The following is a 56,865-nucleotide window of genomic DNA, read 5'->3' as shown; positions in this document are numbered from 1 at the left end:
GATGGGCACCTTCTCGCAGATTAAAGATGCAATGGTCTTTGCCTTTAACCTGCCGGCGATTGTCGAGCTGGGTACCGCAACCGGCTTTGACTTCCAGCTGATTGACCAGGCAAACCTTGGCCACGAGCAGCTCACTCAGGCTCGTAACCAGCTGTTCGGCATGATTGCCCAGCACCCTGACCTGCTGGTTGGCGTGCGTCCGAACGGTCTGGAAGATACACCGCAGTTCAAAATCGATATCGATCAGGAAAAAGCACAGGCGCTGGGGGTATCCATCAGCGATATCAATACCACGCTGGGCGCAGCCTGGGGCGGCAGCTACGTCAATGACTTCATCGACCGTGGCCGCGTGAAGAAAGTGTACGTCATGGCCGAAGCGCCATACCGTATGCTGCCAAGCGACATCGGTAACTGGTACGTGCGTGGCTCTTCCGGCCAGATGGTACCGTTCTCCGCGTTCTCTACCTCACGCTGGGAATACGGTTCACCGCGTCTGGAACGTTACAATGGCTTACCGTCCATGGAAATTCTTGGCCAGGCAGCACCGGGTAAAAGTACCGGTGAAGCAATGGACATGATGGAACAGCTTGCGTCGAAATTGCCAACCGGCATTGGCTTTGACTGGACGGGCATGTCCTACCAGGAACGCCTGTCCGGCAACCAGGCCCCTGCCCTGTACGCCATCTCGCTGATTGTGGTCTTCCTGTGTCTGGCGGCGCTGTATGAGAGCTGGTCAATTCCGTTCTCGGTCATGCTGGTTGTTCCGCTTGGCGTATTCGGTGCCCTGCTGGCGGCAACGATGCGTGGCCTCACCAACGACGTTTACTTCCAGGTTGGTCTGCTAACAACCATTGGTTTGTCGGCGAAGAACGCGATACTTATCGTTGAATTCGCCAAAGATCTGATGGAGAAAGAAGGCAAAGGTCTGATTGAAGCGACGCTGGAAGCCGTGCGTATGCGTCTGCGTCCGATCCTGATGACTTCTCTGGCGTTTATCCTCGGGGTAATGCCGCTGGTTATCAGTACCGGTGCGGGCAGTGGCGCGCAGAACGCCGTAGGTACCGGTGTAATGGGTGGTATGGTGACCGCGACCGTGCTGGCTATCTTCTTCGTGCCGGTGTTCTTCGTGGTGGTACGCCGCCGCTTTAGCCGCAAGAGTGAAGATATTGAACATGCACATGCGGTAGAGCATCACCAGTAAGCCGTTCAATCACATAACAAAAGGCCGCGTAATGCGGCCTTTTTTATGAATACAGAAACCGGTTTCAGTATTGTTAATTCAGATTTCTTATTTCCACATTCACTTCTCTCTTCCGCATTATCTTCAACATAAATGCCGCCTCATTTCGGAAAAAATAACGCTTAAATGCTCGTTAATCCATGATTAACGAAACAACAAAAACCGAAGTGTTACATTTATTTGGGAATATTCTTACAAATTAACGCCTGATTTTTAGCCGGATACAGAATAGTCTTATAGATGGATTAACCAGCTGAAAGTTATAAATATTACCGATTATGGGTTAATGACTGCCTGAGAATTTAAGTTAAAATTCATACTAAAGTTTTAATTCACATTTAGTAACGTATTCTCCTTTTTTAACTTAATTGTAATTTTTCGTTAGAGCCGCATGAAATCCAGGCAATATTGATTTATAGTTACAGCACATGTAATAATCGTGGCAACAGTTCTTCACCTCTTCAGGTGTGTCCACCCCAACCCGTTGTGTTTATCATTTGGTTTACCGATAAAAGGGGCAGCACTATGGACGAATACTCACCAAAGCGGCACGACATCGCGCAGCTTAAGTTCCTCTGTGAGAGTCTGTATCACGATTGTCTGACCAATCTTGGTGAGAGCAATCATGGGTGGGTTAATGATCCTACGTCGGCCATTAATCTGCAGTTGAATGAATTGATTGAGCACATTGCAGCATCGGCGCTTAATTATAAGATTAAGTATCCAGATGAGAGCAAATTGATTGAACAGATTGATGAATACCTGGACGATACTTTCATGTTATTTAGCAATTACGGCATTAACGCACAGGACTTGCAGCGGTGGCGTAAATCAGGGAATCGCTTGTTCAGATGTTTCATCAGTGAGAGTCGCGCTAACCCAGTAAGCCACTCGTTCTAAAAATATTAAAATACTTAAGGCGAATTTATGACTACCAAGCTCACTAAGACCGATTATTTGATGCGCCTGCGGCGTTGTCAGACAATTGATACGCTGGAACGCGTAATAGAAAAAAATAAATATGAATTATCAGATAATGAACTGGCGGTATTTTATTCAGCAGCCGACCACCGTCTTGCAGAACTGACGATGAATAAACTGTATGATAAAATCCCACCCTCAGTGTGGAAATTTATTCGTTAATAGCTGTCTTATTAAATAATATTTAAAATCACATTTTATCTTCTGTTATTGTCTGGTTTGTCTCAGTCGATGTTACACAGGTTTGGATTAACGCCCGTTAACCAGCCAGCGAAATACCGCCAGCACTCCTCAACGCTAACCTTCCGCGCCGCAGTCTGCGACGTGAGGTCCATCACGCTCGGGGAACGATACCCACTCTTTTCTTCCGAAATTCAGGTAGCCTTGCAGGCCACTGAAGAGGGAACCCGTGATGAGTGAAGAAAAGCGTAAAATGATTGCCGGAGAGCTATACCGGCCTGGAGACGAAACCCTGCAGCTGGAGAGCCACAAAGCACGCCAACTGCTGCATTGCTACAACCAAAGTTCGCCGGACGAACAGGCGTACCGCGATGAGATCCTCGCCGAGCTGCTTGGCCAGAGCGAAGGGGCTTACATCGAACCCACTTTCCGCTGCGACTATGGCTACAACATCTACCTGGGTAAAAACTTCTACGCCAATTTTGAATGCGTCATGCTGGACCCTTGTCCTATTCGCATTGGTGACAACTGTATGCTGGCACCTGGCGTTCATATTTATACCGCGACCCATCCCCTGGATGCAGAAACACGAAATAGCGGCGTCGAACTTGGCAAGCCGGTGACAATTGGCAATAACGTCTGGATTGGCGGACGCGCGGTTATTAATCCGGGCGTCACCATTGGTGATAATGTGGTGGTGGGTTCAGGCTCGGTAGTGACCAGAGATATTCCAGCCAACTGCGTTGTGGTGGGTAACCCGGCCCGTATCATTAAGACACTTTAAGTCGGTCAGGCTTGTTAACTGTTATGGTTATTTTTGGCTTATCTGTTACTTTTTTGCCTGGTCCCTGGTTCTTAAAATAGTCTGGCCACGCGTACAACCGAAACAGAGAACTTAGAAGGCACACCATGTCAGAAATTCAGCGCCTGCTTACCAATACCATCGAACATCTGAATGAAACTGAAAAGCGCGATAACCGCCCGCGCTTCAGTATCAGTTTTATCCGCAAGCATCCCGGATTATTTATCGGCATGTATATCGGCTGGTTTGCCACAATGTGGGTAATGCTGGAATCAGAAACCCTGGCGGGCTCAGTATGGCTGCTGGTCGTGCTGTTCGCGCTGATGAACGCGTTTTTCTTCTTTGACGTCAACCCTCGCTACCGCTACAGCGATATTGACGTTCTCGACCTGCGCGTTTGCTATAACGGCGAATGGTACAACACCCGCAACGTGCCCACGGCGCTGATCGATGAAATTCTTAACTCCCCAGGCGTGGATGAAGAGCAAAAATCTTTGTTGCACAAAATGCTCAACCGCAAAGGGGAACTGTCGTTTTATGATGTCTTCTCACTCACCCGCCAGCAACCTGCGGGTGAGCGATAACCGCTAGCGACGTTTCTTCCGTCCCTGCACCGCTTTAAAACGCGGATTAGATTTGCAAATCACATACAGCCGCCCCTTACGCTTCACAATCTGGCAATCGGGGTGGCGCTGTTTTGCACTGCGAAGTGAATTCAATACCTGCATTTCTTAAGACTCCTTCCCGCCAAAGAACTTGCCAAAACGCTGCTGGAAGCGCGCCGGGCCGCCTTCATTGACGAAGACTTTCTGTTTGCCGGTGTAATGAGGATGTGAAGCAGAAGAGACTTCGATCGTCACGTAGGGGTAAGTCACCCCGTCCAGCTCAATCTCGCGGTCGGTTTTGATCGTCGAGCCCACTTTAAAATATTCATTTACGCTGGTGTCGTGAAACACCACGGTCCGGTAAAACGGATGGATATCGCGCTGCATAAAAATTATTCCGATATGTTATAACGTAACAATAAAATAAAAGATGATTGGGCAAATTGCAAGCGGGGTTTCAACGGGAAGGTAGGCCAAAAAGAAACGGGCACCGCCTGGGTGCCCGCTGTGATTAGAGTTTAAATCCGGCGACTACACGCTCAAGCTGAGTGGATTGTTCCGCCATCGAATGCGAGGCGGAAGAGACTTCCTGGACCAGCGCGGCGTTCTGCTGCGTGGTGCTATCCAGCTGATTAATCGCCAGATTCACCTGCTCAATGCCGGTGCTCTGCTCGCGGCTGGAAGACATAATTTCGGCCATCAGCGTCGTCACGTTACGCACGCCCTGAGTCAGCTCTTCCATGGTGCTGCCAGCCTGATTAACCAGCTCAGTCCCCAGATTCACATTGCTCACCGAATTTTCGATCAGCGCTTTAATTTCCCGTGCCGATTGCGCAGAGCGCTGAGCCAGGCTGCGAACCTCAGAAGCCACAACCGCAAAACCTCTGCCCTGCTCACCGGCTCGGGCGGCCTCAACAGCGGCGTTGAGCGCCAGGATATTGGTCTGGAAAGCGATGCTGTCAATCACGCTGATAATATCCACCACTTTGCCGGAAGAAGTCTGAATAGCATTCATCGTGCTGACGACCTGCTTCACCACTTCTCCCCCTTTCACCGCCACGCTGGACGCTTCGCGCGCCAGCTCGTTGGCGTGGGCGGCGTTGTCGGCATTCTGGCGAACGGTGCTGGTCAGCTCCTCCATCGAGGCCGCCGTTTGCTCAATCGAACTGGCCTGATCTTCGGTGCGGGCGGACAGATCCTGGTTGCCCGTCGCAATCTGATGAGAGGCCGAAGAAATGGCCCTGGCGCTATCCCCAACCTGCCGCAGCATGGTTTGCAGGTAACTAATCACGCCGTTAAAACTGTCGATAATGGCGTTAAATTCCGGGCTGCTGGTGGGCTCAAGGCGCTGCGTCAGATCAGCACCACCGGCAGACAGGCGGCTGATGTTGTGGTTAAGATCGCCCAGGCGGCGCATCATGTTGCGAACAAACAGCACCAGGATCCCGAGCAAAACGATCGCCATCGGGATCTGCACCATGCCAAGGCGCAGCAGAATCGCGTCCGTTTGTTTGGTCAGCAGCGCAGTTGGCAGGTCAACCGCCAGAATCCACGGGCTGCCTTTTACCGTCTGTAAAATAACGGTGTGCGAAGTGCCGTCGTTATCGTATTCATTCTCACCGCTCTGGCTGGCATTGAAACCGGGCAACATTCCCTGAACCGCTTTCGCCATTGGCAGCGAGCCGCTCAGCTCAGAAAGATTTTTTAAGCCCGCCGTTTTGCCAATCTGATCCGCGTTGCCGACGACTTTCCCATCGGCTTCGATGATCAGCACCTGGCCTTTCACCGCCTCGCTCATCTGTTTGGCCAGTTGATTAAAGAAGCCCAGCGTCACGTCGATGGTTGCCACGCCCCACGGCTGCCCCTCTTTGGTAATCGCCATGGCGCAGTTCGTTCGCGGCTGCGGGCTGGCGTCATCCTGGTAGGCGTTTGCCCAGGCACATTGCCCTGCCGGAGAAGCCAGCCCGGCTTTGTACCACACCTGCTCGTAGTAGTTAGGCGCGGCATCCGAGTTCCAGTAGGTATTTTCTTCAAGTTTATTGCTGCCGTTGCGGGCAAAGAAAGTGCTGAACTTATTGCGCCCCGCCTCGCGTTTTTCCGGCAGAGGCCAGATGCCGCCGCCAAACACGTTCACATCCTGGTACTGATCCACCAGCGTCGGTAATAACTTATTGATATCATCGCTTTGCATTGCAGCCACGGACTGGGTAATGCTGCGCATCTGCGCCTGTACCCGGTTCATCTGCTCGGTAATATTGACCGCCACGTTATCCACTTCGAAGCGAATCAGCTGGGTTTCGTTGCGCTTCAGCTGCGGCGTCACAAAAAAGTGAATCACCAGCGAAGTGACCGCGATTAACAACATGAAAAACAAACATAAAGAGGTAATAAATCGGGATTGTGTAGTTTTTAGCATGATGAAGACACCTGGGGGTAGAAAGCGAAACGCTTAGCAACCTCTTCGGCATAAAACCCATAAACTTAACTGCCGCCATAACTTAACTGCTCGTTAACTATTTCTAAATGTAATTAAGCCTCAGTGAAATCCATAAGTTACCCCTATTCATTGAAATATTTTGCAATGATTAGACTTTTCTCGTTTCCGCAAATGCTTAGAACCCCACCGGGTCATACCTTAGAAGATAACAATATTGGGCGAGGTTTTTTGATTGCGGCAAGGTAAGCGCTAACGCTACCCGACCGTATCCAGAAGGACATTGCCATGATGCTGTGCCGCTGTTGTGCCGAACTCAACCCGACCGCCTTTTCTAAGACTTTATTGACCGGAGTAAACTATGAGCACCAATCCAGGCCTGGCACTGCCGATTCTTGACCTTTCCCAGCTGAGCGGCAGTGAAACTGACCGTTCAGCCTTCCTCAGCCAGCTGCGCTACGCCGCGCGAGAAATTGGCTTTTTCTACCTGATCAACCACGGTATCAGCCCTGACCTGCAGCAGGCGGTCCAGGACGAAGCCCGCAGCTTCTTTGCCCTCCCCGACGATGAAAAACAGCAGGTGGCGATGATCCATTCGCCGCATTTCCGTGGCTACAACCGCGCCGCCAGCGAACTTACCCGCGGCCAGCCCGACTGGCGCGAACAGTTTGACCTCGGCGCAGAACGCCAGGCATCGCCGCCGGATGAATATGCCCCGGCGTGGCGTCGCTTGCAGGGGCCAAACCTCTGGCCGACCGCCAGGCCAGAACTCAAGCCCACGCTTTTACGGTGGCAAAGCGAAATGACCGCGGTAGCGTTAAAACTGCTGCGCACCTTTGCCGAAGCCCTTAGCCTGCCGGCCGATGCCTTTGACGACCTTTACGGCAACCTGCCCAACGAACACATCAAACTGATTCGCTATCCTGGGCAGTCTGCCACGCAGAGCAGCCAGGGCGTGGGCGCTCATAAAGACTCCGGCTTCCTGAGCTTCCTGCTGCAGGACGAGAAAAAAGGCCTGCAGGTCGAAGTCTCGCCGGACAACTGGGTCGATGCCCAGCCGCTGCCGGGCAGCTTTGTGGTCAATATTGGCGAACTGCTGGAGCTGGCCACCAACGGCTACCTGCGCGCTACCGTTCACCGCGTAGTTTCTCCTCCTCAGGATGAAGAACGCCTGTCCATCGCCTTCTTCCTCGGCGCACAGCTCAACGCCGTGGTGCCGGTTTATCAGCTCCCGGAATCGCTGGCCCGCGAAGCCCTGGGGCCAGAAAGCGACCCGCAAAACCCGCTGCTGCGCGACGTGGGCTGGAACTATCTGAAAGGCCGCCTGCGCTCACACCCTGACGTGGCGGAGCGTTATTACCCGGATGTCCTTCGTAACAGCAGTGAACTGATCGCTTAATAACACATTAAAACAAAAGGAAAATAATGATGAAAAAGACCGCTTTTAAATTGGCTGGCGTTGCGCTGTCACTGTCTCTGGCTTTCGCGGCACAGGCCGCAGATGCGCTGCGCGTCGCGGCAGATCCGGTCCCGCATGCGGAAATCCTCGCCTTTGTGCAAAAACTCGACCCTAATCTCAAGCTGAAGGTCGTCGAACTGAGCAACGGCGTTAACGCCAACGAACTGCTGGCGAACGGCGACGTCGATGCCAACTACTTCCAGCATGTGCCTTATCTACGTGACCAGGAGAAAGCGCTCGGCAAGAAATTTGTCGTTGCCGCCACGGTACATATCGAACCGCTGGGCATCTACTCGCACAAATACAAAGACCTGAAATCCATCCCGGAAGGCACAACCATCGCGGTACCGAACAACGTCACCAACCTCAGTCGTGCCCTTTACCTGCTCCAGGACAAAGGCCTGATCACCCTCAAACCGGAATTTAAGGACGCCGCCACCAACCAGGCAACGCCCAAAGACATTGCCAGCAACCCGAAGAAGCTGAAAATCCTGGAAGTTGAATCCCCGCAGATTCCCCGTTCGCTGGATGACGTAGGCCTGGGCGTGATCAACGGCAACTATGCGCTGGAAGCCGGACTCAGCCCGGCCAAAGACTCCCTTGGCCTGGAAAGCGCCACCCATAACCCTTACGCCAACATTCTGGTCACCAACCCGAATCTGGAAAACGACCCACGCATCAAACAGCTGGCGAAAGATCTTGAATCCCCTCAGGTGGCCGAGTTCATTCGCAAGCAGTACAACGGCTCGGTGATCCCGGTAGAGACTAAGTCATGATCGCTCTTGAGCGGCTGAGCAAAGTGTACGCCGGAGAAGGCCGACCGGCGCTGGATGACATTAACCTTGTGGTCCCGGATGGCGCTATTTACGGCATTCTGGGCCGCAGCGGCGCCGGGAAAAGTACGCTTATTCGCTGTCTCAATCTGCTGGAGCGGCCCACCTCGGGCCGCATTATCATGAATGACCGGGACATCACCACTTTTAACCAGCGCGAGCTGCGCCAGCACCGCCAGCGCACCGGCATGGTGTTCCAGCATTTCAACCTGATTCACGCCCGCAGCGTGGAGGACAACGTTGCCGTGCCGCTGGAAATCTCCGGCACACCGCGTGAGGCTCGCCAAAAGCGCGTTGCCGAGCTGCTGAATCTTGTGGGCCTGAGCGACAAAGCCAAAGCCTTTCCGTCCCAGCTTTCCGGCGGGCAAAAACAGCGCGTTGGCATTGCCCGGGCGCTGGCCGCCCACCCGGAAATCCTGCTCTGCGATGAGGCCACCAGCGCGCTGGATCCTGACACGACCGCGTCAATTCTCGCCCTGCTGGCGGACATCAACCGCCAGCTTGGGCTGACGATCGTACTGATCACCCATCAACTGGAAGTCGTCAAAGCCATCTGCGATCACGCGGCGCTGCTGGAGCACGGCCAATTAATCGAAAGCGGCCCGCTGTCTGAACGATTAGTCGACCCGTTCTCCAGGTTACGCACCTCGCTGCTGCACGACGCAGAGGCCGAACGCGAGTTCTTACGCCGCCACGGCGTGGAAGGGAGAGTCTTATGCGAAGTAGCATGAGTTGGGAAGATCTTTGGCCGCTCCTGCTGGACGGCACCCTCGACACGCTTTACATGGTGGGCCTGGCCGGGCTGTTTACCGTACTGATTGGGCTGCCGCTCGGCGTCCTGCTGTTCCTGACTCGCCGGGATGCAGTATTGCCCGCGCCCCGCCTGAATCAGGTACTCGGCAGCATCATTAACGTGGGGCGCTCGTTGCCGTTTATTGTCCTGCTTATCGCGCTGATCCCGCTGACCCGCATTATCGTCGGCACCACGCTCGGCAGCACTGCCGCTGTGGTGCCCATCACCATCGGCGCCTTCCCCTTCTTCGCCCGCGTGGTCGAAAGCGCGCTGGATGAGGTAGACAAAGGCCGGATTGAAGCCATTCTGTCGATGGGCGGCAACGCCTGGCATGTGGTGAGTAAAGTGCTGCTGCCCGAGGCGCTCCCTGCCATTCTGGCGGGCATCACGCTGACAATAGTGATGCTGATCGGCTTCTCTTCAATGGCCGGTGTTATCGGCGGCGGCGGTCTGGGCGACCTGGCGATTCGCTACGGCTACCAGCGCTTTAACAACCAGGTCATGGTCGGAACCGTCATCATCCTGATTGTAATGGTGCATCTGGTGCAAAGCCTCGGCGATCATTTAGTTCGGCGCCTGGCCCATCGCCGCTGATCCGCCCTGATGAACGCCCGATGCTCTGCATCGGGCCTCCCTCTAATTTCCCTCTTTCGCTGATGATCCAATCTGGATCACAAAACCACATTGTTAACGTTAACTATTGCGATTAACATCACATTTATGAAGCTTACGCTCTTCTCCCAGCCAAAAGTTAACGTTAACAATACAGTCATTCAAGCATTCAGAGACTGCACACATGGCACTGACCAAACGCAATAAACACCACTATCTGATCCTGAGCGGGCTGCTGTTTACCTTTTTCTGGACCTGGTCATCGGCGTTTTCACTGATCGCCCTCTGGCTGAACCAGAAAATCGGCCTGAAAGGAGCGGAAACCGGGCTGATCTTCTCCATCATCGCCTTTACCGCCCTGTGTGCCCAGCCGCTGTACGGCTTTGTTCAGGACAAACTGGGGCTTCGTAAATCGCTGCTGTGGGTGATAGGCGTCCTGCTTCTGATAAGCGGGCCCTGGTTTATCTTCGTCTGCACGCCCTTGCTCCAGATAAATATTGTCGCAGGTGCTATCAGCGTCGGGCTTTATGTCGGGGCAACCTTCTTCGCCGGGATTGGTGCGCTGGAGTCCTATACCGAGCGCGTCAGCCGCATCGTTGGCTTTGAATACGGCAAGTCACGCATGTGGGGCTCTTTAGGCTGGGCTGGCGCTACATTTTTTGCCGGGCTGCTCTTTAATCTCGATCCGCAGCTGAATTTTTGGATGGGTAGCGCCTCTGCCTGCCTGTTTCTGCTGTTGCTGTGGCGCATGCGCGATATGCAACCTAACGCCCTCAGCGAACTGGAATACGGCAAAGCCAGCGCCCTGACGCTGACCGATGCCTTCGGGCTGCTGAAGCTCTCTCGCTTCTGGGCGCTGGTCCTTTTCGTTTGCGGCGTCAGCGTCTACAACGTATACGATCAGCAGTTCCCGGTTTATTTCGCCTCGCTGTTCAACGACGTACAGCGCGGCAACGAAATGTTTGGTTTTCTCAACTCTTTCCAGGTCTTTCTGGAAGCGGGCGGAATGTTTCTCGCCCCAATGCTGGTTAACCGCATCGGGGCCAAACGCGGGTTGCTGCTCAGCGGCCTGATCATGGCGATGCGTATTTTTGGCTCCGGGATGGCAAGCGATCCGCTGACCATCTCCTGCATGAAGCTATTGCACGCCGTTGAGCTTCCTATCCTGCTTATTTCAATGTTTAAGTACATCACCACGCAGTTCGATCAGCGACTCTCCGCCACGCTGTATCTGGTGGGCTTCCAGTTTATAACGTCAATCTGTGCCACCGTACTTTCTCCACTGGTGGGGCGCGGCTACGACCAGCTAGGCTTCGCGGACACCTACATGATTCTGGCCGGACTGGTTCTGGCACTCACGCTGATATCCGCTTTTCTGCTCAAAGACTCAACCCCCGGGAACGAACATCCTTCTTTAAATCTGACCACCAGGTAATGCTATGAATACCCCACTGAACAAGGCGCAATCCGCCTTAGAAACTCTGCAAACAGCGCGCGGCAACGCCTTTTATCCGCTCTATCATCTGGCCCCACCCGCGGGCTGGATGAACGATCCTAACGGCCTGATTTATCACAATGGGCTTTACCACGCCTTCTATCAGCACCACCCGTTCGATCAAAACTGGGGGCCAATGCATTGGGGGCATGCCACCAGCCGGGATATGGTTCGCTGGGAACATCAGCCCATTGCGCTGGCGCCGGGGGACGAATGGGATCGCGATGGCTGCTTCTCCGGCAGCGCGGTGGACGATAACGGCGTGCTCTCGCTGATTTACACCGGGCATATCTGGCTGGAAGGTGCGGGCAATGACAGCGCTATACGCCAGGTGCAATGCCTCGCCACCAGCGAAGACGGGGTTCACTTTAAGAAACAAGGCGTCATTCTCACCCCACCGCCCGGCATCATGCATTTCCGCGATCCGAAGGTATGGCAACAGGAGGGCACCTGGTGGATGGTCATTGGTGCCCGGGACGAGCACGATCGAGGCAAAGTATTACTTTATCGAGGCAATTCACTTCGTGAGTGGCAGTTAGATCGCATTCTCGCAGAAGCCAACGCGGATATGGGTTATATGTGGGAATGCCCGGATTTCTTTCCGCTCGGAAACAGCCAGATCCTGATGTTTTCCCCGCAGGGCATCAAGGCTAAAGGCCTGGCTTATCAGAACCTGTTCCAGAGCGGCTATTTACGTGGGCGATGGCAACCGGGGAAAGGCTTCACCGTTTATCAGCCGTTTGAAGAGATGGATCACGGCCACGATTTTTACGCCCCGCAGTCCTTTGTCGCCGAAGATGGCCGCCGCATCGTGCTGGGATGGATGGACATGTGGGAATCTCCCATGCCTTCTAAACGCGAAGGCTGGGCGGGTTGCCTTACCGTGCCGCGCGAGCTGTGCGTGATGCCAAACGGCAAACTCTACCAAAATCCGGTTCACGAACTGGCAACGCTCCGCACCGGGGAGCAATTAGTGCTACCCTGCGTGCTGGACACGCAAGAGCTGATGCTGCACCCGAATGCAGAAGCCGTGGAGTTAGAGATAGCCTGGGAAGCCGGGCAAAGCACGGCTGAACGCTACGGTATTCGCCTTGGACAGGGTTGTGAGCTGTTTGTCGATGCGTTGACGCAGCGTCTGGTGCTGTCACGCGGCTATCAGGACGCGCAATTGGACGGCAATCGCAGCGTGCCGTTATCGGAAAAAGGCGACCTGCATCTGCGGATTTTTATCGATCGCTCTTCCATCGAAGTCTTTGTTAACCAAGGCGAATATTGTCTCAGCAGCCGCCTCTACCCGCAGCCTGGGGAACGTCAACTGGAACTGTTTGCCAGCCACGGGAAAGCCTTATGCCGGGGCGGCACGCTGTGGCAATTGAACGCGCTATAGCGAAACGCGCTTGACCAGCGGGCAAGGCAGCCGCTGGATGCCGCTGCGGGTCAACCCGTCAATTAAATGCAATGCCGCCTGGCGACCAATCGCGTCATGCGGCAACTGAACCGTCGTCAGCGGCGGAAGGAACAAATCACCGATCCCTATCTGATTATCGAATCCAAGCACAGCCACCTGCTCAGGAATTGCCACGCCCTGCGCCAACAGCGTCTGCCAGGCCACAAAAGCGATGCGGTCATTACCGCACACCAGCACATCGAAATCCGCTTTTCCCTGCTGGCAATGTGCCAGAACAAGCCCAGCCAATTCAGGATAATGGCTATCGCCCCACTGCATGTGATACTGCATCACAGTCTCAACGTCGAGCCCGGCTTCGCGCCAGGCCTGCTCAAATCCATCCTGACGAGAACGGCTGGCAAGCGCTTCTTCGGGCAGCCACAGGCAAAGCGGACGGCGGTATCCCCGCTCAATCAGATGGCGAGTGGCCTGGTACTGCCCGTTAAAATCATCCGGAATGTAACTCGGTAAATCAGCCTCGTCACTAATACAGTTGGCCAGCACCACCCGGTGGTTTTTTAGTACCGCAGGGAGCTCAACGTGCCGCAGCCCCATCGAGGTAAAAATGATGCCGTCCGGCCGCTGGGCCAGGAGTTGATTCACTGCCCGCTCGGCGTCGTTAGCAGAAAGAATATTAATGAGAAAACTGTTCCAGCCTCGCTCACGTGCAGTCTGCTCAATGGCCAACAGTATTTCTACAGAATAGGGCGTGGTGGCGGTGTCCAGCGCCAGAATACCGATTGTCGATGCTTTAACGCCTTTGCTTCGAATCTTCCTGGCGGAATAGTCCGGCACATAATTCAGCTCATCAATGGCCCGCTGTACCCGCTCCCGGGTCGCCGGGCTAACGTGTTCAGCCTGATTAATGACCCTGGAAACGGTCATCAGCGACACGCCCGCCAGGGTTGCAACATCTTTCAGAGAAGCCATATCCAATCATTCAGCACGAGAGAAAAACCGATAGTAGCGGTTTTTACACGCTTTTTCTCGACGAGAATGCGTTTGTCTCTTTCTCACGCACCAGCACGGTGGTCAGCGCGAAAGAAAGTCCCAGCGCCAGCGCCACGCCCAGCAGGGCAAAGATAAAGTACGGCCCAATATAAGCGGGCAGACTAAAAATGCTCGACAGAATATAGCCGTACAGCCGCACGCCGAAGAACGCGATGAAGGCCGACGCAATCGAACTGGCAACCGTGGCAGCAATAAACGCTTTCTTGTAGCGGGTTAACACGCCAAACAGCGCCGGTTCGGTAATCCCCAGCAGCGCGGAGATCCCGGCAGAGAGCACCACCGAACGATCCGCCTTCGACTTGCTCTGCCGCCAGATGGCAAACGTCGCCCCGGCGATAGCCATGTTGGCCATAAACATCATCGGCATCAGCATGTCATAGCCGCGATCGGTAAAGTTCTGCAGCGCAATCGGCGTCATGGCGTGGTGCATTCCGGTCAGAATCGCTATCGGGCGAATTGCGCCCACCACCAGCCCGGCGAAGCTCGCGGAAATCCCGAACAGCCCTTCAATAAACCAGGCCAGCCCTTTCCCCAGATAAATCCCCAGCGGGCCGATCACCACCAGCGCCACCAGCGCGGAGATGAATAACGTCAGTGTCGGGGTGAACACCGTTTTCAGCACGTCAGGCATGATGCTGTCCACCCAGCGGTGGATGTAGCTCAGCGCCAGCACCGAGAAAATAACCGGGATCACGCTGGAGGCGTAGTTAAACACCGAAACCGGGATCGCATTCAGAAAATAGAAAGCATCCACCGCGCCCGCCTGATGCGCGGCCAGCGCTTTCGCCGCCTCAATCAGCGACGGATACATGAAGCAGGCCGCCACCGCCGCCGCGAGGTATTCGTTAGTTTTAAACATTCTTGCCGCGGAGATCGCGAGGAAAAACGGCAGGAAATAAAACACGCCGCTGGCGATGAGATCGATAACGATCACCGTATCGCTTTTGGCCGAAATCAGCTTGAGCGCCACCAGCCCGGCCAGCAGGCCTTTGATCATCCCCGCCCCGGCTATTGCCGGGACAATCGGGCCAAAAACGCCGGAAACCGTGTCCATAAACAGCGACACCAGGCTCTTACGCTCTTTCTTGCCAGTAGAAGCGGCAGGTGCCTCTTTTGCGCCGCCAAGCAGCGCAGTCAGTTGCTCATACCAGCTGTTCACCTGCGGGCCGATGATTATCTGAAACTGATCGCTTTGTGTCTGCGCGCCCAGCACGCCGGGCAGCTTTTTGATCTCCGCCTGGTTCACTTTATTATCATCAATTAAATCGAAACGCAGACGCGTCATGCAGTGCCAGACTTTATTAATATTATCCGTCCCGCCGACCAGACGAATAATAGAAGCAATGACGTCACGACTCCCCATGAATAATTCCCCGGTGTTAGTTTATTGTTATGTGTTGCTGCGCCGATGGTAGAGAATCGAAAAATCAAAAACAAACCAATGAAACATGACAATCGTCACAAATAGCCAAAACAAAAGAACAACAACAGCAATTGGTACGGTTTTATGGCCTTTAAAAGTGAAATAACTGACCAATAAAAAAGAGTCAAAAAAGCGTTTACCCGAAGAGAAAAATAGGGTGATAGTAAGAGCAGAACTTAATTCACTGTGTTTATCTCAGCCTGACGGTGGAGCTTTCTCGTGCTACCCACAATTATCGAAAATATTGAATGTTTTATTACTAAACCGGACCGGCACAACCTGGTCACGGTCCGCGTCACCACTCACAAAGGCGTCACCGGCCTCGGCTGCGCCACCTTCCAGCAGCGGCCGCTGGCGGTAAAAACCCTGGTCGATGAATACCTCAAGCCGCTGTTAATTGGCCGCGACGCCAACCACATTGAAGACCTGTGGCAGATGATGACCGTCAACGCCTACTGGCGAAACGGCCCGGTCATGAACAACGCCATCGCCGGCGTGGATATGGCGCTGTGGGACATCAAAGGCCAGTTGGCGAATATGCCGCTTTACCAGCTTTTGGGCGGCAAATCGAAGGATGCCATCGCCGTTTACAGCCACGCCGCCAGTGAAACGCTTGCAGGGCTTTATCAGGAAGTGGATAAGCTGCTGGCGCAAGGATACCGCTACATCCGCTGCCAGCTGGGGTTCTATGGCGGCACGCCTCAGAGTATGCACCAGACCAAAGATCCCACGCCCGGCGCGTATTACGACCAGGACGAATACATGGCTAACACGGTGGAAATGTTCCGCGCATTGCGTGAGAAATACGGCCACCGCTTCCATATCCTGCACGACGTTCACGAGCGGTTATTCCCCCAGCAGGCCATTCAACTGGCGAAAGCGCTGGAGCCTTACCAGCCGTGGTTTATCGAAGATATTCTGCCGCCGCAGCAAAGCGCGTGGCTGGAACAGGTGCGCCAGCACTCCTCCGTGCCGCTGGCGATGGGCGAACTGTTCAACAACCCGGCGGAATGGCATGACCTGATCGTGAACCGCCGCATCGATTTTATTCGCTGCCACGTTTCGCAGATCGGCGGGATCACCCCGGCGCTAAAACTGGCGGTGCTCTGCCAGGCCTTTGGCGTGCGCCTCGCCTGGCACGGGCCACCGGACATGACGCCGATTGCGGTTGCGGTGAATACGCACCTGAACATTCACCTGCATAACGCGGCGATTCAGGAGTTTATTCCCGTCAAAGAGAACACCGCCGCCGTCTTCCCCGGCGCCCCGGCTGCGGAAAAAGGCTATATGTATCCGCTGGAAAAATCGGGCATTGGCGTGGGGTTTGACCAGCAGCAGGCTGAACGCTTCCCGGTGGAATATCGCCCGCACGAATGGACGCAAAGCCGCCTGCCCAACGGCGCGATCCACACGCCTTAAGACGTTTTACGGCGGGCGAGATTAGCGTGGTTGAAGGGGATAACGTAGGTGCAGGAATAGTTGATATCGACGATATCACTGATCTCAAACACCCGTCCCCCTTCCAGAATGCCGCGATTACTGATTTGCATCGCGGGCTGGCCCTTCTTGCATTCGAGCAGCTGGGCCTGTTCTTTATTGACCGCAACGGCCTGGTAGCGGGTCAGTAAATGCGAAATACGAAACCCCTTGCTCAGGACATATTGCTGTAAAGAGCTTTCTATCGCCTTCTGGTTGAGGTCGGGGAAATCTTTAGCCGGCAGGCGCGACGTTTCAATCTGTACTTTCTGGCCATCCACCAGGCGCAGGCGGCAAAACTGCCAGATAAACTCCCCGGCGCCAAGGCCAAAAACCTGCTGTTCGTCGCGGTCGGGCAGCTTTTTATGCAGGCTAATCAGCCGAAACGTAATGCGGTCGAAAGACTTTTCGGTAATCGAGTTATACACCAGCGGACTGCTGCGGGCCTGCTCGTTAATCCAGATCCCGGACCCTTGAATAATGGAAACCACGCCAATGCTGACCAGTTTTTCCAGCGCCTGTCGAATGGTAAAGCGAGAAACCCCATATTCTTCAGCCAGCTGCCGCTCAGGCGGCAATTTGCGTGGACCAGGCTCGCTGTGCTGATAAATTTTGCTCAGTAAATCCTGGGTCACAAAGTCTTTCTTTTTCATCGCGGGCTCCTAACCTTTGCGCTGAAACATAACATTCCTGTGCCCGGTGAACTATGCTGGCAGGTAAATTATCCCTGACATTTACCCCTTACGCCGGAACCCACTTATGACAAGCCAAAAAAGGGTCACCCTCGTCAATGGCGTACTGATCGTGGCAGTGCTGCTGCCCATCTTGCTTAGCATTTATCTGGCCCATAACAAAGCCGAGAAAAACTTCCATAACGAGCTTGAAAATTACGCCGATCGTGGGATGGTCCGCAGCGACAAAGTTTTTAGCCAGGCCAACATGGCACTCAGGCAAATCAACGCTTTTCGCGGCCAGCACTGCTCTGCCAGCCATCTGGATGCCATGCGCCGCGTCGCTTTTGATTATCTCTACATCCAGGAAGTCGTCTATCTCGTCGGCGACCGGGCCGTATGCTCTTCCCTTGAAGCAGCACACCATGGCATTAAGCTTGGCCCACCCGATACGCAAAGCACACGGGGCTTCTTCGCCTGGTACACCGACGTCACCGATCTGGGTTTTCAGCGCCCAATGATATACATCGGTAACCAGGATCATGTGGTGGTTATCGATCCGCAGGCCTTCATTGACGTCATTCCTCTTGGCAATACGCCGGTCAACGTTGCCCTGGTTGGCCTGGCGCGTAATCGACTGATTGCCAGTAACGCCGGGTTGCCCAACAACAGCTGGGAAAGTCAGGTAGCAAAGGGCGTGACAACTTACTCCGACGGGAAAAACGACTATGTCATTCTCCGCTCTCCGGCGTCCGGGTTGGCCCTGATAACCTGGGCGTCCAGTGCTCCGCTGCAAACGGCCTGGTATAAGCAACTGGTCATCTGGCTGCCAATAGGTATTCTCGTTAGCCTTAGCGCAGGCTGGTTCATCACTCGCCTGCTGCGCCGTCTTGAATCCCCGCAGGCGCGTATTCAGGACGCCATCAGAGGCCGGGAATTTAGCCTCGAATATCAGCCCATCGTTGATTTAAAAACCGGTGAAGGCGTAGGTGCAGAAGCGCTGCTTCGCTGGCGCTTACCGGACGGGAGTTTCATCAGCCCGGACATCTTCATTCCCATTGCCGAGCAGACCGGGCTTATTTCGCAGATCACCGATCTGGTGATTAAAAAGACTTTCGCCGATCTCGGTGACTGGCTGCACGCCCACCCTCGGCACCATATTTCAATCAATCTCTCCCCGAGCGACGTGCTTAACGACAGGGTGCTGCTGGCCATCAGGCCGCTGCTGCTGAAGTATCAGGTCAAAGCGGAACAAATAGCGCTGGAGATTACCGAGCGAGGCTTTGCCAACCCTAAGGTGAGCGCCCCGATTGTGGCGAAATACCGCGAAGCGGGTCATCCTATCTATCTGGATGACTTTGGCACCGGCTATTCCAGCCTAAGCTACCTGCAGGATCTCGACGTCGATATCCTGAAAATAGACAAATCGTTCGTTGACGCGCTGGAGTACAAAAACGTCACGCCGTACATCATTGAAATGGCGAAAACGCTTCATCTGGCAACGCTCGCCGAAGGGATTGAAACGGCTGCGCAGGCGGCGTGGCTGCGGGAACACGGCGTCGCCTGGGGGCAGGGCTGGCTTTACAGCAAAGCCCTGCCGAAACAGGCTTTTATCGACTGGATTGCCCGCAACCGCATTGTGAACTGATCACTTCCGCAACAGCTGCTGGAGGCGCTGCTGCTGGCGTTTCTCCAGCCAGCCCTTCAGCAGGAACAGGCGGAGGCCGCCCATCACCAGCAGCGCGCCCCAAATCAGCGTTGCCCACTGGAACCAATAGTGGCCCGGCGAAGTCAGCCAGTTAATAACGGCCAGGCCGGTACACACAATCGCCCACACCAGCACCGAACGGTAGAAGCGATACTCGCGGGCCACGCGGCGCTTAGCTTCAAGAATGCGCGTATTGAGCGCATCCTCTGGCTCGCAGTCCGGCTCATTACCGTCGTACAAATCCGTCACTTTAAGATCGAACGCCGCTGCAATCGCGCTCATGGTTTCCAGGCTCGCCTGCCCACCATTTTCAATGCGCTGAATGGTTCTGACGCTCAGGGAAGAGAGTTCGGCCAGCTGCTCCTGGGACCAGGCGCGGGACAAACGCAACGCTTTAATGTTGTTACTCATGGCTGGAGATCCTCAAATGATTTAACCCGCCCTGACTATGGCTCAGCCCGCGCCACTTCAACACGACAGCGACACGACATCAACCCGACGGCAACCTGACAGCCCTAATGCGCCGCTTTTCGCCGGGCAAAAGCAAAGCAGATAATCGGCAGAGGCAAAGTGAACAGCAGCAGCAGCCATACTAAAGTATAAACCGCATCCACGCCGTCGTTTTGCAGATTGGTATACAGCTTGACGGGGATCCCCTGAGGGAAATAGGCAAAAATCATCACGATGCCAAATTCACCGATGGCCCGAACCCAGGCCACGGCAAGCGCCGACGCAAGTCCCGGCGCGGATATCGGCAAAGCAAGGCGCAGGAAGCGCTGCCAGGGCGAGGCCCCGAGCGTGCGCCCGGCTTCAAGGATCTCTTTCGGCACCGCGGCAAACGCGGAACGGGCGGCGGTAATAAAGTAAGGCAGCGCGCCGTAAACCTGAGCCAGCACGAAAGCCCCGGGGTTATTCACCAGCGTCAGCCCGAAGCGGGACAGCCACTCCCCCGCCGGGCTATACGGCCCCCAGGCGGAAATCAGCAAAATCCCCATCGCCAGCGGCGGCGTAAGCAGGGGAAGCAGCACCAGTGCCTCAACCAGCAGTCGACGCCGGCCTTTGGCCCAGGCCAGCCACCATGCCACCGGCAGCCCCAGCGCGACAACAATCATCAGCGCCAGGCCGCCCAGCCCAAGGGAAACGGCAATCGCGCTACCGTCTCCCCAGGCCAAATGAAACCCGTGCCACGGCGTGACGCCCAGCAAAGTCGCAAACGGAATCGCCAGCAGAAGCAGTGCCGGGAGCGACAGCCACATTGCCGGGCTACGCATCATTGCGCGTAAATCGCCTGGCCTTTAGGTGCCGCATAGCCATTCGCTTTAAACAGCTTCTGGCCTTCGGCGCTGCGCATAAAGTCGATAAACTTCTGCCCCTGCGGCACGCCGTTCGGGGCGTTTTTCAGCACGGCAGCGTAATAGACCAGCGGCTGGGTATGCAGCACCTGATCTTTCCCGGCGCTGTCCTTGATGGTGAAGCTCACGGTGTCGTACCACTGTTTGGCTTCATCAGGGTTGCTGAGGTTGATCTCATCCGGCAGCGCGATGTACGGCAGTTTGGCGGAAATCACTTCGCTTTCGTACCCGGCGGCGGCGTCAACCTGCCCGCTCTCCAGCCGCGTCAGCAGGCCACCTTCCAGGCTGACCTGGGCAGGGTTTTGTACTTCCCCCATCACCTGCTTCGCCACGCCCGGCTGCTGGTAATATTTTTCCGCCAGCAGCAGCGTAAAGACAATATTCTGCCCTTTAGGATCGTTATACGGATCGGTACGGCCAAACTTCAGCCCCGGCGTCGCCAGCACTTTCAGCCAGCTGGCGTCTTTTCCGTTCGCGGCGGCAAACTGCGGCGCGTATTTTCCTTTCGGGCTATAGGCGATAACCATGCTGGTGCTGGCCACCGGCACGGCATCGTCAATCAGCCCGGCATCTTTCAGGATTTGCATAGGGCCAGGGGTGATGGAGACAAACACATCGGCGGTAATTTTCTTGCTGGCGAGCAGCCGCGCCATTCCGTAAGCGCCTTGCCCCTGCCCCTGGTAATCACCGTGGTTTTCTTTCGCGAAGGCCGGACCGAGGGACTGGTCCATGACCTTGCCCATCGAACCTGCATAGGTGACGCGAATATCGGCAGAAGCCAGCGCCGAAGCGCTGAAAAGAAGTGAGCAAAGCGCCAGTGCGCCCGCGCTGCGTGCTGAAGTCAAAGCCATAGCATCCTCGTTATATATAAAAATACACAGCGATTATCCGCGCCGCTTCGCCGCTAAACAACGAGTTTGTATGATGAATTTATCTGCGGTTGAAGTTAAGAGGTACTCCCTTGGGGTGATTTCACTCCCAGCCGCTTCGCCAGCCGGTGGAGGTTGGCCACATCGACGCCGAGCTGCCGGGCGCTGGCCGCCCAGTTATTGCCGTTACGGGCAAGCGCTTCCCTAACCTGGCCGCGCTGAAACGCATCGGTCGCTTCTCGCAGGCTGGCAAAAGGGGTTTCTACAGGTGGCGTTTCTGGCTCGTGGGCTACCACATCCAACTGGCCAGCAAGCTGGAAATGTTGAGGCTGAAGCACAAGCTCGCCCTGTGGGTAACCGGCGCGGGCCAGCACAATCGCGCGATAAATGGCGTGTTCCAGCTCGCGGATATTTCCCGGCCAGCCATACTGCGCCAGAAGCATCCGAGCCGATTCACTCAGCCCAACCTGCTTCAGCCCCATCTTCACGCGGCCTTGCTCGCAGAAAAAACCGGCCAGCAGCGCAATGTCCTCTCCCCGCTCGCGCAACGGTGGAATGTGCAGCGGAAAAACGCTCAGGCGGTGAAACAGGTCGGCGCGAAACTCGCCGGCCAGTACCTGCTGGCGCAGATCGCGGTTAGTCGCGGCCAATACCCGAACATCCACGCGCTGGCTGCGATCGTCCCCTACCCGCTGAATATCACCGTACTGCAACACGCGCAGCAGCTTGGCCTGCAGCGCCAGCGGTAATTCACCGATTTCATCGAGAAACAGTGTGCCGTTATCCGCCATTTCAAACTTGCCGGTGCGGTGATGAATCGCCCCGGTAAATGCGCCCTTCACATGGCCGAATAGCTCACTCTCCGCCACGCTTTCCGGCAGCGCGGCACAGTTAAGGTAGACCAGCGGACTTGCCGCCCTGGCCGATCCGGCATGAATTGCGCGCGCCACCAGCTCTTTCCCGACGCCAGTCTCGCCGGTGATCAGCACGTTCAGATCGGAACTGGCAACGATATCAATCTCTTTTTTCAGCTGGATGATGCCCGGCGAGCGGCCAATCATCTCCCCGGCGGCCTCCCGCGCAATAGCGGGCTGCACCGTGCCTTCCGGCGTTTGTTTTTCAAGCTGTTCCAGCAGCAAAGCATTGTTCAGCGCCCCGGACGCCAGTACGCCAATCAGCCTGAGCTCCTCATCGCTGAAGCTGTCGAACTGATAAGGATCCATGCCGTCCACGGTCAGCGCCCCGATGAGCGTCTGGTCGGCAAACAGCGGCAGCCCCAGGCAGGCGTGAACTTTGAGTTCTTCATGGTCCGGAATCAGGCCGTCATAAGGATCGGGCAGCTCGCTGTCGGCCGGGAAACGCACCACGTCACCCGCGCGGGCAATGGCCTCCAGTCGCGGATGAGCGTCCACGGCAAAGCGCCGCCCCAGCACATCGAGGGCAAGGCCGTCTATCGCCAGCGGGTAAAAATGCCGCGACTCGTAGCGCAGCAGCGCCGTGGCATCACCGCCGAGCAGCTTTCTCAAGGTTCGGATAACGCGGGTAAAGCGATCGGAATGGCTGATGCCGCTCTGCAGTTCGATTGCAATGGCGGCGAGAGAAGACATCGACAGGCTCATAGGGAGGCTCCTGGAACGCGAGGCGTTCAGCTTACGCCTAAGTAGTCAAAATGACAAACATCAGAGTCATTATGACCAAAAACAAAAATGTCATTATGACAATAAAAAAGAACACAAAAAACAACAAATAATTAAAAATCAATAAATTATAAAACTGGCACGATACTCGCAATAACACCGTCATTGAAGTACTTAACGCTATGACATCAATGAGGTTCTCAATGGCTATTCAGGTTAAAAACAACATTCAGTGGGTTGGGCAACGTGACTGGGAAGTGCGTGATTTTCACGGCACGGAATATAAAACGCTACGCGGCAGCAGCTACAACAGCTACCTCATTCGCGAAGAGAAAACTGTCCTGATCGACACTGTGGACCACAAGTTCAGCCGCGAGTTTGTGCAAAACCTTGAGCGTGAAATCGACCTTAACACGCTCGACTACATCATTATCAACCACGCGGAAGAAGACCACGCGGGGGCGCTGACCGAGCTGATGTCACGCATCCCGCACACGCCAATCTACTGCACCGCCAACGGCATCGACTCCATTAATGGTCACCACCATCACCCGGAGTGGAACTTTAAGGTGGTGAAAACCGGCGACAGCCTGGACATCGGCAATGGCAAACAGCTGATCTTCGTTGAAACGCCAATGCTGCACTGGCCGGACAGCATGATGACCTATCTGACCGGCGACGCGGTGCTGTTCAGCAACGACGCCTTCGGCCAGCATTACTGCGACGAGCATCTGTTTAACGACGAAGTGGATCAGACCGAGCTGTTCGAACAGTGCCAGCGCTACTACGCCAACATCCTGACGCCATTCAGCCGCCTGGTAACGCCAAAAATTACCGAAATCCTCGGCTTCAACCTGCCGGTGGAGATGATTGCCACTTCCCACGGCGTGGTCTGGCGCGACAACCCGACGCAAATCGTTGAGCTGTACCTGAAATGGGCCGCCGATTACCAGGAAGACCGCATCACGCTGTTCTACGACACCATGTCGAACAACACCCGCATGATGGCGGACGCCATTGCCCAGGGCATTCACGAAGTTGACCCGCGCGTGGCGGTGAAAATCTTCAACGTGGCGCGCAGCGATAAAAACGAAATTCTGACCAACGTGTTCCGCTCCAAAGGCGTGCTGGTCGGCACCTCCACTATGAACAACGTGATGATGCCGAAAATCGCCGGGCTGGTGGAAGAGATAACCGGGCTGCGCTTCCGCAACAAACGCGCCAGCGCCTTCGGCTCCCACGGCTGGAGCGGCGGCGCGGTCGATCGCCTTTCCACCCGCCTGCAGGACGCCGGGTTTGAAATGTCCCTCAGCCTGAAGGCGAAATGGCGTCCGGACGGCAACGCCCTGGAACTTTGCCGCGAACACGGTCGCGAAATCGCCCGCCAGTGGGCGCTCTCCCCGCTACCGGTGGCTCAGGCTTCAGTCACCGTCGCTCCGCTAGCCGAAGAAGCAAAAGCAGAATCCACCGGCGCCGACCTCGGCCCCTGCATGCAGTGCAGCGTTTGCCAGTGGATTTACGATCCAGCGCAGGGCGAACCGATGCAGGCCGTTGAGCCAGGCACGCCATGGAGCGAAGTGCCTGACAGTTTCTTGTGCCCTGAATGTTCGCTGGGCAAAGACGTCTTCGACGAACTGGCAACGGAGGCCAAATGAACAACGGCATTGTGATAGTCGGCTCAGGCTTTGCCGCCCGCCAGTTGGTGAAAAATATCCGCAAACACAGCGCAGAGGTGCCAATCCGGCTGATTGCCGCCGACAGCGCCGACGAGTACAACAAACCGGACCTGAGCCACGTCATCAGCTTAAACCAGCGGGCCGAAGCGATGACCCGCCAGCAGGCTGGCGCGTTTGCGGAGCAGTTCAACCTGACGCTGCACGCCAATAGCTGGGTCAGCAGCCTTGACCCAAAAAATAAACGGGTCAACTGCGGCGAGCAGCAGTGGCGCTACGACAAGCTGGTGCTGGCGACCGGCTCTTCCGCCCTGCTGCCGCCCGTTGCCGGCAAAGAGCTGATGACGACGCTCAACAGCCAGCAGGAGTATCAGGCCTGTGAAGCCCGGCTGCGCGACGCCCGGCGGGTGATGATCCTCGGCGGCGGGCTGATCGGCAGCGAGCTGGCGATGGACTTCTGCCGTGCGGGCAAAGAGGTTGTGCTGGTGGATAACGCCAGCCACCTGATGGCGTCGCTGCTTCCGGCAGAGGTTAGCGGCCGACTGCAATCCCGCCTGAACCAGATGGGCGTCGAGCTGCTGTTCAACCAGCGTCTGGAAGCGGTGAGCCAGGCGGAGTCAGGGCTGTGCGCCACGCTTAACAACGGACGTGAGCTGCAAGTTGATGCGGTAGTGTCCGCCATCGGCCTGCGCCCGAACGTTGGGCTGGCCCAGCATGCAGGGCTTGAGGTGAACCGGGGCGTCAAGGTGAACAGCCAGCTGCAAACATCCGATCCGGATATTTACGCCCTCGGCGACTGCGCAGAAATCGATGGCAAAGTGCTGCCGTTCCTGCAGCCGATTCAGCTCAGTGCCATGACGCTGGCGAAAAACCTGCTCGGGGCAAGCGACGCGCTTTCCCTTCCGGCGATGCTGGTCAAGGTGAAAACGCCGGAGATGCCGCTGCACCTGGCCGGAGAAACCCAGCGCCGCGACCTGGTCTGGCAGATTAGCGCCAGCCCGCAAGGGCTGATTGCCAAAGGGATGGACGCTGCACAGCAGCTAAGGGCGTTTATCGTCAGCGAGGAGCATATGAAGCAGGCGTTTAGTTTGGTGCGGGAGTTAACTTCAGCGCCTTAAGCCTGGCCGTTTCTATGCAAACATGGCTAAAGTCCCGTTCACCTTAAGTAAAGTTTTATATTTTGCCACCGCGTCGGTGAACGTCTCAGGGGAGTCACCGTCACTCCCCTGAGAACCCGGACTCCCGGCGAAATAAATCGACCGCTGAAGCGGCAGACCTCCGTTTTATCTCCCAGTCCTGGGTCGGCTGAGATGCGTTCCCGACGCTCTCAGCCTCCGGCCGTTCCCGACGGCCGGACCCTGGCCAGTCGGAGAGAAAACGGAGGCGATTTAAGCCGGAACCGTGCCTCGCTTTACGACTAACGTTGTCCTCAACCACGAAGTCGCTTCTGGTTTTTCCCCTCTCCCCTGTGGGGAGAGGGTGAGGGGCAAATCTTTACAACGCCTCAACCTTCTCCAGCGCCGCCAGCAAACCCTCCGGCGACAGCGCCACCGGCAGCGCATGAATCGACTCCCCGGCCTGTAAAGTACGGGCAATCACCTTATCCAGGTCGGCACGATTATGGATATCCACATCCAACTGCGCCAGTTTTGTTGGCAGATTGAAACGCTTATAGGCCTGCGTCAGCTGCGCCAGAACATCGTCCTGCCCCAGCAGTGCGCTCTGTACCAGAATCCCGTAGGCCACTTTCGTGCCGTGCAGGAAGCGGTCGGTTTGCGGCAGCGTCGTCAGACCGTTATGGACGGCATGCGCGGCGGCAACGCGGGTGTAACGTTCGCCCAGGCCACCCACCATCCCGCCCCCGGCAATAATCGCCTCGACCACGTCCAGAAACGCCTGACTTAACTTGCCCTGGCGCTGATCTTCCAGCGCTTGTTCGCTGCGCTCCAGCAAAACATCGCGGATCGCCAGCGCCGCACCAATACCGAGGCGCACGGTCAGCGGCAGATTTTCCGGCTGCGGGCTAAGCACCACCGCTTCGTACCACTTCGCCAGCGTGTCACCGACGCCGGCCAGCAAATATTCCTGCGGCGCACGCAGGATAATTTCCGGCTCCACCAGCACCAGGTGGTTAGCATCGTTGAAAATCTCGAAGCGCAGCGCCTGGCCGGCGTCGTTGTACCACACGGACAGCGGCGTCCAGGCCGCGCAGGTTGCCGCGATGGTCGGGATCGCCACCACTGGCGCATTCAGCCGACGAGCAACCACTTTGACCGTATCCAGCAGCGCTCCACCGCCGAGGCCGATCACCACCTGACGTTCACCAGACTCCGCCACCAGCCTCTGCACGTCGCTTTCGCTGCAGTGCCCACCAAACTGAATATGCTTCGCGCCGGGCAGCGAAAACGCCGCCGGCAGGAAAGGCCGGGCCGCCGCAAACGCGCGCTCGCCGTAGATCCAGACTGCGTTATTCAGCTGATCTTCGCTGTAAAACTCAGTCAGACGAGCAAGGCTGCCGGGGTGTGAATAGTAATTCGCGGGGCCGGTAACCACGCGGATAGCGGTGCTGGTCATGATGCATTTCCTTTTCTTCGCTGGCGGGATATATTCTATGCCGATGATATGTCCAGACATCTGGACGGCTAATATCATTTTGCTTTATCTTATGTCTTTTCGTTCATTGCCCGCAACCCAGAAGGCCGTTAAAAATTCGACAGATCAATTCATTAAACCCGGAAGCCGCTGCAGCTATGACCACGCTTAACCGCCTTGAGATGCGAGAAATCTCTATCGCCTTCGCGGGCTTTAACGCGCTGAGCCAGGTGAATTTCCGGCTGGAGGGCGGCTCGGTACATGCTTTAACCGGCGCAAACGGCGCGGGTAAATCCACGTTGATGGCGGTGCTTTCCGGCGCGCACGAGGGTTACCAGGGCGAAATCCTGATCGACGGTGAAACGGTGACGATCCGCAACCCGCGTGACGCCAAACTGCTGGGGATCCATCTGGTGCAGCAGGAAGTGGACGTTGCCCTGGTGCCGGGCCTGAGCGTGGCGGAAAACATCATGCTCGATAAGCTGGCCGAAACGGGGCATGTCTACCGCTGGTCGAAAATTTACCGGCAGGCTCGAGAAGCGCTGGCGCAGCTCGACGTAGAGATCGACGTCAAAAAACGTATTGAGCAATGCACCCTGGCGGAAAAACAGCAAATCCTGCTGGCGCGGGCGCTCTCACATCATTGCCGCTTTCTGATCCTCGACGAACCCACCGCCCCGCTGGACAGCCAGGAAAGCGAGCATCTTTTCCGCGTCGTGCAGCGACTACAAAGCGGTGGCATTGGCGTGGTGTTTATCTCCCACCGCATCCATGAACTGAAAGCCATTTGCGACCAGATGACGGTGCTGCGCGACGGCAAGCTGGTGGACAGCGGCCCGATGGGGCATCTCAGTGGCGAAGAGATTGTAGAGAAAATGCTGGGCCACCAGCTGGACGATATTTATCCCCCTCACCGCCCGCCGGTTGAGGGCGACACGCTGCTGGCAGTGGAAGGTCTGCATGACGATGTGCTGCTGCGCGACATCTCGTTACGCCTGCGCAAAGGCGAAATTCTGGGCATTGCGGGCCTCGCCGGAGCGGGGAAAACCGAGCTTTGCAAAGCGCTGTTCGGCGCCACCCGCAGCACGCTTGATCGCGGCGAATTAAAAGGCAAGGCCTGGCGCCCGACCGACCCGGCGGATTCCGTCACTCGCGGCGTTGTGCTGGTGCCGGAGGAGCGCCGCAAAGAAGGCATTTTTATCGACGAGTCGGTCACCATGAATCTCGCCGTCAGCGCCGACAGCCAGTTTACCCGCTGGGGGCTGTTCGACTACCGCAAAGCCAGGCGCTGGGCGGAGAAGACCATTCAGCAGTTGGGCATTCGCACCAGCGGCCCGGCGCAAGCGCTGCGCCGCCTGTCCGGCGGCAATCAGCAAAAAGTGGCCATCGGCAAATGGCTGCGCAACGAAGCCGACGTGCTGATTTTTGATGAGCCAACCAAAGGCGTAGACATCAAAGCCAAAACCGACCTCTTCGTGCTGATTGACAAGCTGGCCCGTCGTGGCAAAGGGGTGATTTACGCCTCGGGCGAATTTGCCGAGCTGGTCGGGCTGTGCGATCGCATCTGCGTGCTGTGGGACGGGCGCATCGTCGCTGAGCTGGACGGCCACCAGGCTACCGAAGAAACCTTATTACTCTACTCCACCGGAGGAACCCCCGCGTGAGCAAAGCATTATCCCTTAAGGCCAGCGCGTCAGGCCGCCAACAGTTCTTTGACTTTCTCTACAAATGGGGGATGTTGCTCACCGTGGTGGCCCTGGTGGCGCTGTTCGGCATCGCGTCCGACAGTTTCCTTGAGCCGAACAACATCATTAATATTCTGCGCTCCATCGCCATCGTGACGGTGATCGCCATCGGCGTGTCAATCTCGCTCACCGTGGGCGGGTTTGATTTGTCCGTCGGCTCGACCGCCTCGCTGGCAAACGCGCTGGTGATTTCGCTGTTCGTCTGGCACGGCTTCGGCACCACCGAAGCGATTCTTATTACCCTGGTGCTGTGCACGCTGGTCGGGCTATTCAACGCCTTCCTGATCGTGGTGCTGAAAATTCCCGACATGCTTGCCACGCTTGCCAGCCTGTTTGTGATTCAGGGCGTGGCGATGACCTACAGCTACGGTGGATCGATCACCGAAAACATGGTGCTGCCGAGCGGCGACATGGCGGAAGGGACGATTCCCGCCGCCTTTGGCCTGCTCGGGCAGGTGCCGACCATCGTCATCATCATGCTGGTGGTCACGCTGGTCGCACAGCTCGCGCTCTCTCTGACCAAACATGGCCGCCGGATGTACGCCATCGGCGGCAACCCGGAGGCGGCTCGCCTGTCCGGCATTCGTACCACCCGTTACCGCGTGGCAGCCTACGTGCTGGCCTCTCTGCTGGCAGGTTTGGGCGGCATCCTGCTGGCCTCACGTATTGGCTCTTCACAGGTTAACGCCGGTGGCGGCTACCTGATGGATGCCGTGGCTGCCGCCTGGATTGGTTTCTCTCTGGCAGGTTCCGGTAAACCTAACGCGCTCGGCACGCTGGTAGGCGCGGTGATTCTGGGCGTGTTGCAAAACGGGCTGGTGATGCTCTCCGTGCCCTATTACGCGATGGACATTATTAAAGGCCTGGTGCTGGCTGCCGCACTGGCAATTACTTACATACAACGACGCTAAAACAACAACTTCACACAGGGTAACGACCATGAAAAAACTGACAACTTCGCTGCTGGCGCTTAGCCTGCTTGCCGCTCTGCCGGGCCACGCCGCTACGCCATCGCCGGTGCCGGAAAAAATCGCCGCCCACGACGGTCCAATCCGCATCGCCGTGATCCGCAACCTGGGCTCCGACGACAACACTACGCAGTTTGTCGCAGGTGCGGTTCAACAGGCTAAAAAGCTGGGCTTCAAGGTCAGCACGTTCCTGAGCAACGGCGACGACGCCCGCTTCCAGGACTTTGTGAACCAGGCGATCAGCCAGAAGTATGACGGGATTATTCTTTCTCAGGGTCGCGATCCTTACTCCACCGAACTGGTGAAAAAAGCCGTAGCCGCAGGCATTGCGGTGTCGGTCTTTGATACCGCCGTAAACGGCACCATTCCCGGCGTGACCGTCACCCAGCAGGACGACGCCTCGCTGACCAGCCTCTCCTTCGGCCAGTTGGTCAAAGACTTCAACGGCAAAGCCAACATCATCAAGCTGTGGGTGGCCGGTTTCCCACCGATGGAACGCCGCCAGGCGGCCTATCAGGAACTGCTGAAAGCCAACCCGGGCATTAAAGAGCTGGAGTCCATCGGCGCGGTTTCTTCCGACGTGCAGGGCGACACCGCCAACAAAGTGGGCGCAGTGCTGGCGAAGTACCCGAAAGGCAAAATCGATGCCATCTGGGGCACCTGGGATGCCTTCAGCCAGGGCGCCTATAAAGCGCTGCAGGAAAACGGCCGTACCGAAATTAAGCTCTATAGCATCGACGTTTCCAACCAGGACATTCAGCTGATGCGCGAAGCCAACAGCCCGTGGAAAGTCAGCGTGGCGGTCGATCCGAAGCTGATCGGTGCCACCAACGTGCGCCTGGTGGCCTACAAGATCGCCGGGGAACAAACGCCTGCGACCTACGACTTTAAAGCCGCAGCCATTCCACAGGCTCTGCTAGCCAGCCAGCCTGGCCCGGTCAACGTCACTTCGTTGGGCAAAATCATTCCAGGCTGGGGCCAGACCGACGACTTTATCGCGCCGTGGTTCGCCACGCTCGAAGCGAAAAATAAATAAGGAGTTCCGCAATGGCACTGCCACAACCCGAATACAGCCGCAATATGCGGCTGATCGGCCATAGCGATCAGGGAGGAAAACCGGACGGCGTGCAGCTAATGGTGCACCGGAGCTATGCGTATATCGGCCATATGGTGTCGCAGGGCTTTTCGATTGTGGACGTCCGCGATCCTAAAAACCCGAAAGCGGCGGGTTTCGTGCCCGCGCCGCCGGGTACCTGGAATATTCACCTGCAGGCGCACGACGACCTGCTGCTGGTGATTAACGCCCGGGATCTGTTTGCCGACGTGCGCTTCGCCGATGAGAAGGTTTACTACACCAAATCGGTTGGCGAAACGGTTCGCGACGTGCAGGACAAAGGCTGGAGCGCCGGATTACGCATTTTTGATATCTCCACGCCGGATAAACCCAAAGAAATCAGCTTCCTGTCGCTGAGCGGCATCGGCATCCACCGCTGCTGGTATGTGGGCGGCCGCTGGGCCTATGTTTCCGCGCTGATCGATGGGTTTAGCGATTATATCTTCCTGACTATCGACCTCGCCGACCCGCGCAATCCGCAGGTGGCAGGCAACTGGTGGCTGCCGGGCATGAACACTGCCGCAGGCGAGCAGCCCACCTGGCCGGAAGGCAAACGCTATGCGCTACACCACGCGATTATCAGCGGCGACACGGCGTATGCCAGCTGGCGCGACGGCGGCCTGACGCTGCTGGACGTTTCCGATCGCGCTCAGCCGCAGCTCATCAGCCACCGTAACTGGAGCCCGCCGTTTGGCGGCGGCACCCATACGGCGCTGCCGCTGCCGAATCGCGATCTGTTGGTAGTACTCGACGAAGCGGTACTGGACAATCAGGAGGACGGCGAGAAGCTGATTTGGCTGTTCGATATTCGCGACCCGTCGAACCCGGTCAGCATCTCCACGTTCCCGCAGCCGGATGAGATTGATTATGTGGCGAAAGGCGCGCATTTCGGCCCGCATAATCTGCACGAAAACCGCCCAGGTAGCTTTATCAGCGATACGCTAATTTTCGCGACGTATCAGAACGCTGGCGTGCGAGCCTACGATATTTCCAACCCGTACCGCCCGGTAGAAACAGGTGCGCTGGTACCTGCCGCCCCGGAAAAGATGATGGATACTCGCCCTGGACGCCCGCAGGTGATCCAGTCCTGTGATGTCTTTGTCGACGCTCAAGGGATTGTGTACAGCACGGATTATAACGGCGGGTTGTCGGTTATTGAGTATTTGGGGTAGCCCTACGATTTACTTTCTCGTACTCCTATAATTGCCTTTAATACAGATCTTTATTTTATCATTTCGAAAAGAAGGATCTGCCAGCAAGCAGTTTTCCGTTCACCCATCCGACAAGTTATCTTTGCCACCGCAGCAAACGGTGAACGTGTCCGGGGGATAACGCCATCCCCCGAACAGCCCCGGCGCCCGGCGAGCTCATCGCCGCTGAAGCGGTAAACCCACCGGCTATCACCCCAAACATTCGGGGTCGTTCGCGATTCGTTCCCGACGATCGCTCTCTTTCGCTGTTCCCGACAGTTCAACCCCGCCTGAGTTGGGTCATAACCGGGGGCGCTGAGAGCCGGGGACAACGGCGTGGCTGTGGAACTGGAAGCGACTGGAACTTTCCGTATCGCTGCGGGATTGAAGCGAGGCACGGTTCCGGCTTAAATCGCCTTCGTTTTCTCTCCGACTGGCCAGGGTCCGGCCGTCGGGAACGACCGGAGGTTGAGAGCGTCGGGAACGCATCTCAGCCGATCCAGGACTGGGAGATAAAACGGAGGTCTGCCGCTCACGCGGTCGATTCATTTGGCCGGGAGTCCGGGTTCTCAGGGGAATGACGGTGATCCCCCTGAGACATTCACTGGCTCTGTGATGACATATGAAACAGGGCTGGAAGTGAACGGAACCTTTCGCCAGACCCTCATAGAAGAGATTAACGGTTGAAATAAATTTTGAGGCAAAGAAACTCACCCCTTCTGCCGAACCCTCGCAATAAACTCATCCACCGAATTCACCTGCCCGGCGATCAGAATCAAAAACTTGCCCAGCTCAATAGCATGGCTGACGCAGGCCAGGCGCGCCGCCTCATCCTCAATACTTTCCAGATCGGCAACGTGCGACAAACCAACCGAGCGGCGAATCAGTTCGGTGCCGCAGAAGCCTACCGCATCAACCCACACTTTTTGCAGGTAGTGCTCAACGTAGCCTTCCGTTGCCAGCGCCGAGTCGCGTGTTTTCTCGCGGGCAAGCGCCGTAAAGCGCTCTGAGAAGCTCAGCCACAGTTCCTGAATATCCTTCAGGCGCTGTTCACGCTGGCTGGCTGCATCCCGTGGACCAAAATGCCCCGGCAGCGCGCAGTAGTTCAGCAGCAGGTTGCCGATGGCGGTCCCAAGATCAAACCCGGCCGGGCCCACGTAACCAAATTCAGCGTCGATCGCTTTCAGGCTACCTTCCGCAACGAAAATCGACCCGCTGTGGATGTCGCCGTGCAGCAGCGCTTCCGCGCTGGAAAAGAATTTATGCTTCAGCAACGCCACGGCCAACTTCAGGTCGCTGTCGCTTCGCAGCGCGGCAACCTGTTCTTCCAGCGCGGCCGGGTAGTTATTTCGCTCGTGGATCTGATACGGATCGTTAAAGAACAGATCTTCTGTGATTTCGCACATTTCCGGGTTGATAAAGCGGGCAACCAGCGCCTTCTTATCGTGCGGATGCAGATAAAAATCTGACGTGTGGAACAGCGCTTTTGCCAGATACTCACCAAGCTGGCTGGCCGCCTGAGGATAATACACGCCCTTCACCAACTCGCCGCGCCAGATGCGATGGCTGGAGAGATCTTCCATCACCATCACCGCCAACTCTGGGTCGTAATGCACCACGTTGACCGTGTGTTCCGGGCTGTGCTGGTAGTGCTCCACCAGGGTTTGCGCCTCAAGGCGAGCGCGATCCAGCGTCAGCGGCCAGGACTCGCCCACGCAGCGCACATACGGCAGCGCCTGCTTCACGATAGTCCGGCTGACGCCATGATTATCAAAGATTTTAAACACCAGATTGAGGTTGCCGTCGCCCACTTCCTGCGCCTCCACCAGCTCAGACGGCGTCTGCAGCCCGCCAAACTGTTGAGCATAGGCCACTGCGTCAGCGGCGGTAAAAGTGCGGTATTGCGACATGGCGATCCTCTCAGAAAATAAAGTCAATTAAGACGTTTGGACGTCTATACATCTGGAAGTCATGTTGGCACAATATACCGCAACAACGCAACATGGAATTAACACGAATGCATAATTTAAAAACCACCAGCCTGGAAGTGCGTGATAACCAGCTTTGGATCCTTGATCAGCAGGCGCTGCCGCAGCAGAAAAACTGGCTCCCGGCGCACACCGTGTCACAGCTGGTCGCGCATATTCACGCCCTCAGCGTACGCGGCGCGCCGCTCATCGGCCTTTCCGCCAGCCTGCTGCTGGCGCTGTTGGCGGAGCAAGGGCTGACAAAAGCTCAGCTCGCTGAAGCCCTGGAAACCCTGCGGGCGTCCCGCCCGACGGCGGTAAACCTGATGAATAACCTCGACCGTATGAAGCAGGCGCTGGCTCAGGAAAATGTTGTGGCTGCGCTCGAAGAAGAGGCGCTGCGGCTGGTGGCAGAAGATAAAGTGCTGTGCAATAACATCGCCCAGGCGGGCGCGGCGCTGGTTAAACCCGGTAGCCGCCTGCTGACCCACTGCAATACCGGCGGGCTGGCTACCGCAGGCGTCGGCACCGCACTGGGCGTTATTCAGCGGGCATTTAACGAAGGGAACGTCGCCAGCGTTTGGGTGGACGAAACCCGCCCGCTGCTGCAGGGCGGCAGGCTAACGGCGTGGGAATTAGGGGAGCTGGGTATTCCTTACCAGCTGATTTGCGATTCCATGGCCGCCAGCCTGATGGCGAAAAAGCAGGTGGACGCCATCTGGGTGGGCGCGGACCGCATCGCCGCGAACGGTGACGTGGCCAATAAGATCGGCACCTACAGCCTGGCCGTGCTGGCGCATTACCACGGCATTCCATTCTACGTTGCCGCGCCTCATACCACGCTCGACAGAAATTGTCCGAACGGCGAAGCCATTCCGATTGAGCAGCGTGCCGCCAGTGAAGTGACCGGCGTGGCGGGCAGCTTTGGCAGCGTGCAGTGGGCGCCAGACAACGCAAGCGTGTATAACCCGGCGTTTGACGTTACCCCGGCAGAGTTGATTAGCGGCTGGATTTTGGATACGGGCATGGTGACGCCGGAACAGGTTCGGGATGGGGTATTTTTACCGAAGAAATAATGCCCCTCATTCTGACCTTCTCCCCAAAGGGGAGAAGGAATAGAACGCACTACAGATTCACAATTTTCCCCTCTCCTTTGCCAGGAGAGGGTCAATCACAGCCTACGGCAAGCGTGGATAAGCATCCGCAATCGCATCGCCGGTAAAGTGCGCCACCCAGCCTTCCGGGTTATCAAAAATACGAATCGCGGTGAAATGCGGCTCGGACCCCATATCAAACCAGTGCGGTGTCCCGGCCGGGACGGAAATCAGGTCGTTCTTCTCGCAGAGGATCTGATACACCTTGTCGTCCAGATGCAGGCAGAACAGCCCCGCGCCTTCGACGAAGAAACGTACTTCATCTTCGCCGTGGGTATGTTCAGACAGGAATTTAGTCCGCAGCACGTCTTTCTGCGGGTTGTCCGCCCGCAGGCTGATCACATCCCAACTCTGATAGCCCTTCTCCGCCACCAGCTTGTCGATAGCATGCTGATAAGCGTGGATCACCGTTTCCGGCGTTGGGTCGTTGCCTAAATCCTGGTTCGCTTCCCAGCGTTCAAAACGCACGTCTTTGGCGTTCAACTGCTCGCGAATTTCTTGCGCGTCCGTGCTGTGCCATACCGGCTCCTTTGCTTCGGTATCGGTAAAAATGGTCAATGCGCTCATGAAGAAAACGACTCCAGATTAATGTGGTCGAAACGGTTTACCTGGCGATGGCGGCTGACGTCATCCGCCTCGCCGCGAATAAGCTGCACGGTTTGCCAACCGCCTTCCCGTGCAGCATCCAGCTCCTGGTGAATATCTGATAAGAACAGCAGCGACTCAGGTGCCACGCCGATCTCCGCCGCGATGTTGCGGTAGGACTGCGCTTCACGCTTGGCCCCTACGTGGGTATCAAAATAGCCGCTGAACAACTCAGTAATATTCCCGGCGTCGCTGTAGCCAAAAAGCAGCTTCTGCGCCGCCACCGAGCCGGATGAATAGACATACAGGGCAATACCCTGCTGTTTCCAGGCCTTGAGCGCGGGCAGAACGTCATCATAGAGATGGCCGGTGAAGTCTCCATTCACGTAGCCATCCCGCCAGATAAGGCCCTGCAGCGCTTTTAGCGCGGTAGATTTACGATCTACATCCATGAAGCTAAACAACGTCTCAATCAGCCGTTCAATATCCGCCTGCGGTTCATTAATTTCCGCCCGCAGGTCGTTGAGTATTGGGGCTATTTCATTTTGCTGCTCGCGAACAAAACCCACGAGGCGTTCGCGGGCATACGGGAACAGGATGTTGTGCACAAAGCGAATGTCGCTGGTGGTGCCTTCAATATCGGTAACAATGGCGCGAATCATCATCTCTCCAGCCGTTAACGCTGCGTTATGTTGGCAACTGAGGTCATTATTATTTAGACGTCTAAGCGTCTTGATTGCTAAATCTTAACATCGTGTTATAGTCCCGGCAACACAGGGAAACACACGCACCACGTTAAGGTCGAAGAATAATGAGCCACTCCCCTTTGATTCCAGAAAGCAAACTGCCGGCGCTCGGCACCACTATTTTCACGCAAATGAGCGCCCTCGCGCAGCAGCACAATGCGATTAACCTTTCCCAGGGATTCCCGGATTTTGACGGCCCGCGCTACCTGCAGGAACGCCTGGCGTTTCACGTCAGCCAGGGCGCAAACCAGTATGCACCGATGACCGGCGTTCCAGCCCTGCGCGAAGCCATCGCCGAGAAAACCGAAGCGCTGTACGGCCACAAGCCGGATGCCAATACTGATATTACGGTCACCGCTGGCGCCACCGAAGCGCTTTATGCCGCCATCACCGCGCTGGTTCGTCCGGGCGATGAAGTGATTTGCTTTGACCCAAGCTATGACAGCTATGCCCCAGCCGTGACGCTTTCCGGCGGCATTCTGAAACGTATTGCTCTCCAGCCGCCGCACTTCCGCGTCGACTGGCAAGAATTTGCTGCCCTGCTGAGCGACAAAACTCGCCTCGTCATTCTTAACACGCCGCACAACCCCTCCGCTACCGTCTGGCGCAAAAGTGATTTTACCGCGCTGTGGCAGGCCATTGCGCAGCACGAAGTCTACGTGCTGAGCGACGAAGTGTACGAGCATATCTGCTTCGACGAAGAAGGCCACGCCAGCGTGCTGGCCCACCCGCAGCTGCGCGAGCGCGCTATCTCTGTGTCCTCTTTCGGCAAAACGTTCCATATGACGGGCTGGAAAGTGGGCTACTGCGTGGCACCGGCGGCCATCAGCGCGGAGCTGCGCAAAGTTCACCAGTACCTGACGTTTGCAGTGAATACCCCGGCGCAGCTTGCGATTGCCGACATGCTGCGTGCCGAACCGGAACATTATCGTGAACTGCCGGAATTCTACCGCGCGCGCCGCGACCGCTTTGTTGAAGCGCTGGCGGACAGCCGGTTTGAAATTTTGCCCTGCGAAGGGACTTACTTCCTGCTGGCCGACTACAGCGCAATCTCCGATCTCGACGACGTGAGTTTCTGCCAGTGGCTGACCAAAGAAGTGGGCGTGGCGGCGATCCCGCTGTCGGTGTTCTGCGCGGATGCTTTCCCGCACAAGCTGATTCGCCTGTGCTTTGCTAAGCAGGAAGCGACGCTGGACGCTGCGGCAGAAAGATTACGCCAGGTATAACGCGACATTCCCCGTCGGCGGACGGGGAAAACTACAGGCTGAGGATCTCTTTGACGAACGGAATAGTGAGTTTGCGCTGGGCGGTAATCGAGGCGTGATCGAGCTGATCGAGCGTCATAAACAGGGTTCGCATTTCGCGATCGAGGCGTTTTAACAGGAAACGCCCCACGTCTTCCGGCAGCTCAAACCCCCGCAACCGGGAGCGCAGCTGCAGCGCCTGCAGCTTGTCGTCATCGGAAAGCGGCTGCAGCTTGTAGATTTGCCCCCAATCGAGACGGGAAGCCAGGTCAGGCAACTGCAGATTAAGCTGGCGAGGCGGCCTGTCACCAGTGATCAGCAGACGCGTTTTCCCGGATTCCAGAATGCGATTATAAAGATTGAAGATCGCCATTTCCCACGGCTCGTCCCCGGCCACGCATTCGATATTGTCGATGCAAACCAGCGACAGCTGCTCCATCCCGTCGAGCACTTCCGGCACAAACCAGGTGCGCTTATCCAGCGGCACATAGCCCACGGCTTCACCGCGCTGGGAAAGCTCTGCGCAGGCCGCATGCAGCAAATGGCTGCGCCCGCCGCCTTCACGCGACCAGAAATAGATGTACCCGCTGTGATCCTGACGGAGTACCGCCTGCAGGGCGGCTAATAAAGAAGGGTTGTCACCCGGCCAGAAACTCGCAAAGGTTTCGTCGTCGGGAAGATAGAGTGGCAGTGAGAGCTGTGCCGGCGTATTCAGAAGTACCTCAACCATAACAGGCAGAAAATCGAAACGAGTCTAACACAGAATGGCTGAGGTTTAGAACCGGGCGAGGATCCGCCCGGCGAGGAAACGATCAGGCCTGCGCGTCGTTGTCTTTCGCGTCAAGCACGACTTCTTCCGGGCGCAGTATGCTGATAAGTTTGAAAATAAGACTCAGGCCCACGCCGACGATGGTCGCCAGCGCCATGCCTTTCAGCTCTGCCGCACCAATGTGCACCTTCGCCCCGCTCACCCCGATGATCAGGATCACGGAGGTCAGGATCAGGTTTTGCGCTTTGCTGTAATCCACTTTGGATTCGATCAGCACGCGAATACCGGAGGCGCCGATCACTCCGTACAGCAACAGAGAAACACCGCCCATCACCGGCACCGGAATGATTTGAATCGCCGCCGCCAGTTTGCCGACACAGGAAAGCAGAATGGCGATAATTGCCGCACCGCCGATAACCCAGGTCGAGTACACGCGGGTGATCGCCATGACGCCGATGTTCTCACCGTAGGTGGTGTTTGGCGTGGAGCCGAAGAAGCCGGAGAACACGGTTGAAATGCCGTTGGCAAACATCGAACGGTGCAGGCCCGGGTCACGAATCAGGTCTTTTTTCACGATATTCGCGGTCACCACAAGGTGACCCACGTGTTCGGCAATAACCACCAGCGCCGCAGGCAGAATGGTGAAGATAGCGAACCATTCAAAGCGAGGCGTATAGAAGGTTGGCAGCGCGAACCAGTGCGCTTCGCGGATGGGCGTCACGTCTACCACGCCCATGGCGAAGGAGAGCGCGTAACCCGCCAGCACGCCGATGAGAATCGGGATAATGGCCATAAAACCACGGAACAGCACGGAACCAAACACCGTGACCGCCAGCGTCACCAGCGAGATAATAATGGTGGTGGAATCCGGGGATGAGCCTTCCGCGGGCAGCAGCCCGGCCATGTTAGCCGCCACGCCCGCCAGCTCAAGACCGATAACCGCCACAATCGCACCCATCGCCGCCGGAGGGAACATCACGTCCAGCCAGCCGGTACCGGCTTTTTTCACAATCAGCGCCACGATGCAGAACAGCACGCCGCACATGATAAATCCGCCGAGGGCTACTTCATACCCCAGCGGCAGCAGCAGCAATACCGGAGAGATAAACGCGAAGCTAGACCCCAGATACGCCGGGATTTTGCCTTTACAGATGAACAGATAAAGTAAGGTGCCAATACCGTTAAACAGCAGCACCGTGGCCGGGTTGATGTGGAACAGAATTGGCACCAGCACGGTTGCGCCGAACATGGCGAACAGATGCTGCAGGCTCAACGGAATCGTTTGCAGTAAGGGCGGGCGTTCACTTACCCCAATGGCGCGGCGGGTCATGTTGTTTTCCTCTAAGTGTTATTTTTAACGAACGGTGTTTGCTTCAATCAAAAAAAAGCCGACTTTCAAAGTCGGCTGATGAATCTTATTTTGTTCCGAATATCTTATCGCCCGCATCACCGAGGCCAGGAATAATGTACCCGTGCTCGTTGAGACCCTGATCGATAGAAGCGGTGTACAGCTCCACGTCCGGGTGCGCTTTTTCCAGCGCGGCGATGCCTTCCGGCGCGGCAACCAGCACCAGTACCTTAATGCTGGTACAACCCGCTTTTTTCAGCAGGTCGATGGTGGCAATCATAGAACCGCCGGTCGCCAGCATCGGGTCAACCACCAGCGCCATACGTTCTTCTATATTAGAAACCAGCTTCTGGAAGTAAGGTACCGGCTGCAGGGTTTCTTCATCGCGGTAAACGCCAACGACGCTGATACGCGCGCTGGGTACGTTTTCCAGAACGCCTTCCATCATGCCAAGGCCAGCACGCAGAATTGGCACAACGGTAATTTTTTTGCCTTTGATCTGGTCGACTTCCACCGGGCCGTTCCAGCCTTCGATGGTGACTTTCTCGGTTTCCAGGTCCGCAGTGGCTTCATAAGTAAGCAGGCTGCCTACTTCAGAGGCGAGTTCACGAAAGCGCTTGGTGCTGATGTCTTGCTCGCGCATCAGGCCCAGCTTGTGTTTGACGAGTGGGTGTTTCACTTCCACGATCTTCATACTCTTTCTCCCCCGAGATAGTTGGCTACCACAAAAAAAATCGCCGGATTATACCGCTTTTTTGCCGCTGCGCTACAGCTAATGGGATGATCGAGATCAACCGGACTGGATTGAGTCTATCTCAGGAATTCTTTTCTTGCCGATGACAAGAGGCTCGCAAACGTTTGCCTCCACTGTTAGAATTGCCGCGTTTTTCTTATATACCACCCGTGGGGAACGAGCAGTGACCGATAAAACCTCTCTCAGCTATAAAGATGCCGGTGTAGATATTGATGCTGGTAACGCTCTGGTCGACAGAATTAAAGGCGTAGTGAAAAAGACCCGCCGCCCGGAAGTGATGGGTGGCCTGGGCGGTTTCGGTGCGCTGTGCGCGTTGCCTCAGAAATATCGCGAACCGATTCTGGTTTCCGGCACCGACGGTGTGGGGACCAAGCTGCGTCTGGCCATGGATTTAAAACGCCACGACGCGATCGGCATTGACCTGGTCGCCATGTGCGTGAACGACCTGGTGGTTCAGGGCGCCGAGCCGCTGTTCTTCCTCGACTACTACGCCACCGGCAAGCTGGACGTGGATACTGCCGCCAGCGTTATCACCGGCATCGCCGAAGGCTGCCTGCAGTCAGGCTGCTCGCTGGTTGGCGGTGAAACCGCTGAAATGCCAGGCATGTACCACGGGGAAGACTACGACGTGGCCGGGTTCTGCGTGGGCGTGGTTGAGAAGTCTGAAATAATCGACGGGTCTAAAGTTGCCGATGGCGATGTCCTGATTGCGCTGGGTTCAAGCGGCCCGCACTCCAACGGCTACTCGCTGGTGCGCAAAGTGCTGGAAGTGAGCGGCACCGACCCGCTGACCACCGAACTGGAAGGGAAACCTCTGGCGGATCACCTGCTCGAGCCAACCCGCATTTACGTGAAAAACATCCTTGAGCTGATTGAAAATGTGGATGTTCACGCCATCGCCCACCTGACCGGCGGCGGCTTCTGGGAAAACATTCCGCGCGTACTGCCGGACAACACCCAGGCCGTTATCACCGAATCTTCCTGGCAGTGGCCAGCCGTCTTCAACTGGCTGCAGCAGGCCGGCAACATCAGCCGCCACGAAATGTACCGCACCTTTAACTGCGGCGTGGGCATGGTCATTGCGCTGCCGGCGGCAGAAGCGGATAAAGCCGTTGCGCTGATGCAGGCCAAAGGTGAAAAAGCGTGGAAAATCGGTATCATCAAGGCATCTGATTCCGAAGAGCGCGTGGTTATTGAGTAATGAAACACATTGTGGTGCTGATTTCCGGTAACGGAAGCAATCTGCAGGCGATCATTGACGCCTGCCAGCAGAAGAAGATTAACGGCACCATCAGCGCGGTGTTCAGCAATAAGGCCGACGCGTTCGGCCTTGAGCGAGCCCGCGAAGCCGGGATCCCGACCCACGCGCTGGCGGCAAGCGAGTTTGCCAGCCGCGAGGCGTTCGATCGCCAGCTGATGCAGGAGATTGACGCCTACGCGCCGGACGTCGTGGTGCTCGCGGGTTATATGCGCATTCTCAGCCCGGCCTTTGTGGCGCGCTACAGCGGTCGTTTACTCAACATTCACCCTTCCCTGCTGCCGAAATATCCCGGTCTGCATACCCACCGCCAGGTGCTGGAAAACGGCGATGAAGAGCACGGCACCTCCGTGCATTTTGTCACTGACGAACTGGACGGCGGCCCGGTCATTTTGCAGGCCAAAGTGCCGGTATTTGAAGGGGATGATGAGGACGAAATCACCGCCCGCGTTCAGCACCAGGAACACGCGATTTACCCGCTGGTCGTCAGCTGGTTCCTCGACGATCGCCTAAAAATGCGCCAAAACGCCGCCTGGCTTGATGGCGTGCAGCTGCCCCCGCAGGGACATGCAGCAGAATAATTTAACTAAAAAGGGCTTAGGCCCTTTTTTTGTGTCTGTCTCTCATAAAGTTGTCATGGTCAGATGAGAGAGTTTCATCTGCATAGTTGGACATTCTCCGCTAAAGCTCGCCATAATAACTGACGTGACGGTGACGGCATTGCCACGTCCACGAAAACGGAGTGTGAGGACTAATGGGTCAGGATAAGCTGTATATCGAAAAAGAACTGAGCTGGTTGTCTTTTAACGAACGCGTTCTGCAGGAAGCGGCGGACAAGCTCAACCCGTTGATTGAAAGGATGCGTTTTCTCGGCATCTATTCCAATAACCTCGATGAATTCTATAAAGTGCGTTTCGCCGAACTGAAGCGCCGCATTTTAATCAGTGAAGAACAGGGTTCTCCTTCCAACCAGCGCCACCTGCTGAACAAGATTCAGGCTCGGGTGCTGAAGGCCGATCAGGAATTTGACAGCCTGTATAACGAGCTGCTGCTGGAAATGGCCCGCAACCAAATCTTCCTGATTAACGAACGTCAGCTTTCCGAAAATCAGCAAAGCTGGCTGCGCAGCTACTTCAAGCATCAGCTTCGCCCGCACATCACGCCGATTTTGATCAACCGCGATACCGACCTGGTGCAGTTCCTGAAGGACGATTACACCTACCTGGCGGTCGAAATCATTCGTGGGGACAGCATTCGCTACGCGCTGCTGGAGATCCCGTCTGACAAAGTGCCGCGGTTTGTGAACCTGCCGCCGGAAGCACCACGTCGCCGCAAGCCGATGATCCTGCTGGATAACATCCTGCGCTACTGCCTGGACGAGATCTTCAAAGGGTTCTTCGACTACGACGCGCTCAACGCCTATTCAATGAAGATGACGCGTGACGCCGAGTACGACCTGGTTACCGAAATGGAATCCAGCCTGCTGGAACTGATGTCCTCCAGCCTGAAACAGCGTCTGACCGCCGAGCCGGTGCGCTTTGTTTATCAGCGCGATATGCCGGATGCGATGGTGGAGATGCTGCGCGACAAGCTGACCATTTCCAACTACGACTCGATCATTCCCGGCGGACGCTACCACAATTTTAAAGACTTTATTGGCTTCCCGAACGTCGGGAAAGCTAACCTGGTGAACAAGCCGCTGCCGCGCCTGCGCCATATCTGGTTCGATAAATTCCGTAACGGGTTCGACGCCATCCGCGAGCGTGACGTCCTGCTTTACTACCCGTACCACACCTTCGAACACGTCCTTGAGCTGCTGCGCCAGGCCTCCTTCGATCCAAGCGTGCTGGCGATTAAAATCAATATCTACCGCGTGGCGAAAGACTCACGCATTATTGACGCCATGATCCACGCCGCCCATAACGGCAAGAAAGTCACCGTGGTGGTCGAGCTGCAGGCACGTTTTGACGAAGAAGCGAATATCCACTGGGCGAAGCGCCTTACCGAGGCGGGTGTGCACGTTATCTTCTCCGCGCCGGGGCTGAAAATTCACGCCAAGCTGTTCCTTATTTCCCGCATGGAAGGCGAAGAGATTGTGCGTTATGCGCATATTGGGACCGGTAACTTTAACGAGAAAACCGCCCGTCTCTACACGGACTATTCCCTGTTAACCGCCGATGCTCGCATCACCAACGAAGTGCGTCGCGTGTTCAACTTTATCGAAAATCCGTACCGCCCGGTGACCTTCGACTATCTGCTGGTGTCGCCGCAGAACTCGCGTCGCCTGCTGTACGATTTGGTCGATCGCGAAATCAAAAATGCCCAGAACGGGCAGCCTGCCGGGATCACGCTGAAGCTGAATAACCTGGTAGACAAAGGCCTGGTGGACAGACTTTATGCGGCCTCCAGCGCGGGCGTGAAGGTGAACCTGCTGATACGCGGCATGTGTTCGCTGATTCCAGAACTCGACGGGATCAGCGATAATATCCGCGTGCAGAGTATCGTTGACCGCTACCTCGAGCACGACCGGGTCTATATTTTTGAAAACGGTGGCGATAAAAAAGTCTTCCTCTCCTCTGCCGACTGGATGACCCGTAACATCGACTACCGCATTGAAGTGGCCGTCCCGGTCCTCGATCCGCGCCTGAAGCAGCGTATGCTCGATATCATTGATATCCAGCTGAACGACACGGTGAAAGCGCGCATCATCGACAAAGAACTGAGTAATCGCTATGTGCCGCGCGGCAACCGCCGGAAAGTGCGTTCGCAGCTGGCGATCTACGATTATATTAAAACTCTGGAACAACCTGACTAACGCTCTCAGGCGAAGATAAAATTATGCCGATATCAAACCATGCTCCACGGCCGCAGGAATTTGCTGCGGTCGACCTCGGCTCGAACAGCTTCCACATGGTCATTGCCCGTGTGGTGGATGGCGCCATGCAAATCATTGGCCGCCTGAAGCAGCGCGTGCACCTCGCGGATGGCCTCGGGCCCGATAACAAATTAAGCGAGGAGGCCATGGAGCGTGGGCTCTCCTGCCTGGCGCTGTTTGCCGAACGCCTGCAGGGATTTGCAGCAGACAACGTGTGCATTGTGGGCACCCACTCGCTTCGCGAGGCCACCAATGCCGCCGAGTTTCTGAAACGCGCGGAGAAAGTGATCCCCTACCCGATCGAAATCATTCCCGGGAACGAAGAAGCCCGTCTGATTTTTATGGGCGTGGAACACACTCAGCCGGAGAAAGGCCGCAAGCTGGTGATTGATATCGGCGGGGGCTCCACCGAGCTGGTGATCGGCGAAGATTTTGAGCCAATGCTGGTGGAAAGTCGCCGTATGGGCTGCGTCAGCTTCGCACAAAACTTCTTCCCTGGCGGCGTCATCAGCCCGGAAAACTTCAAGCGCGCCCGCATGGCGGCTATCCAAAAACTGGAAACCCTTGCCTGGCAATATCGCCTGCAGGGCTGGAAAGTCGCGATGGGCGCCTCTGGCTCCATTAAAGCGGCACATGAAGTGCTGATCGAGATGGGCGAAAAAGACGGGATGATCACCCCGGAACGCCTGGACATGCTCCAGCAGGAAGTGCTGAAGTTTAAAACCTTCGACGCCCTGAGCCTGCCGGGCCTGTCCGAAGAGCGTAAAGCGGTGTTTGTGCCTGGGCTGGCCATTCTGTGCGGCGTGTTTGATGCGCTCGCCATCCGCGAGCTGCGCCTGTCTGACGGTGCGCTGCGCGAAGGCGTGCTGTACGAAATGGAAGGCCGCTTCCGCCATCAGGATATTCGCATTCGCACCGCGCAAAGCCTGGCGGAGCAGTACCACATCGACAGCGATCAGGCTCGTCGGGTACTGGAAACCGTTGAACTGCTGTACCAGCAGTGGGAAAAACAGAACCACAAGCTGGCTAACCCGCAGATGGCCGCGCTGCTGAAGTGGGCCGCGATGCTGCATGAAGTCGGGCTGGGCATCAACCACAGCGGGATGCACCGCCACTCGGCCTACATTCTGCAAAACAGCAACCTGCCGGGCTTCAACCAGGAGCAGCAGGTACTGATGGCTTCCCTGGTGCGCTACCACCGCAAGGCCATTAAGCTGGACGATCTGCCGCGCTTCACCCTGTTTAAAAAGAAACAGTTCCTGCCGCTGATTCAGCTGATTCGTCTGGCCACGCTGCTGAATAACCAGCGCCAGGCGACAACCACCCCGCCGACGCTGGTGCTGGAAACCGACGACAACCACTGGAGGCTGCGCTTCCCGCACGACTGGTTCAGCCAGAACACGCTGGTTCAGCTGGATTTGGAGCGTGAACAGCTGTATTGGGAAAGCATGACCGGCTGGAAGCTGACCATCGAAGAAGAGGCCGAAGCGGCGCTCTCCGCCTGATTTACTCCATCAGCCCCTTTGCGTCTTCCGGTGCAGAGGGGCTTTGTTCTTCAGCAAGGCTCTCCAGCGGCTGAGGGCGACCAATCAAATATCCCTGCACATAATCCATGCCCATCGCCCGGACGGCATCTTTCAGCGCCTGCGTTTCCACATATTCCGCCACAACCTGCATCTTCTTCATTCTTGCCAGCTGGCATATCGAGCTCACCACCTGGTAATCCAGGCTGCTGGTTAAAATATTGCGGATAAAGCTGCCGTCAATTTTAAGGATGTCGGCGCTCAGCTCTTTCAGACGCGCATAGCTGGCATAGCCTGTGCCAAAGTCGTCGATAGCCACCCGGCAACCCATGCGCTGCAGCATCTTCAACGTTACATTGGCCTGTTCAAGGTTGGTTAAAGAGTGACTTTCTGTCACTTCAAAAACCAGCTGCCACGGCTCAATACGGTACTTCGCCAGCAAATGCTGCACATCCCCCGGAAGCTGGGCCTGACACACCGAAGCGGGCGTCAGGTTAATGGCGAGCCTGCAGCCCGGCAAACTGTCGCGGTGCTTATCCATAAACTGCAGGGCGGCATTCAGCACCCAGCGGTCAATGCGGGATGAAAGCCCAAATTCATGGGCGACGGGCAAAAAGATATCCGGTGACAGCAGTTCGCCTTTATCGTCGCGCATCCGCAGCAGCACCTCGTAGTAGGCGTCACCCCGTAACCCTTCAATACGCTGCGCCATCAGCACAAACAGGTCCTGATCGAGCGCATGCTGGAGGCGGTTCATCATTTCAACTTTGCGTTTGACCGCATTCTGAATGTGATTGGAGCCTTTTTGCTGCAGGCTTTCGGGCTGTTGCGTAGAGAGCGATACCCCGGCCATGGTGCTTAACTCGCCGAGCAATAAGTAGAGATGGGACACCGGGTGGCGCACAAAGCAATAGCTGATGCCGATTTGCGGCTGCAGCGGCATCCCGTCCCACATAAAGCGGAACCGTCGGGCATGGGCGTACAGAGACTCAATTTTAGCCTGATGAGATTCATAATTGAGGCGCAGGGCGAGATCGTGCCCGGAAAGGTTGTACACCCTCTCGCCGGGCGACAGCTGGCCGCGCAAATATTCCGCCAGCTGCTGTTTGTATTGAATGCGCAGCAAAACGCCGTAGTTTCGCCCCAGCAGCTCCAGCTCGGGAATCGACAAAAATCCCAGCGCGGACCAGGGCGTGTTCCCGAGGTCGCGAGATAACGCGCGTAGATTCGGCATCTGCATCATCGGGTCGATGAACGCCACGCGGCGTGCTTTATAGTGCAAGAAGCGCTGTCGGGTGGTCACCGCCGCCATTAAATAGATGGTGATGGAAAACACCGCATAGCAGGAAGACGCAATCGCCAAATGCAGCTGAAAGCCCATATCCGGCGGCAGGTAATTATGGAACCCGCCGCAGAGAATAATCAGTACCACGGTCCAGGCATTGGTAATAAACAAGAAGCCAAAACGCATCGCCCCCCACAGCATAACGGGCAGAATAAGCGTCAGCGTGTAATCGGTATTAAAAATAGTTTTGTTTTGGCTAATCGGGTACAGCAGCAGCCAAATAAGCAGGCCAATGAGCGCGGCCCAGAGCAGCATTTCACTTCGCGTCACGCCCTTCTGCCGCTGTCCCCGCATGCGGGACCAGAAGCTTTTGATAAAGCGCGGGTGCACTATCATTCTTAAAATAAAATAGAAGAACGGCAGCCCGGTTAATCCCCCCACCAGCACGGCCTGGAAATTAATTAATGTCCTGGCGCTCCACGGCGTGGCGGACAGAATAGAAAAACTGCGATCGTACCAGCCTAAAAATAACGCTATCTCGTAGAACACCAGAAATAGCCCGGCGTTAACCAGCACCAGCCAAAACATACGCTGAGCGGTGAGCTGAATCAGGCCGAAGGTCACCGCGCTGCGTCGCGACACAAAATAGCGATAGCAGCACGAACTGACCGTAATCGGCACGATAAAGTGCAGGACGGCCAGCAACGAAATCCACACGCCTTCTGAGGGCAGATAGCGAATCAGCAATGCCAGAACAATGCCCGGAATAGCCGCGCGCCCGAACAGTACGATGCAGGCGGTTAGCAGCGGGAGCGACATGTAAAGCAGGAAAACTCGCCCGCCATCCAGTACCGTCTGCGCGTTAAACGTTGCCACCAGCGGCAGCAGCAGGCTGGGGAGAATCAGGGGCAGTGCCCACCATTTACTTTTTGATTGTTTATACCAGCTAGCCAGTTGCATACATCTTCGCCAAAATCCCTGTTCCTCTTCGGGTATCTTCCGGATATCCTTTCCGGTTCGTTACGGCCCATCTTCCGTCACTGCGGGGGACAAATTTTAGTTCGCCAACATTAAGAATAATTGATGCATATCAGTATCAGTTCAATGAATCACCGCTGAGGTAAAATTCAGACTGAATATGATTCATATTAGTTCACAACAAATTCACCTCATGAATGAAATGCCCATGAATCATTCATTCAGGCCGTTTTTACATGATGAATAATTGACCTGAGTGGTTCTGTGTGACTAAATAGCCCCGTCGCCCGCATCGCCGGGCCAATCTTAAGGACCCCTGCGTGACACAGGTTACGACTATGCAAAGACGAAACCGTTTTAATAATCGCATGACCCGCATTATTCTGCTCATCAGTTTTCTGTTCTTTTTTGGTCGCTTTATTTATTCCTCCATCGGAGCCTGGTACCACCATCAGGATAAAAAAGCAGAAACCCAACAAAGCAGCCAGCAGGTGGACAGCGCTAACCGTTAGTCCGTCGGTTCCCCCTCGCGCTCTTTTAATTTCCTACCACTTGTTCAAAAATGCTCAAGCGCCCCGTTTGCTGGCCCCTCGCCTTGACCTGAAGTTAACTTGAGGTTGTAAAGTCACGCCATCAAAAACAGCTGAATGGGCAGACTATGGAACAGATTGATGTCGGCTTTACCCACGTCGCATTTATGGTGAAGGATCTGGATAAAAGCGTCGATTTCTACCTCCGCTATACCGCAATGAAAGTGATTCACCAGCGCGAACCCGACCTGCCGGACGCACGCAAGGTGGCCTGGCTCAGCGATCGCACCCGGCCTTTTGCGCTGGTTCTGGTGCAGGCAGACAACAACACCGACACGCCGCTGGGGAATTTTGGTCACCTGGGCGTGGCCTGCGCAACCAAAGAAGAAATTGATCGCAAGACGGAAATGGCGAGAGCCGAAGGCGTGCTGCGCAGAGAACCAGAGCAGCTTGGCGACCCGGTGGGTTACTTCGTGTTCTTTGCCGATCCAGACGGTAACACGCTGGAACTCTCCTACGGCCAGCGGGTTGGCATTGAGTCAATGTAAAGCCTGAAGGGCGACCAAAAGCCGCCCTTTTCTGTCGTTATGCCGCTACGCACCTCTGCCTTTATTCTCTCTTTCTGTTTAAGCATTTTATGTTCTAAGCATAGCTATTTATATTCCTATGGGCTTTAGCGGCGACGATTTACTCTCTGCTCAAATCAACGATTAATTGCGGGCAGTGATAAGTTAAATGAGTGGCAGAGCGTCGGTCTATTTACATGAAGAACAACGGGAATTTGTCAGTAAACTGCGGCGTTCGTGGCTGTGGCGCACGGAGCTGCCCACCTGGCTGCTGATTATCACGATTTACGGCGGCTGGTTTGCCACCGTGGCGTGGTGGAAAACCATTGGCCTCTTTCCGGCAACGCTGCTGCTCATCTGGTTAGCCACCTGGTATATGTCGCTGCAGCATGAGCTTTTGCACGGCCACCCGACGCGCTTCCCACGCCTGAACCAGCTGTTCGGGCTGATCCCTTTTTCTATCTGGTATCCGTACGGCACTTATCGCGATCTGCATCTGAAACATCACCAGGATGAAGATCTGACCGTGCCGGAAACTGACCCGGAAAGTTACTACTTTACCCGCCGCCGCTGGCAGCATTTTAGCGGCGTTCAGCGCTTGCTGGTGCGCCTGCGTAACACCTTCCCAGGTAGGCTGCTGCTGACGCCGGTGCTGACCATGCGCTGGACGGCGATCAATATCTGGGAAACTTTCCGCGGCGGTAATCGCCCGGCGATGGCGATGTGGACGGTACATCTGCTGCTGCTTATCCCGGTGCTCGGCTGGCTGGTGAAGCATGATTTCTCGGTGGTTTACTACCTGCTGGTCGTCACCTGGCCGATGCTGGCGATGACCAAAGTCCGCTCTTTCTTCGAACACCGCGCGGCGGAAGATCCCGAGGCCCGAACGGTGATTAACGAAGCAGGCATGTTCTGGCGTCTGCTGTTCTTGAATCTGAACTATCACTCAGTGCACCACGATCTCCCCGGCATTCCGTGGTACGGGCTGCCAACCGTTTACCGCGCGTATAAAGAGGAATACCTGCAGCGGAACCAGGGCTTCTTTGTGAACGGTTACGGCGAGCTGATGCGCGAGCATCTGATTAAGCCGATCCAGGTGGAAATTAACCCGTTCTTCCCGGACGGCCGCCTGGCGCAGGACGTGGTGCCGCAGGAGAAAGCCCATGAGTAAGCTTATCTCGCTGCCGATGTACGACGTGCATCACCCGGATACCGAAGCGCTGGTAGCCACCTTGCGCCTGCTACTGAGCGAAGAAGGACTGGACGGCGACAGTTTGATGTATAGCGAACCCGAAGATCGTCTGAGCCACTGGCAAGACTCGCGGCTGCTGCTCAGCCAGACCTGCGGTTATCCCCTGTGCGTCCTGCTGCCTAACGTGCAGGTCGTCGGTACGTTTCATTATCAGGCGGCAGGCTGCGAAGGGTTTCACTACAGCAGCCAGCTGATTGTGCGTGAAGCCGACGCGGCAAAAACGCTGGCAGATTTCCGGGGCAAGCGCGTCGTCTGCAACAGCGACGACTCCCAGTCCGGCTATCACGGCTTTCGCAGCCTGGTTACCCCGCTGCAAAAAGACGGGAAGTTCTTCTCAGACATCGCCTTTAGCGGCAGCCACCGCCAGTCGCTGGCGGAGGTGCAGGCCGGCACGAGCGATATTGCCGCCATTGATGCAGTCACTCTCGCGCTGGTTGCTCATCACGAACCGGAACGCGTTGCGGGCCTGGTTTCTATCGGCACAACGGCGCTGGCACCGGGTTTACCGATGATCACCTCGGCGCAAACTTCAGCCGTGGAACTGGCGCAGCTGCGCCGCGCGTTGAAACGGCTGGTGAGCGAGCCTGAGTGGCAAGAAGTAAGGGAGGCGTTACTGATAAAAGGTTTTAGCGTGACGCACCGGGATGATTATCAACCCATTAGCGATGCGGCACAGAAAGCGGCGGCAAGTGGACTTGTAACGCTGTAGCTGGTTGGTTTTTAACTTCTCCCACTGAGAATTATGCCTCGCTTTTCGTCCAACGTTTCACTCAGCCACAGCGTCGCTTCTGTTTTTCCCCTCTCCCTGGCAGAGAGAGGGGAATTACAGAAAAATCCTTCACAAATTTCAAAATTATGCCAGGAATTGCCAGCTCTTAACCTCGTAAAAAATATGGTTATATCATATAAAAACAACAAATGAGGTAGCTATTTAAAAGCCATTTCTCACGCTACTATCGTTAAGTACGCGACAAAACGCGCCTGATAATTCCTCCTACAAAAAGCTTATCCGATGAACCAAATACACTTTATTGAAGGCCCGGTTGGTGCGGGTAAATCGACCTACGCTAAGGCCCTGGCCAAAACCGACGGGTTTACCCACATCGCGCTGGACGAGTGGTTCGTGCGGCTCTACAGCCCCGACCGCCCGGCCAGAAATTTTGTGCCCTGGTATGTGGAACGCAAAGACCGGCTGATTGCGCTTATCCTGAGCTATGCCCGCACGGTGCTTGCCACCAACAGCATTGCGCTGGAGCTGGGGTTGATTCAGCAAGGCCCAAGGTTAGCCCTGCTCCGCCAGCTGCAGGAAGAAGGCATTCCGTTTTGCGTACACGTCCTTGACGCGCCCAAAAGCGTTCGCCGCGAGCGCGTACAGCGCCGCAATACCGAACAAGGCGAAACCTTCTCAATGGTCGTGCCGGACGAGATTTTTGAAGTCGCCAGCAGCCTGTGGGAATCGCCCGATGAGTTTGAACAGGAAGAGTTTGAGTTTGTTTTCCCGGCTACCGCCAGCCGATAACTGACCCACAGGGAGAAGTCGCCATGCCGCAGATTTATGCCCGCCCATTAACGGCGGGGGACACGATCGCCGTGTTTTCCCCCTCATCGGCGGCCACCGCGTTTGCCCCACAGCGCTACCAAAGGGCAAAAGCGTTTATTGAGTCGCAGGGGTTCTGTCTGCAGGAGGGCAGCCTGACAGGCAAAAAGGATTACTGGCGTTCTGGCTCCATTCGCGAGCGGGCGGATGAGTTTAATGCCCTTTTGCATGACCCGAACGTGCGCTGCATTATTTCGGCCATCGGCGGCTTAAACAGCAATTCGCTGCTGCCTTATATCGACTACGCGCAGCTGATGAAAGATCCCAAAATCATCATCGGCTATTCGGACGTAACCGCGCTGCTGGCGAGCATCTATCAAAGAACTGGGCTGATTACCTTTTATGGCCCGGCGGTGGTGGCTTCTTTGGGTGAGTTCCCTCCGCTGGTCGACAGCACGTTTGACTATTTCCTCAATATTCTCAGCCGGCCTCAGGCACTGCCGTACACGCTGAGCCAGCCCGCAGCGTGGACCGAGGAAATGCTCGACTGGGAAACACAATCCCGGGCGAAAACTCTGCGTCCGGGCAGCTGGTGCTTCGAGGGCACCGGCAAGGTAGAAGGCCGCGTCATTGGCGGCAACCTGAATACGCTTTACGGCATCTGGGGCAGCGAATACATGCCCGATATCAACCGGGGAGATATTCTGTTTATCGAGGACAGCCTGCAAAGCGCGGCTGAGCTGGAGAGGGAGTTTTCCCATCTTTTACTGTGCGGCGTGTTCGACCGCATCGCCGCCATTGTGCTCGGCAGACACGAGCTGTTTGACGACCAGGGCAGCGGAAAAACGCCGCTGCACATCCTGAGGGAAGTGCTGAATGGCCGCGAGATCCCCCTCGTCTCTGATTTTGACTGCTGCCACACACACCCGATGCTGACGCTCCCGCTCGGGGTGCGGATGCGCATCGACTTTGACACTCAGGCCATGTCCCTGACCAGCCAGTGGCTGGAAGCCAATCAGTAATCGAAAGCCAGCATGCCCGAGCGCCAGACGCTGGTCGTGCGGATCAGCGCCTTATCGCGCAGGAAATTAATCAGCGTGGCGATCACTCTGTCATGGCGCAGCTCGGGGCGGGTGACGATGAATAAATGGCGGCGCAGCGGCTGGGGCAAATCCAGAATGCGCATATTCTCCGGCACCGGCAGCACCGACAGCCACGGCATAATGGAAAACCCCAGGCCCTGATTCACCAGCCCGACTATCCCGCTGTCGCTGGCCAGCTTATGCACCACCTCATTACGCAGCCCCATCTCACGGCAGCGCTCCACGGCGGGGCTTAAGGTGTTGGCGTTCGGCTGGATAAACGGCAGGTTTTCCAGCTGCTGCCAGCTAAAAGGCTGCCGCAGGCGGAAGCTACGGGGCAGCATCAGCACGTAAGGGTCGCTGATGTACGGCACGCCGTGCAGCGAGTCCGGGTAGCCCTGAATGGTAATGCCGATATCCGCCCGCCCGGACACCACCGCGTCGTTGAGGTGATGGTATTCCGTCGCGCTGTCATCAATATCCAGATGAATATCGGGCAGCGCCGTGGCCAGCGCCTCAAAGTAAGGCGGCAACAGGTTCGCCGTCGCGCTGCGGAAGCAGGCCACCCGCACGCGCCCGGCAAGCTGCGGCGCTTCCGCCGCTGTCTGCTCAATACCGTCCAGCAGCTGCATGATTTTTTTCGCATCTTTGAGGATTTGCGTGCAGGCGGCAGTCGGCACGCAGCCGCTGCGCGAGCGATGCAGCAGGCGCACATTCAGCTGTTGTTCCAGTTCGGCAATCGCATGGCTGATGCGCGACTGAGTACAGCCCAATGCTGCGGCTGCGGCGCTGAAACCATTGTTTTCCACTACGGCTATCAGCATTTCCAGCTGATTTAGCTTTATTCCGGCCATATTTTCAGTCAGTTATTGGAAAGAGCAGCTTTCGACAAATCGAAATTCTTCATAGATAAGGAAAACATATCACGCTTTTCGGTTGCCGCCTACCGGCCTTCCTTCCCATCATAAAGCCAGCCAGTACGGCGCATAAAAGCAAGAATGCATCATCTGAACTAAGCACTTTAAGGAAAACCTGAGCATGCCCGGCATCATTCATTACGGCACCTTTGTCGTCTCTTTCATCCTGCTGTTAATCATTCCCGGCCCCGGGAATCTGATCCTGATCACCAGCGCCAGCAAAGGCGGCGCGCGCAGCGGCTATCTCTGCCTGATGGGGATTATTCTGGGCGACCAGGTGCTGCTGTGGCTGGCTATCGCGGGCGTAGCTGCACTGCTCGAATCCTCGCCGCATGTTTTCCAGGTCATCAAGTGGCTGGGTGCCGCTTACCTGCTGTGGATGGGTGTGCAGCTGCTGATGAAAGCGAAAACCAGCGCCCCGCCGCCGCCGGTGACCGGTAAAAGAACGCCGTTTTTGCAGGGCATGGTCATTACTCTGATGAACCCCAAACCCATTCTGTTTTACGTGATGTTTCTGCCGCTGTTTATCGACCCGGCGCGCAGCCTGGGGATCCCGACGTTCGCTATTCTGGCGGGTACGGCCGCCGCGCTGACCTTTATCTACTGTTCGATAATGATCTTCCTTACGACTTCGCTTGCAGAGAAAGTGCGTTCGCGGCCGGGCATGGTTTATCTGCTGGGGAAAGCCACCGGCCTGTTCCTGGCGATATTTGCGGTGAAGCTGGCATTTTTTAGCTGAGGCAGGACAAGTTATTTACGCCCGATTGCTCTGTATTTATTCTGATTCGGCATCTGGCGTTTTACAGAAATATCTCACTAATGGTTACGTGTCATTCTTTTTAGATTGCTATATTCTTTGCGCGGGTATTTCATCTAATAAGGAAATTAATTATATGAGAGTCGTCGTATTACAGGGCCAATATGGTCTGTTCAAAAAAGAAGGGCTTGATCTTTCCATGCCGGCAATACAAACCTGCCTGGGGCTTTATGCCGTATCAGAGCAGCATGATTACCTTCTCTGCGCGCATTTTGATTCAGAAGTCGGGCTGCAGCAAAATTTAAGAGAAATTAAGAATGCTTTAGCCGCTAAAAACATCAGCATGAGCAGCCTTAAAGCAACGGTCTTTGGCGGCGACGGTAAACAAAGCTACGTCCGGTGTTCCCCTCCCAGCAGCCACATAGGGAATGATATTGTCAGCTTTATTAAAGCGCAGGGAGGCAGCGCCGAGTATTCAAATGAGTATTACTCTGGCGTTATCCCCAAAACATTCAACTTTCACTATCAAAAAGGCTGCGGTATCTCCGAGGGGCAAAATCCGAAGGATTTTTCTGGCGCCAGTCAGCAGGCAATGAATTTAGCTAAGCAAAGAATGAGACTGAGGCCCGCTGAATATTCTCTCGCCCATGCAAAAATGGTAGATGTCAGCCGCTTATACTAAAATCCGTTATTTTTGACCTAAAGGAACCGTCTGGTATTATCGGGCATTATTTATAACCCCTTTATGTACAAATTAATCTCGCAGGTTCCTTTATTTTTAATAATGCAATGTACTATCCAACCATTACAAAATTAAGATACTTAATTTAGCAAAGCTGACAACACGAATTCACAATAATATCTTAATTAAGAGATTAACGGGGCATCTTAATGCCCCGAATTAAGCTTACTCAAAACGCTGTAGCGTCCTCGGTAACTGGCTAAACAATTCATAGCCGTCATCGGTGATGAGCAACATATCTTCCAGCATGATCGCCCCGACGCCGATGCCGTAGTAAGGCGTTTCCACGCTAAAGACCATGCCCGGTTCGAAGGTTTCGGTTGCCGCAGCGCTCACGAACGGCGCCTCTTCCAGGCCTAAGAACAGCCCATCGCCGTGCCCTAAATGGCCGCGATTATAGTGCGGCAAGCCATTGGCCTTGATTTTACTCATCGTGTCGTTAAACACATGGCTGAGCTTTACGCCCGGGCCAATCAGGCTGAGCATATGCTCGTGGCCCTGCAAAATGGTTTGGTAGATTCGCTCGGCCATGGCCGTTGGCTGCCCGAACACCACGGTTCGCGCCAAATCCGCCCCGTACCCGGCGACATCCACGCCGCAGTCAAATTTGATCAAATCCCCCGGTTTAACGGGTTCGCGGCTCGGGATGAGTTTTGGGGCAAAATCATCGCCCACCGAGATCAAAT

53 protein-coding genes (2 of these 53 running past the window's edge) are annotated in these 56,865 nt (G+C 56.0%); 33 read left to right on the top strand and 20 right to left on the bottom strand.

Annotated elements, in window-relative coordinates; translation table 11 throughout:
* The 5 genes from acrB to F3J26_RS00790 all read left to right on the top strand — a co-directional run.
* On the top strand, positions 1 to 1,201 hold the 3' end of the coding sequence (acrB, locus tag F3J26_RS00810) for a multidrug efflux RND transporter permease subunit AcrB (protein ID WP_166990600.1). It extends 1,949 nt beyond the left edge of the window; only the last 1,201 of its 3,150 coding nucleotides appear in the window; its start codon lies beyond the left edge, outside the window; its stop codon occupies positions 1,199 to 1,201.
* Between the two features lie 564 nt (positions 1,202 to 1,765).
* Entirely contained in the window at positions 1,766 to 2,140 is a 375-nt protein-coding gene (gene tomB / locus F3J26_RS00805) for an Hha toxicity modulator TomB (RefSeq protein WP_008460297.1), read from the top strand.
* Between the two features lie 27 nt (positions 2,141 to 2,167).
* Positions 2,168 to 2,383 carry a hemolysin expression-modulating protein Hha gene (hha, locus tag F3J26_RS00800; protein WP_008460299.1) on the top strand — a complete coding sequence of 72 codons (216 nt, stop codon included), beginning with the start codon at positions 2,168 to 2,170 and terminating at the stop codon, positions 2,381 to 2,383.
* A 250-nt stretch (positions 2,384 to 2,633) separates the two neighbouring features.
* The gene (gene maa / locus F3J26_RS00795; protein ID WP_166990597.1) at positions 2,634 to 3,185 is read left to right on the top strand and encodes a maltose O-acetyltransferase; all 552 of its coding nucleotides are present in this window, start codon (positions 2,634 to 2,636) and stop codon (positions 3,183 to 3,185) included.
* Positions 3,186 to 3,310: 125 nt separating this feature from the next.
* Positions 3,311 to 3,787 (top strand): YlaC family protein, encoded by a 477-nt coding sequence (locus F3J26_RS00790; RefSeq protein ID WP_008460303.1) that lies wholly within the window; start codon positions 3,311 to 3,313, stop codon positions 3,785 to 3,787.
* A gap of 3 nt (positions 3,788 to 3,790) precedes the next feature.
* Here F3J26_RS00790 and ykgO read toward each other — a convergent pair whose 3' ends face one another.
* The 3 genes from ykgO to F3J26_RS00775 all read right to left on the bottom strand — a co-directional run bounded on the left by ykgO (position 3,791) and on the right by F3J26_RS00775 (position 6,224).
* The gene (gene ykgO, locus F3J26_RS00785) at positions 3,791 to 3,931 is read right to left on the bottom strand and encodes a type B 50S ribosomal protein L36 (RefSeq protein WP_003859006.1); all 141 of its coding nucleotides are present in this window, start codon (positions 3,929 to 3,931) and stop codon (positions 3,791 to 3,793) included.
* Between the two features lie 3 nt (positions 3,932 to 3,934).
* Entirely contained in the window at positions 3,935 to 4,195 is a 261-nt protein-coding gene (locus F3J26_RS00780; protein ID WP_008460319.1) for a type B 50S ribosomal protein L31, read from the bottom strand.
* Between the two features lie 124 nt (positions 4,196 to 4,319).
* Positions 4,320 to 6,224, bottom strand: a complete 1,905-nt coding sequence (locus tag F3J26_RS00775; RefSeq protein WP_166990594.1) for a methyl-accepting chemotaxis protein — start codon at positions 6,222 to 6,224, stop codon at positions 4,320 to 4,322.
* 379 nt (positions 6,225 to 6,603) lie between these two features.
* Here F3J26_RS00775 and F3J26_RS00770 point away from each other — a divergent pair, with 379 nt between their 5' ends.
* From F3J26_RS00770 to F3J26_RS00745, 6 genes are all read left to right on the top strand, one after another.
* On the top strand, positions 6,604 to 7,641 hold the full coding sequence (locus tag F3J26_RS00770) for an isopenicillin N synthase family dioxygenase (RefSeq protein ID WP_166990591.1): 1,038 nt from the start codon (positions 6,604 to 6,606) through the stop codon (positions 7,639 to 7,641).
* Positions 7,642 to 7,670: 29 nt separating this feature from the next.
* Positions 7,671 to 8,477: a MetQ/NlpA family ABC transporter substrate-binding protein gene (locus F3J26_RS00765; RefSeq protein ID WP_008460325.1), complete on the top strand. Its 807-nt coding sequence runs from the start codon at positions 7,671 to 7,673 to the stop codon at positions 8,475 to 8,477.
* Positions 8,474 to 9,265: a methionine ABC transporter ATP-binding protein gene (locus F3J26_RS00760; RefSeq protein WP_008460326.1), complete on the top strand. Its 792-nt coding sequence runs from the start codon at positions 8,474 to 8,476 to the stop codon at positions 9,263 to 9,265. Before F3J26_RS00765 ends, F3J26_RS00760 begins: the two co-directional genes overlap by 4 nt.
* The gene (locus F3J26_RS00755) at positions 9,262 to 9,921 is read left to right on the top strand and encodes a methionine ABC transporter permease (RefSeq protein ID WP_166864839.1); all 660 of its coding nucleotides are present in this window, start codon (positions 9,262 to 9,264) and stop codon (positions 9,919 to 9,921) included. Before F3J26_RS00760 ends, F3J26_RS00755 begins: the two co-directional genes overlap by 4 nt.
* 202 nt (positions 9,922 to 10,123) lie before the next feature.
* Positions 10,124 to 11,374: an oligosaccharide MFS transporter gene (locus F3J26_RS00750; RefSeq protein ID WP_166990588.1), complete on the top strand. Its 1,251-nt coding sequence runs from the start codon at positions 10,124 to 10,126 to the stop codon at positions 11,372 to 11,374.
* A 4-nt stretch (positions 11,375 to 11,378) separates the two neighbouring features.
* A complete protein-coding gene (locus F3J26_RS00745) occupies positions 11,379 to 12,821 on the top strand; it encodes a glycoside hydrolase family 32 protein (protein WP_166990585.1) in 1,443 nt (480 codons plus the stop codon).
* On the opposite strand, the gene F3J26_RS00740 is transcribed toward F3J26_RS00745, so the two are convergent.
* Together F3J26_RS00740 and F3J26_RS00735 are read right to left on the bottom strand one after the other, a co-directional pair.
* Entirely contained in the window at positions 12,816 to 13,811 is a 996-nt protein-coding gene (locus F3J26_RS00740) for a LacI family DNA-binding transcriptional regulator (protein WP_166990582.1), read from the bottom strand. The two genes, F3J26_RS00745 and F3J26_RS00740, sit on opposite strands and share 6 nt — an antisense overlap.
* A gap of 43 nt (positions 13,812 to 13,854) precedes the next feature.
* Positions 13,855 to 15,255 carry a PTS transporter subunit EIIC gene (locus F3J26_RS00735; protein ID WP_166990579.1) on the bottom strand — a complete coding sequence of 467 codons (1,401 nt, stop codon included), beginning with the start codon at positions 15,253 to 15,255 and terminating at the stop codon, positions 13,855 to 13,857.
* A gap of 279 nt (positions 15,256 to 15,534) precedes the next feature.
* Between F3J26_RS00735 and F3J26_RS00730 the strand changes: the two genes are divergently transcribed.
* A complete protein-coding gene (locus F3J26_RS00730; RefSeq protein ID WP_166990576.1) occupies positions 15,535 to 16,734 on the top strand; it encodes an enolase C-terminal domain-like protein in 1,200 nt (399 codons plus the stop codon).
* Here F3J26_RS00730 and F3J26_RS00725 read toward each other — a convergent pair.
* Positions 16,731 to 17,444 (bottom strand): GntR family transcriptional regulator, encoded by a 714-nt coding sequence (locus F3J26_RS00725; RefSeq protein WP_008460334.1) that lies wholly within the window; start codon positions 17,442 to 17,444, stop codon positions 16,731 to 16,733. The two genes, F3J26_RS00730 and F3J26_RS00725, sit on opposite strands and share 4 nt — an antisense overlap.
* A 106-nt stretch (positions 17,445 to 17,550) precedes the next feature.
* On the opposite strand from F3J26_RS00725, the gene pdeB reads away from it, so the two are divergent.
* Positions 17,551 to 19,110 carry a cyclic di-3',5'-guanosine monophosphate phosphodiesterase PdeB gene (gene pdeB / locus F3J26_RS00720; RefSeq protein ID WP_166990573.1) on the top strand — a complete coding sequence of 520 codons (1,560 nt, stop codon included), beginning with the start codon at positions 17,551 to 17,553 and terminating at the stop codon, positions 19,108 to 19,110.
* On the opposite strand, the gene F3J26_RS00715 is transcribed toward pdeB, so the two are convergent.
* From F3J26_RS00715 to norR, 4 genes are all read right to left on the bottom strand, one after another.
* Complete coding sequence (locus tag F3J26_RS00715; protein ID WP_166990570.1) at positions 19,111 to 19,581, bottom strand: 2TM domain-containing protein; 471 nt, start codon at positions 19,579 to 19,581, stop codon at positions 19,111 to 19,113.
* 104 nt (positions 19,582 to 19,685) lie between these two features.
* Positions 19,686 to 20,444: a molybdate ABC transporter permease subunit gene (locus tag F3J26_RS00710; RefSeq protein WP_166990567.1), complete on the bottom strand. Its 759-nt coding sequence runs from the start codon at positions 20,442 to 20,444 to the stop codon at positions 19,686 to 19,688.
* Complete coding sequence (locus tag F3J26_RS00705) at positions 20,441 to 21,373, bottom strand: extracellular solute-binding protein (protein ID WP_008460339.1); 933 nt, start codon at positions 21,371 to 21,373, stop codon at positions 20,441 to 20,443. The genes F3J26_RS00710 and F3J26_RS00705 overlap by 4 nt, the downstream gene beginning before the upstream one ends.
* A gap of 95 nt (positions 21,374 to 21,468) precedes the next feature.
* Positions 21,469 to 23,010 carry a nitric oxide reductase transcriptional regulator NorR gene (gene norR, locus F3J26_RS00700; RefSeq protein WP_166990564.1) on the bottom strand — a complete coding sequence of 514 codons (1,542 nt, stop codon included), beginning with the start codon at positions 23,008 to 23,010 and terminating at the stop codon, positions 21,469 to 21,471.
* Between the two features lie 221 nt (positions 23,011 to 23,231).
* On the opposite strand from norR, the gene norV reads away from it, so the two are divergent.
* Entirely contained in the window at positions 23,232 to 24,683 is a 1,452-nt protein-coding gene (gene norV / locus F3J26_RS00695; protein ID WP_166990561.1) for an anaerobic nitric oxide reductase flavorubredoxin, read from the top strand.
* Complete coding sequence (gene norW, locus F3J26_RS00690) at positions 24,680 to 25,819, top strand: NADH:flavorubredoxin reductase NorW (RefSeq protein ID WP_166990557.1); 1,140 nt, start codon at positions 24,680 to 24,682, stop codon at positions 25,817 to 25,819. The genes norV and norW overlap by 4 nt, the downstream gene beginning before the upstream one ends.
* A 376-nt stretch (positions 25,820 to 26,195) precedes the next feature.
* Here norW and F3J26_RS00685 read toward each other — a convergent pair whose 3' ends face one another.
* On the bottom strand, positions 26,196 to 27,275 hold the full coding sequence (locus F3J26_RS00685) for an oxidoreductase (protein WP_166990554.1): 1,080 nt from the start codon (positions 27,273 to 27,275) through the stop codon (positions 26,196 to 26,198).
* A 176-nt stretch (positions 27,276 to 27,451) separates the two neighbouring features.
* Here F3J26_RS00685 and F3J26_RS00680 point away from each other — a divergent pair, with 176 nt between their 5' ends.
* From F3J26_RS00680 to F3J26_RS00665, 4 genes are read left to right on the top strand one after another with little or no spacing between them, the layout of a single operon-like run.
* Positions 27,452 to 28,957 (top strand): sugar ABC transporter ATP-binding protein, encoded by a 1,506-nt coding sequence (locus tag F3J26_RS00680; protein WP_166990551.1) that lies wholly within the window; start codon positions 27,452 to 27,454, stop codon positions 28,955 to 28,957.
* On the top strand, positions 28,954 to 29,949 hold the full coding sequence (locus tag F3J26_RS00675; protein ID WP_008460348.1) for an ABC transporter permease: 996 nt from the start codon (positions 28,954 to 28,956) through the stop codon (positions 29,947 to 29,949). The genes F3J26_RS00680 and F3J26_RS00675 overlap by 4 nt, the downstream gene beginning before the upstream one ends.
* Positions 29,950 to 29,977: 28 nt before the next feature.
* Complete coding sequence (locus tag F3J26_RS00670; RefSeq protein WP_008460349.1) at positions 29,978 to 31,042, top strand: sugar ABC transporter substrate-binding protein; 1,065 nt, start codon at positions 29,978 to 29,980, stop codon at positions 31,040 to 31,042.
* 11 nt (positions 31,043 to 31,053) lie between these two features.
* Positions 31,054 to 32,292 (top strand): LVIVD repeat-containing protein, encoded by a 1,239-nt coding sequence (locus F3J26_RS00665; RefSeq protein ID WP_166990548.1) that lies wholly within the window; start codon positions 31,054 to 31,056, stop codon positions 32,290 to 32,292.
* Between the two features lie 728 nt (positions 32,293 to 33,020).
* On the opposite strand, the gene mtnK is transcribed toward F3J26_RS00665, so the two are convergent.
* Complete coding sequence (gene mtnK / locus F3J26_RS00660; protein WP_166990544.1) at positions 33,021 to 34,220, bottom strand: S-methyl-5-thioribose kinase; 1,200 nt, start codon at positions 34,218 to 34,220, stop codon at positions 33,021 to 33,023.
* A 107-nt stretch (positions 34,221 to 34,327) separates the two neighbouring features.
* Between mtnK and mtnA the strand changes: the two genes are divergently transcribed.
* Positions 34,328 to 35,353 (top strand): S-methyl-5-thioribose-1-phosphate isomerase, encoded by a 1,026-nt coding sequence (gene mtnA / locus F3J26_RS00655; protein ID WP_166990541.1) that lies wholly within the window; start codon positions 34,328 to 34,330, stop codon positions 35,351 to 35,353.
* Between the two features lie 102 nt (positions 35,354 to 35,455).
* On the opposite strand, the gene F3J26_RS00650 is transcribed toward mtnA, so the two are convergent.
* Both F3J26_RS00650 and mtnC read right to left on the bottom strand, forming a co-directional pair.
* Positions 35,456 to 35,998, bottom strand: a complete 543-nt coding sequence (locus F3J26_RS00650) for a 1,2-dihydroxy-3-keto-5-methylthiopentene dioxygenase (RefSeq protein ID WP_008459357.1) — start codon at positions 35,996 to 35,998, stop codon at positions 35,456 to 35,458.
* Positions 35,995 to 36,678 (bottom strand): acireductone synthase, encoded by a 684-nt coding sequence (mtnC, locus tag F3J26_RS00645; protein WP_166992869.1) that lies wholly within the window; start codon positions 36,676 to 36,678, stop codon positions 35,995 to 35,997. The genes F3J26_RS00650 and mtnC overlap by 4 nt, the downstream gene beginning before the upstream one ends.
* A 149-nt stretch (positions 36,679 to 36,827) precedes the next feature.
* Here mtnC and F3J26_RS00640 point away from each other — a divergent pair, with 149 nt between their 5' ends.
* Positions 36,828 to 37,988, top strand: coding sequence for a methionine aminotransferase (locus F3J26_RS00640; RefSeq protein ID WP_166990538.1), 1,161 nt, complete (start codon positions 36,828 to 36,830; stop codon positions 37,986 to 37,988).
* 31 nt (positions 37,989 to 38,019) lie between these two features.
* Here F3J26_RS00640 and F3J26_RS00635 read toward each other — a convergent pair whose 3' ends face one another.
* From F3J26_RS00635 to upp, 3 genes are all read right to left on the bottom strand, one after another.
* Positions 38,020 to 38,721 (bottom strand): DnaA inactivator Hda, encoded by a 702-nt coding sequence (locus F3J26_RS00635; RefSeq protein WP_213715630.1) that lies wholly within the window; start codon positions 38,719 to 38,721, stop codon positions 38,020 to 38,022.
* Positions 38,722 to 38,818: 97 nt separating this feature from the next.
* Entirely contained in the window at positions 38,819 to 40,105 is a 1,287-nt protein-coding gene (gene uraA / locus F3J26_RS00630; protein WP_166990535.1) for a uracil permease, read from the bottom strand.
* 85 nt (positions 40,106 to 40,190) lie between these two features.
* A complete protein-coding gene (gene upp / locus F3J26_RS00625) occupies positions 40,191 to 40,817 on the bottom strand; it encodes a uracil phosphoribosyltransferase (RefSeq protein ID WP_008459367.1) in 627 nt (208 codons plus the stop codon).
* A gap of 223 nt (positions 40,818 to 41,040) precedes the next feature.
* Here upp and purM point away from each other — a divergent pair, with 223 nt between their 5' ends.
* The 4 genes from purM (at position 41,041) to ppx (ending at position 46,515) form a co-directional block, all read left to right on the top strand.
* Complete coding sequence (gene purM, locus F3J26_RS00620) at positions 41,041 to 42,078, top strand: phosphoribosylformylglycinamidine cyclo-ligase (RefSeq protein WP_166990532.1); 1,038 nt, start codon at positions 41,041 to 41,043, stop codon at positions 42,076 to 42,078.
* Positions 42,078 to 42,716, top strand: a complete 639-nt coding sequence (gene purN, locus F3J26_RS00615) for a phosphoribosylglycinamide formyltransferase (RefSeq protein WP_039296046.1) — start codon at positions 42,078 to 42,080, stop codon at positions 42,714 to 42,716. Before purM ends, purN begins: the two co-directional genes overlap by 1 nt.
* 173 nt (positions 42,717 to 42,889) lie before the next feature.
* Positions 42,890 to 44,950, top strand: a complete 2,061-nt coding sequence (gene ppk1, locus F3J26_RS00610; RefSeq protein WP_166871768.1) for a polyphosphate kinase 1 — start codon at positions 42,890 to 42,892, stop codon at positions 44,948 to 44,950.
* 23 nt (positions 44,951 to 44,973) lie between these two features.
* A complete protein-coding gene (gene ppx, locus F3J26_RS00605; protein WP_166990529.1) occupies positions 44,974 to 46,515 on the top strand; it encodes an exopolyphosphatase in 1,542 nt (513 codons plus the stop codon).
* A gap of 1 nt (position 46,516) precedes the next feature.
* Here the strand turns inward: ppx and F3J26_RS00600 are convergent, their stop codons facing one another.
* A complete protein-coding gene (locus F3J26_RS00600) occupies positions 46,517 to 48,778 on the bottom strand; it encodes an EAL domain-containing protein (protein ID WP_166990526.1) in 2,262 nt (753 codons plus the stop codon).
* A gap of 356 nt (positions 48,779 to 49,134) precedes the next feature.
* Between F3J26_RS00600 and F3J26_RS00595 the strand changes: the two genes are divergently transcribed.
* The 6 genes from F3J26_RS00595 to F3J26_RS00570 all read left to right on the top strand — a co-directional run bounded on the left by F3J26_RS00595 (position 49,135) and on the right by F3J26_RS00570 (position 53,703).
* A complete protein-coding gene (locus tag F3J26_RS00595) occupies positions 49,135 to 49,308 on the top strand; it encodes a YfgG family protein (protein WP_034809523.1) in 174 nt (57 codons plus the stop codon).
* 146 nt (positions 49,309 to 49,454) lie between these two features.
* Positions 49,455 to 49,874 (top strand): VOC family protein, encoded by a 420-nt coding sequence (locus F3J26_RS00590; RefSeq protein WP_166990523.1) that lies wholly within the window; start codon positions 49,455 to 49,457, stop codon positions 49,872 to 49,874.
* A 187-nt stretch (positions 49,875 to 50,061) separates the two neighbouring features.
* A complete protein-coding gene (locus tag F3J26_RS00585) occupies positions 50,062 to 51,063 on the top strand; it encodes a fatty acid desaturase (protein ID WP_008459379.1) in 1,002 nt (333 codons plus the stop codon).
* Entirely contained in the window at positions 51,056 to 51,853 is a 798-nt protein-coding gene (locus F3J26_RS00580; protein ID WP_166990520.1) for a phosphate/phosphite/phosphonate ABC transporter substrate-binding protein, read from the top strand. The genes F3J26_RS00585 and F3J26_RS00580 overlap by 8 nt, the downstream gene beginning before the upstream one ends.
* Before the next feature lie 303 nt (positions 51,854 to 52,156).
* Positions 52,157 to 52,663 carry a P-loop nucleotide/nucleoside kinase family protein gene (locus tag F3J26_RS00575; RefSeq protein WP_166990518.1) on the top strand — a complete coding sequence of 169 codons (507 nt, stop codon included), beginning with the start codon at positions 52,157 to 52,159 and terminating at the stop codon, positions 52,661 to 52,663.
* Positions 52,664 to 52,686: 23 nt separating this feature from the next.
* Positions 52,687 to 53,703, top strand: coding sequence for a S66 family peptidase (locus F3J26_RS00570; RefSeq protein WP_166990515.1), 1,017 nt, complete (start codon positions 52,687 to 52,689; stop codon positions 53,701 to 53,703).
* Here the strand turns inward: F3J26_RS00570 and F3J26_RS00565 are convergent.
* A complete protein-coding gene (locus F3J26_RS00565; RefSeq protein WP_166990512.1) occupies positions 53,697 to 54,617 on the bottom strand; it encodes a LysR family transcriptional regulator in 921 nt (306 codons plus the stop codon). The genes F3J26_RS00570 and F3J26_RS00565 overlap by 7 nt on opposite strands.
* Before the next feature lie 184 nt (positions 54,618 to 54,801).
* On the opposite strand from F3J26_RS00565, the gene F3J26_RS00560 reads away from it, so the two are divergent.
* Both F3J26_RS00560 and F3J26_RS00555 read left to right on the top strand, forming a co-directional pair.
* Positions 54,802 to 55,419, top strand: coding sequence for a LysE family transporter (locus F3J26_RS00560; RefSeq protein WP_166990509.1), 618 nt, complete (start codon positions 54,802 to 54,804; stop codon positions 55,417 to 55,419).
* 154 nt (positions 55,420 to 55,573) lie between these two features.
* On the top strand, positions 55,574 to 56,119 hold the full coding sequence (locus tag F3J26_RS00555) for a hypothetical protein (RefSeq protein ID WP_166990506.1): 546 nt from the start codon (positions 55,574 to 55,576) through the stop codon (positions 56,117 to 56,119).
* 225 nt (positions 56,120 to 56,344) lie between these two features.
* Here F3J26_RS00555 and F3J26_RS00550 read toward each other — a convergent pair whose 3' ends face one another.
* Positions 56,345 to 56,865 carry the end of a M24 family metallopeptidase gene (locus tag F3J26_RS00550; RefSeq protein WP_166990503.1) on the bottom strand. Its footprint extends 685 nt past the window's final position, so the window shows 521 of its 1,206 coding nt (coding positions 686-1,206); the start codon falls outside the window, past its right edge — the gene reads right to left on this strand; it ends in the stop codon at positions 56,345 to 56,347.

Origin of the sequence: Enterobacter sp. Ap-867 (assembly GCF_011752855.1) — a bacterium.
In the GTDB taxonomy this organism is placed as follows: Bacteria; Pseudomonadota; Gammaproteobacteria; order Enterobacterales; family Enterobacteriaceae; genus Cedecea.
This window is presented reverse-complemented; position numbering and strand designations above follow the sequence as displayed.

Excerpts from the sequence above, each read along its gene's own strand:
- norR (WP_166990564.1), bottom strand. The coding sequence starts at position 23,010 with ATGAGCCTGTCGATGTCTTCTCTCGCCGCCATTGCAATCGAACTGCAG.
- F3J26_RS00595 (WP_034809523.1), top strand. The coding sequence starts at position 49,135 with ATGCAAAGACGAAACCGTTTTAATAATCGCATGACCCGCATTATTCTG.
- F3J26_RS00580 (WP_166990520.1), top strand. The coding sequence starts at position 51,056 with ATGAGTAAGCTTATCTCGCTGCCGATGTACGACGTGCATCACCCGGAT.
- F3J26_RS00750 (WP_166990588.1), top strand. The coding sequence starts at position 10,124 with ATGGCACTGACCAAACGCAATAAACACCACTATCTGATCCTGAGCGGG.
- F3J26_RS00770 (WP_166990591.1), top strand. The coding sequence starts at position 6,604 with ATGAGCACCAATCCAGGCCTGGCACTGCCGATTCTTGACCTTTCCCAG.
- F3J26_RS00780 (WP_008460319.1), bottom strand. The coding sequence starts at position 4,195 with ATGCAGCGCGATATCCATCCGTTTTACCGGACCGTGGTGTTTCACGAC.
- F3J26_RS00565 (WP_166990512.1), bottom strand. The coding sequence starts at position 54,617 with ATGGCCGGAATAAAGCTAAATCAGCTGGAAATGCTGATAGCCGTAGTG.
- F3J26_RS00680 (WP_166990551.1), top strand. The coding sequence starts at position 27,452 with ATGACCACGCTTAACCGCCTTGAGATGCGAGAAATCTCTATCGCCTTC.
- uraA (WP_166990535.1), bottom strand. The coding sequence starts at position 40,105 with ATGACCCGCCGCGCCATTGGGGTAAGTGAACGCCCGCCCTTACTGCAA.
- F3J26_RS00735 (WP_166990579.1), bottom strand. The coding sequence starts at position 15,255 with ATGGGGAGTCGTGACGTCATTGCTTCTATTATTCGTCTGGTCGGCGGG.
- pdeB (WP_166990573.1), top strand. The coding sequence starts at position 17,551 with ATGACAAGCCAAAAAAGGGTCACCCTCGTCAATGGCGTACTGATCGTG.
- F3J26_RS00650 (WP_008459357.1), bottom strand. The coding sequence starts at position 35,998 with ATGAGCGCATTGACCATTTTTACCGATACCGAAGCAAAGGAGCCGGTA.
- upp (WP_008459367.1), bottom strand. The coding sequence starts at position 40,817 with ATGAAGATCGTGGAAGTGAAACACCCACTCGTCAAACACAAGCTGGGC.
- F3J26_RS00665 (WP_166990548.1), top strand. The coding sequence starts at position 31,054 with ATGGCACTGCCACAACCCGAATACAGCCGCAATATGCGGCTGATCGGC.
- F3J26_RS00670 (WP_008460349.1), top strand. The coding sequence starts at position 29,978 with ATGAAAAAACTGACAACTTCGCTGCTGGCGCTTAGCCTGCTTGCCGCT.
- F3J26_RS00725 (WP_008460334.1), bottom strand. The coding sequence starts at position 17,444 with ATGAAAAAGAAAGACTTTGTGACCCAGGATTTACTGAGCAAAATTTAT.
- hha (WP_008460299.1), top strand. The coding sequence starts at position 2,168 with ATGACTACCAAGCTCACTAAGACCGATTATTTGATGCGCCTGCGGCGT.
- F3J26_RS00570 (WP_166990515.1), top strand. The coding sequence starts at position 52,687 with ATGCCGCAGATTTATGCCCGCCCATTAACGGCGGGGGACACGATCGCC.
- F3J26_RS00740 (WP_166990582.1), bottom strand. The coding sequence starts at position 13,811 with ATGGCTTCTCTGAAAGATGTTGCAACCCTGGCGGGCGTGTCGCTGATG.
- mtnK (WP_166990544.1), bottom strand. The coding sequence starts at position 34,220 with ATGTCGCAATACCGCACTTTTACCGCCGCTGACGCAGTGGCCTATGCT.
- ykgO (WP_003859006.1), bottom strand. The coding sequence starts at position 3,931 with ATGCAGGTATTGAATTCACTTCGCAGTGCAAAACAGCGCCACCCCGAT.
- F3J26_RS00575 (WP_166990518.1), top strand. The coding sequence starts at position 52,157 with ATGAACCAAATACACTTTATTGAAGGCCCGGTTGGTGCGGGTAAATCG.
- F3J26_RS00790 (WP_008460303.1), top strand. The coding sequence starts at position 3,311 with ATGTCAGAAATTCAGCGCCTGCTTACCAATACCATCGAACATCTGAAT.
- F3J26_RS00710 (WP_166990567.1), bottom strand. The coding sequence starts at position 20,444 with ATGATGCGTAGCCCGGCAATGTGGCTGTCGCTCCCGGCACTGCTTCTG.
- ppx (WP_166990529.1), top strand. The coding sequence starts at position 44,974 with ATGCCGATATCAAACCATGCTCCACGGCCGCAGGAATTTGCTGCGGTC.
- F3J26_RS00775 (WP_166990594.1), bottom strand. The coding sequence starts at position 6,224 with ATGCTAAAAACTACACAATCCCGATTTATTACCTCTTTATGTTTGTTT.
- mtnA (WP_166990541.1), top strand. The coding sequence starts at position 34,328 with ATGCATAATTTAAAAACCACCAGCCTGGAAGTGCGTGATAACCAGCTT.
- F3J26_RS00715 (WP_166990570.1), bottom strand. The coding sequence starts at position 19,581 with ATGAGTAACAACATTAAAGCGTTGCGTTTGTCCCGCGCCTGGTCCCAG.
- F3J26_RS00640 (WP_166990538.1), top strand. The coding sequence starts at position 36,828 with ATGAGCCACTCCCCTTTGATTCCAGAAAGCAAACTGCCGGCGCTCGGC.
- F3J26_RS00600 (WP_166990526.1), bottom strand. The coding sequence starts at position 48,778 with ATGCAACTGGCTAGCTGGTATAAACAATCAAAAAGTAAATGGTGGGCA.
- mtnC (WP_166992869.1), bottom strand. The coding sequence starts at position 36,678 with ATGATTCGCGCCATTGTTACCGATATTGAAGGCACCACCAGCGACATT.
- norV (WP_166990561.1), top strand. The coding sequence starts at position 23,232 with ATGGCTATTCAGGTTAAAAACAACATTCAGTGGGTTGGGCAACGTGAC.
- F3J26_RS00705 (WP_008460339.1), bottom strand. The coding sequence starts at position 21,373 with ATGGCTTTGACTTCAGCACGCAGCGCGGGCGCACTGGCGCTTTGCTCA.
- purN (WP_039296046.1), top strand. The coding sequence starts at position 42,078 with ATGAAACACATTGTGGTGCTGATTTCCGGTAACGGAAGCAATCTGCAG.
- F3J26_RS00760 (WP_008460326.1), top strand. The coding sequence starts at position 8,474 with ATGATCGCTCTTGAGCGGCTGAGCAAAGTGTACGCCGGAGAAGGCCGA.
- F3J26_RS00685 (WP_166990554.1), bottom strand. The coding sequence starts at position 27,275 with ATGACCAGCACCGCTATCCGCGTGGTTACCGGCCCCGCGAATTACTAT.
- F3J26_RS00585 (WP_008459379.1), top strand. The coding sequence starts at position 50,062 with ATGAGTGGCAGAGCGTCGGTCTATTTACATGAAGAACAACGGGAATTT.
- maa (WP_166990597.1), top strand. The coding sequence starts at position 2,634 with ATGAGTGAAGAAAAGCGTAAAATGATTGCCGGAGAGCTATACCGGCCT.
- tomB (WP_008460297.1), top strand. The coding sequence starts at position 1,766 with ATGGACGAATACTCACCAAAGCGGCACGACATCGCGCAGCTTAAGTTC.
- norW (WP_166990557.1), top strand. The coding sequence starts at position 24,680 with ATGAACAACGGCATTGTGATAGTCGGCTCAGGCTTTGCCGCCCGCCAG.
- F3J26_RS00745 (WP_166990585.1), top strand. The coding sequence starts at position 11,379 with ATGAATACCCCACTGAACAAGGCGCAATCCGCCTTAGAAACTCTGCAA.
- F3J26_RS00590 (WP_166990523.1), top strand. The coding sequence starts at position 49,455 with ATGGAACAGATTGATGTCGGCTTTACCCACGTCGCATTTATGGTGAAG.
- F3J26_RS00755 (WP_166864839.1), top strand. The coding sequence starts at position 9,262 with ATGAGTTGGGAAGATCTTTGGCCGCTCCTGCTGGACGGCACCCTCGAC.
- F3J26_RS00765 (WP_008460325.1), top strand. The coding sequence starts at position 7,671 with ATGAAAAAGACCGCTTTTAAATTGGCTGGCGTTGCGCTGTCACTGTCT.
- ppk1 (WP_166871768.1), top strand. The coding sequence starts at position 42,890 with ATGGGTCAGGATAAGCTGTATATCGAAAAAGAACTGAGCTGGTTGTCT.
- F3J26_RS00555 (WP_166990506.1), top strand. The coding sequence starts at position 55,574 with ATGAGAGTCGTCGTATTACAGGGCCAATATGGTCTGTTCAAAAAAGAA.
- F3J26_RS00560 (WP_166990509.1), top strand. The coding sequence starts at position 54,802 with ATGCCCGGCATCATTCATTACGGCACCTTTGTCGTCTCTTTCATCCTG.